Origin of the sequence: Streptomyces pacificus (assembly GCF_011766325.1) — a bacterium.
Lineage (GTDB): Bacteria > Actinomycetota > Actinomycetes > Streptomycetales > Streptomycetaceae > Streptomyces > Streptomyces pacificus.
In genome coordinates this window covers 57,257-104,422 of the sequence record NZ_BLLG01000022.1, presented here as the reverse complement: position 1 = coordinate 104,422, position 47,166 = coordinate 57,257, and the positions used below count along the sequence as shown (strand labels likewise).

45 protein-coding genes and 1 pseudogene (1 of these 46 running past the window's edge) are annotated in these 47,166 nt (G+C 71.2%); 19 read left to right on the top strand and 27 right to left on the bottom strand.

Annotated features, from left to right (window positions below):
- Positions 1-497, top strand: a 497-nt coding sequence (locus SCWH03_RS25545; protein ID WP_216854801.1) for a hypothetical protein, incomplete at its 5' end; no start/stop codon positions are given.
- Positions 498-1,003: 506 nt separating this feature from the next.
- Here SCWH03_RS25545 and SCWH03_RS25540 read toward each other — a convergent pair.
- A complete protein-coding gene (locus tag SCWH03_RS25540; protein WP_173266822.1) occupies positions 1,004-1,879 on the bottom strand; it encodes an ETX/MTX2 family pore-forming toxin in 876 nt (291 codons plus the stop codon).
- A gap of 778 nt (positions 1,880-2,657) precedes the next feature.
- Here SCWH03_RS25540 and SCWH03_RS25535 point away from each other — a divergent pair.
- The 6 genes from SCWH03_RS25535 to SCWH03_RS25510 all read left to right on the top strand — a co-directional run bounded on the left by SCWH03_RS25535 (position 2,658) and on the right by SCWH03_RS25510 (position 9,806).
- Positions 2,658-3,515, top strand: coding sequence for an inositol monophosphatase family protein (locus tag SCWH03_RS25535; protein ID WP_173266820.1), 858 nt, complete (start codon positions 2,658-2,660; stop codon positions 3,513-3,515).
- Between the two features lie 345 nt (positions 3,516-3,860).
- On the top strand, positions 3,861-5,279 hold the full coding sequence (locus SCWH03_RS25530) for a phytoene desaturase family protein (protein WP_173266818.1): 1,419 nt from the start codon (positions 3,861-3,863) through the stop codon (positions 5,277-5,279).
- Positions 5,280-5,357: 78 nt separating this feature from the next.
- Positions 5,358-5,876, top strand: coding sequence for an O-acetyl-ADP-ribose deacetylase (locus SCWH03_RS25525; protein ID WP_173266816.1), 519 nt, complete (start codon positions 5,358-5,360; stop codon positions 5,874-5,876).
- A gap of 711 nt (positions 5,877-6,587) precedes the next feature.
- Positions 6,588-6,971 carry a preprotein translocase subunit TatB gene (locus SCWH03_RS25520; protein WP_173266814.1) on the top strand — a complete coding sequence of 128 codons (384 nt, stop codon included), beginning with the start codon at positions 6,588-6,590 and terminating at the stop codon, positions 6,969-6,971.
- A gap of 790 nt (positions 6,972-7,761) precedes the next feature.
- Positions 7,762-9,243: an AlkA N-terminal domain-containing protein gene (locus SCWH03_RS25515; RefSeq protein WP_173266838.1), complete on the top strand. Its 1,482-nt coding sequence runs from the start codon at positions 7,762-7,764 to the stop codon at positions 9,241-9,243.
- A 68-nt stretch (positions 9,244-9,311) separates the two neighbouring features.
- On the top strand, positions 9,312-9,806 hold the full coding sequence (locus tag SCWH03_RS25510; protein WP_173266811.1) for a methylated-DNA--[protein]-cysteine S-methyltransferase: 495 nt from the start codon (positions 9,312-9,314) through the stop codon (positions 9,804-9,806).
- Positions 9,807-9,890: 84 nt separating this feature from the next.
- Here the strand turns inward: SCWH03_RS25510 and SCWH03_RS25505 are convergent, their stop codons facing one another.
- Positions 9,891-10,607 carry an SIR2 family NAD-dependent protein deacylase gene (locus SCWH03_RS25505; protein WP_173266808.1) on the bottom strand — a complete coding sequence of 239 codons (717 nt, stop codon included), beginning with the start codon at positions 10,605-10,607 and terminating at the stop codon, positions 9,891-9,893.
- A 354-nt stretch (positions 10,608-10,961) separates the two neighbouring features.
- Between SCWH03_RS25505 and SCWH03_RS25500 the strand changes: the two genes are divergently transcribed.
- Complete coding sequence (locus SCWH03_RS25500) at positions 10,962-12,077, top strand: glycerate kinase (protein ID WP_173266807.1); 1,116 nt, start codon at positions 10,962-10,964, stop codon at positions 12,075-12,077.
- A 409-nt stretch (positions 12,078-12,486) separates the two neighbouring features.
- Positions 12,487-13,299: an SAM-dependent methyltransferase gene (locus tag SCWH03_RS25495; protein ID WP_173266836.1), complete on the top strand. Its 813-nt coding sequence runs from the start codon at positions 12,487-12,489 to the stop codon at positions 13,297-13,299.
- 116 nt (positions 13,300-13,415) lie between these two features.
- Here the strand turns inward: SCWH03_RS25495 and SCWH03_RS25490 are convergent, their stop codons facing one another.
- Both SCWH03_RS25490 and SCWH03_RS25485 read right to left on the bottom strand, forming a co-directional pair.
- Positions 13,416-14,318 carry a helix-turn-helix domain-containing protein gene (locus tag SCWH03_RS25490; RefSeq protein ID WP_173266805.1) on the bottom strand — a complete coding sequence of 301 codons (903 nt, stop codon included), beginning with the start codon at positions 14,316-14,318 and terminating at the stop codon, positions 13,416-13,418.
- Between the two features lie 92 nt (positions 14,319-14,410).
- Complete coding sequence (locus tag SCWH03_RS25485; protein WP_173266803.1) at positions 14,411-14,644, bottom strand: DUF397 domain-containing protein; 234 nt, start codon at positions 14,642-14,644, stop codon at positions 14,411-14,413.
- A gap of 179 nt (positions 14,645-14,823) precedes the next feature.
- Between SCWH03_RS25485 and SCWH03_RS25480 the strand changes: the two genes are divergently transcribed.
- The gene (locus SCWH03_RS25480; protein WP_254077017.1) at positions 14,824-15,381 is read left to right on the top strand and encodes an ATP-binding protein; all 558 of its coding nucleotides are present in this window, start codon (positions 14,824-14,826) and stop codon (positions 15,379-15,381) included.
- Between the two features lie 305 nt (positions 15,382-15,686).
- On the opposite strand, the gene pssA is transcribed toward SCWH03_RS25480, so the two are convergent.
- The 9 genes and pseudogenes from pssA to SCWH03_RS25435 all read right to left on the bottom strand — a co-directional run bounded on the left by pssA (position 15,687) and on the right by SCWH03_RS25435 (position 27,250).
- On the bottom strand, positions 15,687-16,565 hold the full coding sequence (pssA, locus tag SCWH03_RS25475) for a CDP-diacylglycerol--serine O-phosphatidyltransferase (RefSeq protein WP_173266800.1): 879 nt from the start codon (positions 16,563-16,565) through the stop codon (positions 15,687-15,689).
- Positions 16,552-17,199, bottom strand: coding sequence for a phosphatidylserine decarboxylase (locus SCWH03_RS25470; protein WP_173266798.1), 648 nt, complete (start codon positions 17,197-17,199; stop codon positions 16,552-16,554). The genes pssA and SCWH03_RS25470 overlap by 14 nt, the downstream gene beginning before the upstream one ends.
- Before the next feature lie 182 nt (positions 17,200-17,381).
- Entirely contained in the window at positions 17,382-18,596 is a 1,215-nt protein-coding gene (locus SCWH03_RS25465; RefSeq protein ID WP_173266797.1) for an acyl-CoA dehydrogenase family protein, read from the bottom strand.
- A gap of 2 nt (positions 18,597-18,598) precedes the next feature.
- On the bottom strand, positions 18,599-19,174 hold the full coding sequence (locus SCWH03_RS25460; protein ID WP_173266795.1) for a MaoC family dehydratase: 576 nt from the start codon (positions 19,172-19,174) through the stop codon (positions 18,599-18,601).
- A 3-nt stretch (positions 19,175-19,177) separates the two neighbouring features.
- The gene (locus SCWH03_RS25455; protein ID WP_254077016.1) at positions 19,178-20,206 is read right to left on the bottom strand and encodes an HpcH/HpaI aldolase/citrate lyase family protein; all 1,029 of its coding nucleotides are present in this window, start codon (positions 20,204-20,206) and stop codon (positions 19,178-19,180) included.
- A pseudogene (locus SCWH03_RS25450) lies at positions 20,203-22,218 on the bottom strand (ethylmalonyl-CoA mutase); the annotation flags it as partial. The pseudogene SCWH03_RS25450 and the gene SCWH03_RS25455, both read right to left, overlap by 4 nt.
- Positions 22,219-22,230: 12 nt before the next feature.
- On the bottom strand, positions 22,231-23,568 hold the full coding sequence (gene ccrA, locus SCWH03_RS25445) for a crotonyl-CoA carboxylase/reductase (protein ID WP_173266792.1): 1,338 nt from the start codon (positions 23,566-23,568) through the stop codon (positions 22,231-22,233).
- A gap of 762 nt (positions 23,569-24,330) precedes the next feature.
- The gene (locus SCWH03_RS25440; protein WP_216854800.1) at positions 24,331-25,161 is read right to left on the bottom strand and encodes a TetR family transcriptional regulator; all 831 of its coding nucleotides are present in this window, start codon (positions 25,159-25,161) and stop codon (positions 24,331-24,333) included.
- A gap of 307 nt (positions 25,162-25,468) precedes the next feature.
- A complete protein-coding gene (locus SCWH03_RS25435; protein WP_173266789.1) occupies positions 25,469-27,250 on the bottom strand; it encodes a 3-hydroxyacyl-CoA dehydrogenase family protein in 1,782 nt (593 codons plus the stop codon).
- 574 nt (positions 27,251-27,824) lie between these two features.
- On the opposite strand from SCWH03_RS25435, the gene SCWH03_RS25430 reads away from it, so the two are divergent.
- Complete coding sequence (locus SCWH03_RS25430; RefSeq protein ID WP_173266787.1) at positions 27,825-28,400, top strand: HEAT repeat domain-containing protein; 576 nt, start codon at positions 27,825-27,827, stop codon at positions 28,398-28,400.
- Positions 28,401-28,583: 183 nt separating this feature from the next.
- Here the strand turns inward: SCWH03_RS25430 and rbsD are convergent, their stop codons facing one another.
- The 8 genes from rbsD to SCWH03_RS25390 form a co-directional block, all read right to left on the bottom strand.
- Complete coding sequence (rbsD, locus tag SCWH03_RS25425; RefSeq protein WP_173266785.1) at positions 28,584-28,979, bottom strand: D-ribose pyranase; 396 nt, start codon at positions 28,977-28,979, stop codon at positions 28,584-28,586.
- Positions 28,937-29,368, bottom strand: a complete 432-nt coding sequence (locus SCWH03_RS29430; RefSeq protein ID WP_254077015.1) for a hypothetical protein — start codon at positions 29,366-29,368, stop codon at positions 28,937-28,939. The genes rbsD and SCWH03_RS29430 overlap by 43 nt, the downstream gene beginning before the upstream one ends.
- 22 nt (positions 29,369-29,390) lie before the next feature.
- Positions 29,391-30,227, bottom strand: a complete 837-nt coding sequence (locus SCWH03_RS25415) for an ATP-binding cassette domain-containing protein (protein ID WP_173266783.1) — start codon at positions 30,225-30,227, stop codon at positions 29,391-29,393.
- 12 nt (positions 30,228-30,239) lie between these two features.
- Complete coding sequence (locus SCWH03_RS25410; protein ID WP_173266782.1) at positions 30,240-31,199, bottom strand: ABC transporter permease; 960 nt, start codon at positions 31,197-31,199, stop codon at positions 30,240-30,242.
- A gap of 7 nt (positions 31,200-31,206) precedes the next feature.
- Entirely contained in the window at positions 31,207-32,283 is a 1,077-nt protein-coding gene (locus SCWH03_RS25405) for a sugar ABC transporter substrate-binding protein (protein WP_254077014.1), read from the bottom strand.
- 359 nt (positions 32,284-32,642) lie between these two features.
- Complete coding sequence (locus SCWH03_RS25400; RefSeq protein ID WP_173266780.1) at positions 32,643-33,686, bottom strand: LacI family DNA-binding transcriptional regulator; 1,044 nt, start codon at positions 33,684-33,686, stop codon at positions 32,643-32,645.
- A 799-nt stretch (positions 33,687-34,485) separates the two neighbouring features.
- Positions 34,486-34,689, bottom strand: a complete 204-nt coding sequence (locus SCWH03_RS25395) for a hypothetical protein (protein WP_173266779.1) — start codon at positions 34,687-34,689, stop codon at positions 34,486-34,488.
- Complete coding sequence (locus SCWH03_RS25390) at positions 34,686-34,976, bottom strand: hypothetical protein (protein WP_254077013.1); 291 nt, start codon at positions 34,974-34,976, stop codon at positions 34,686-34,688. The genes SCWH03_RS25395 and SCWH03_RS25390 overlap by 4 nt, the downstream gene beginning before the upstream one ends.
- 213 nt (positions 34,977-35,189) lie before the next feature.
- Between SCWH03_RS25390 and SCWH03_RS25385 the strand changes: the two genes are divergently transcribed.
- Positions 35,190-35,465, top strand: a complete 276-nt coding sequence (locus SCWH03_RS25385) for a GntR family transcriptional regulator (RefSeq protein ID WP_254077012.1) — start codon at positions 35,190-35,192, stop codon at positions 35,463-35,465.
- A 162-nt stretch (positions 35,466-35,627) separates the two neighbouring features.
- Here the strand turns inward: SCWH03_RS25385 and SCWH03_RS25380 are convergent, their stop codons facing one another.
- The 5 genes from SCWH03_RS25380 to SCWH03_RS25360 all read right to left on the bottom strand — a co-directional run bounded on the left by SCWH03_RS25380 (position 35,628) and on the right by SCWH03_RS25360 (position 38,896).
- Positions 35,628-36,785, bottom strand: a complete 1,158-nt coding sequence (locus SCWH03_RS25380; RefSeq protein ID WP_173266777.1) for a methyltransferase domain-containing protein — start codon at positions 36,783-36,785, stop codon at positions 35,628-35,630.
- Complete coding sequence (gene tgmB, locus SCWH03_RS25375; protein WP_173266776.1) at positions 36,782-37,729, bottom strand: ATP-grasp ribosomal peptide maturase; 948 nt, start codon at positions 37,727-37,729, stop codon at positions 36,782-36,784. The genes SCWH03_RS25380 and tgmB overlap by 4 nt, the downstream gene beginning before the upstream one ends.
- Position 37,730: 1 nt before the next feature.
- A complete protein-coding gene (tgmA, locus tag SCWH03_RS25370) occupies positions 37,731-37,964 on the bottom strand; it encodes a putative ATP-grasp-modified RiPP (RefSeq protein WP_173266774.1) in 234 nt (77 codons plus the stop codon).
- Positions 37,965-38,159: 195 nt separating this feature from the next.
- Positions 38,160-38,630: a hypothetical protein gene (locus SCWH03_RS25365; RefSeq protein WP_254077011.1), complete on the bottom strand. Its 471-nt coding sequence runs from the start codon at positions 38,628-38,630 to the stop codon at positions 38,160-38,162.
- A complete protein-coding gene (locus SCWH03_RS25360) occupies positions 38,627-38,896 on the bottom strand; it encodes a DUF7848 domain-containing protein (protein ID WP_173266771.1) in 270 nt (89 codons plus the stop codon). The genes SCWH03_RS25365 and SCWH03_RS25360 overlap by 4 nt, the downstream gene beginning before the upstream one ends.
- A gap of 356 nt (positions 38,897-39,252) precedes the next feature.
- On the opposite strand from SCWH03_RS25360, the gene SCWH03_RS25355 reads away from it, so the two are divergent.
- The 7 genes from SCWH03_RS25355 (at position 39,253) to SCWH03_RS25325 (ending at position 46,822) form a co-directional block, all read left to right on the top strand.
- On the top strand, positions 39,253-40,083 hold the full coding sequence (locus SCWH03_RS25355; protein WP_173266769.1) for a helix-turn-helix domain-containing protein: 831 nt from the start codon (positions 39,253-39,255) through the stop codon (positions 40,081-40,083).
- Positions 40,080-40,289, top strand: a complete 210-nt coding sequence (locus SCWH03_RS25350; RefSeq protein ID WP_155055553.1) for a DUF397 domain-containing protein — start codon at positions 40,080-40,082, stop codon at positions 40,287-40,289. Before SCWH03_RS25355 ends, SCWH03_RS25350 begins: the two co-directional genes overlap by 4 nt.
- Before the next feature lie 526 nt (positions 40,290-40,815).
- A complete protein-coding gene (locus SCWH03_RS25345; protein ID WP_173266767.1) occupies positions 40,816-41,259 on the top strand; it encodes an SRPBCC family protein in 444 nt (147 codons plus the stop codon).
- 434 nt (positions 41,260-41,693) lie between these two features.
- A complete protein-coding gene (locus SCWH03_RS25340; RefSeq protein WP_173266765.1) occupies positions 41,694-42,413 on the top strand; it encodes a nitrogen regulation protein NR(II) in 720 nt (239 codons plus the stop codon).
- A 154-nt stretch (positions 42,414-42,567) separates the two neighbouring features.
- The gene (locus SCWH03_RS25335) at positions 42,568-43,401 is read left to right on the top strand and encodes a M55 family metallopeptidase (RefSeq protein ID WP_173266764.1); all 834 of its coding nucleotides are present in this window, start codon (positions 42,568-42,570) and stop codon (positions 43,399-43,401) included.
- 75 nt (positions 43,402-43,476) lie between these two features.
- Positions 43,477-44,811 (top strand): M20/M25/M40 family metallo-hydrolase, encoded by a 1,335-nt coding sequence (locus tag SCWH03_RS25330; RefSeq protein ID WP_173266762.1) that lies wholly within the window; start codon positions 43,477-43,479, stop codon positions 44,809-44,811.
- A 10-nt stretch (positions 44,812-44,821) separates the two neighbouring features.
- On the top strand, positions 44,822-46,822 hold the full coding sequence (locus tag SCWH03_RS25325) for an LpqB family beta-propeller domain-containing protein (protein WP_173266760.1): 2,001 nt from the start codon (positions 44,822-44,824) through the stop codon (positions 46,820-46,822).
- A gap of 13 nt (positions 46,823-46,835) precedes the next feature.
- Here the strand turns inward: SCWH03_RS25325 and SCWH03_RS25320 are convergent, their stop codons facing one another.
- Positions 46,836-47,166, bottom strand: partial view of an RNA-guided endonuclease InsQ/TnpB family protein gene (locus tag SCWH03_RS25320; protein ID WP_254077018.1) — the final stretch only. Its footprint extends 824 nt past the window's final position; 331 of the gene's 1,155 nt are visible here — the last part of the coding sequence; its start codon lies off the right edge, out of view; its stop codon occupies positions 46,836-46,838.

The window sequence follows — 47,166 nt, the reverse complement described above, 5'->3', positions numbered from 1 at the left end:
AGGGCAGTGACGGGCGCATGATCGCCTACCCGTACACCGGGTGGATCAGTGGTGAGGGTGCCGACGGCCGCCGGATCGCGTACCCCAGGAACTGGCGGACGGAGCAGGGCAGTGACGGGCGCATGATCGCCTACCCGTACACCGGGTGGATCAGTGGTGAGGGTGCCGACGGCCGCCGGATCGCGTACCCCAGGAACTGGCGGACGGAGCAGGGCAGTGACGGGCGCATGATTACCTACCCGTACACCGGACGGATCACCGACGAGGGTGCCGACGGCCGCCGGATCGCGCACCCCATAGGACCCCGGACGTGGCGGACGGTACAGGGCAGTGACGGGCGCATGATCGCCTACCTGTCTTCATCTGACAGCTTGACCTTGACCTTCAAGATTGCTGACCCGGTGGCGCAGCCCCTCCTGCAGACCCTCTCGGAGAGTTTGGACCCCTCGGACTTCAACAAGCTGTTGGTTACGCTCTACAGCTCTCTTGACGACTGAGCTTCGATCCACCCCGTGAATCGACCGTTCCCCGGCGGTCTTGGCGGATGCTCAGGTAAACTTCAGAGCTCCTGATCGCCTGTTGCCGCTCTGGTGGCGTTGGTGCGAGGGTTCTGCCACGGCCGGTTGAGCCCAACCAGGTTGTTCTGGCGAGGCATTGGGAGGGGCGTCGAGCGCATGGCGGTCCGCGTTCGTCGTGCCTGCGCCTCGCCGGGCAGATCAGGAAGCCCCCGCGAGGCACCTGCAGAGCGGGGAAGAGGACCGGTCCAGTCTTCCGGGATCCGGGAGGGATCGGCCGATCCGGCACTTGGGTGATCCCCTGAGGCCGCACTGCCCAAGGTGGCAGTGCGGCCTCTCGCAGGGAAACGACCTGCACTCCGGTCGCGGTCTCCACCGTAGGAGGGGGAGGCGCAACCGGGCATCCCACCGGTGCGCCGGCAGGCCATGGCTGCGGGGGTCCGGAAACCGCCGCGGCCTGCGTGAAGCCGGCGCGGTCCAGCCGGTGCTCAGACCGCCGGAACGGTCAGCGAGTAGGACTGCGCCGCCGGCGCGCTCGCCGTGTTGGGGCTGGTGGACACCTCGACGTCGAAGTTCGCGCCGTAGCTGGCCCGGTAGGTCCCGGCACCCTTGAAGCTCAGCGCCTTCTTCGAGGAGTTCAAGGTGAAACCGCTGGGCAGCGCCGGCGCAGGCTTGCCGTTCATGGTCATGCCGGTCCCCTGTGTGTAGGCAAGCGTGTCGTACAGCGACTGGTCGGACCCGACACAAGAATCCCCGAGGCACTTCAGCCTGAAGAACGTGCCGCCGAGGTCGGTGGACAGGTCGACGTTGCCGGTGGCTATGGCCTGCTGGAGGCGGACGGTGACCGTGGCGGTGGAGTACGCCGGGACCACGATGTTCTGCGAGGGTGCCGTGTAGCTGACGCTCTGGGTCTGCGAGGTGCTGTGGGAGTCGCTGAAGCTCCAGGTCGTGGTGAGGTCGGTGCCCATGTGCAGCGCCTTGCCCATGTCCACCGAGACCGACACCTTGTTCGCGACGCTCACGCCCTTGGTCACCGTGTGCGTGACGGTGTCCGAGAAGCTCTTGGTGAAGCTCTCGCTCGTGAGGGTCAGCGGGGCGCCGGTGGAGTTCTTCAGGGTCGACGTCCCCACGAACCACAGGTCGCCCAGACTGACCGAGGGCTCTCCCACGACGGTCAATGTGGTGTTGGAATTCGTGACCTTGTCCGTATAGGCAGCGGTGAGGTTGCCCACCTGCTCCTTGAGGACGTTCTCCAGGTCCGTGACCTCCACGGTGTCCGCCTGTGCCGGAGTGGCCAGCAGGACGGACATCACCACCGCCCAGGCGGTGAGTGGGTAGGCGAGAGCCCGCACGCGACGCTTCATTACGTTCTTCCAATCAACTTCGAAGTTTCCCGCCGCCCCTGGACGCCTCGTGACCGGCTCACCGAGAACCGCTCAATGACCCTGTTTTCACCGGGACTTCCGAAAACCCAAAGAACCATGCGGGCTCTCAATGGGGTAATAGGTGGATCCCTCCCCTTGAGAATAGGTCGAACAGTAGGCGGGGAAAGGTAAAGAGTCGGTATCCGGCCGGTCATGTTCGGGTCGCCCCTCGCGAAGTGGTGCAGGCGATCAAGCCCTCCGCGTTCCGGTTCGAGGCATGGACCGCACGCGGTGAGGTCCGGTGCTCCGGCGTCCGGAACCTCGGCGCGTCGTGTCGCTGATCGGCAGCGCGTAGACGTCGGTGAAGGGATCCGCGCCCTCGTACGCAACACCCGTCACGCGAACTGCCACGCCGCACTCCCTCTTCCCGGCCGCACCCCGACTGGGCGCCGTCGCCTCGACGCCATCCTCACCACGTCCGGCCCGCGGCCCCTGCCGACAGCGCCGTCGGCCTGGTCGCGGTCGACACCGCAGGGTGATCATTCGGCTCGTTGAGGGGGTGGAGAGGGGCCGGTGCGAAGGTCCGTGCCGCGGTGCCGCGACTCCGGTTCCCGGCGGAGGCCGCGGCAGGCTGCCGCCCGGGAGCGGGGGACCGCGCGATGCGCCGCCGAGCGGGCACCCGGCGTTCGCCTTGGCGTCGCCGGGAGTCGGCCGGGTGTGCGCCCACCGGTCACCGGGCGGCAGCGGGACTGTCGGTACGACGTGCTTAGCTGGACGCATGACCGAAGAGTTTCTGTCCGGGACGACGGGAAACCCCTGGGAGTCCACACGCCTTGCCCTGGTCGAGGACGCGGTGCGCAAGGCGGCCGCTGTCGAGATCATGCCGCGCTTCCGCCAGCTCGCCGCCCACGAGATCGTCGAGAAGAACGGCCCGCACGACCTGGTGACCGTCGCCGACCGCAGCGCAGAGGAGCATCTGACGGCATCCCTGACGGCCCTGCTGCCCGGCTCGGTGGTCGTGGGCGAGGAGGCCGTCCACGCCGACCCGGCGGTGTACGAGGCGCTCCGGGGCGACGCGCCGGTCTGGATCGTCGACCCCGTCGACGGCACCCGCCAGTTCGTCCACGGCGACCCGGGCTTCTGCACGCTCGTCGCGCTGGCCCGGTACGGCGAGGTCCTCGCGTCGTGGACGTACGCGCCGGCGCTGGACGAGATGGCGGTCGCGGTCCGCGGCCATGGCGCCCGCCTCGACGGCAGAGCGATACGCTCGGGCGCGCCGGAGCCCGGCCAGATCCTCCAGGTGGCCACGTCCCACCCGGACTTCACGACGCCCCGGGAGAAGGCGGCCCTGCTCGCGCTCACTGCCGAGGGGGTCCACTCCAGGCCGTGCGGCTCCGCCGGCCTGGAGTACCTCGCGGTGGCCCGCGGCGAGCTCGAGGCCGTCGCCTTCTCCTGGGAGAGTTCCTGGGACCACGCGGCCGGGCTGCTGCTGGTGGAGGAGGCAGGCGGCACGGATCTGACGCTGTCCGGCGAGCGCTTCCGCGTCACCGGCGGCAACGCGCTGCCGTTCACGGCGGCGCGGGACGCGGCGACGGCCCGGTTCGTCCGCGAACTCCTCGCCTCCGGCGCGGAGTAGCTCCTCGGGCGCGCAGCAGGCAGAAGCGGCGGAGGCTCCCCGGCGCGGGAGGGCGGGCCAAGGGGGCTGGTGACGGGGGGAGTCCTGCCGCCCCTGCCCGCCCGTCACGGCAGGGCCAAGGCCCCGAGGGCCCCCGCCGTCAGAGCCGCGGCCGATGGGACCGGTGCGTCCCGGGGGCCCGGCTCCCCCTCTCCGAGGACGACCGCGCGCACTCCCGGTACCTTCACCGGCCGGGCCACCGCCGCCGTCACCTCCTCCGTCCGGGAAACGCCTCCTCCGGCGCGGGTGCCGGTGCGGCCGAATATCCTGGACCCCTTGGCCATCGGCTGACGAAGGAGGCCCGAGGTGCCGTCGATGCTCGATGCCGTCGTCGTGGGAGCGGGGCCCAACGGACTGACCGCAGCCGCCGAGCTGGCGCGTCGCGGGTTCTCGGTCGCCGTCTTCGAGGCCCTGGACACCGTCGGGGGCGGTGCCAGGACCGAGGAGCTCACACTCCCGGGCTTCCGCCACGACCCCTGCTCGGCGGTGCATCCGCTGGGCGCGGGTTCTCCCGCGTTCAACGCCATGCCGCTCGCCCGGTACGGGCTTCAGTGGCTCCAGCCGCCGCTGCCCATGGCCCACCCGTTCGACGACGGCACCGCCGCCGTCCTCTCCCGCTCGGTGGCGGAGACCGCCGCCTCGTTCGGGCCCCGGGACGCCGGCGCGTACCGCCGACTGGTCACCCCGTACCTCAGCAGGTGGGACACCCTCGTGCGGGACTTCATGTCCCTGCCGCTCAGCGCCCTGCCGCGCGATCCGCTCACCCTGGCCCGCTTCGGCCTCGACGGACTCCCGCCCTCCACATGGCTGATGCGCCGGTTCCGCGACGACCGGGCCCGTGCCCTGTTCGCCGGACTCGTCGCCCATGTGATCGGCCCGTTGACCGGCATCGGCACCGGCGCCGTCGGCCTGGTCTTCGCCCTCGCCGCGCACGCCGTCGGCTGGCCGCTGCCCCGCGGCGGCTCGCAGACGATCTCCGACGCCCTCGCCGCGTACGTACGCGACTGCGGCGGCACGATCCACACCGGGACCGAGATCAAACGCCTCGACGATCTGCCGCCCGCCCGTGCCTATGTCTTCGACACCTCGCCCACGGCACTCGCGCGGATCGCGGGTCTGGGCAGGGCCTACGAGGGCTACCGGTACGGGGCGAGCGTCTTCAAGATCGACTACGCCCTGGACGGGCCGGTGCCCTGGACGGCCGAGGAGCCCCGCCGCGCCGGAACGGTCCAGATCGGTCCCAGCAGCCGAGAGATCGGCACCGCGCTCCGCCGGGCATCCGGCGGCCGCGTTCCCGGTACCCCGTTCCTGATCACCGCGCAGCCCACCCTGGTCGACCCCTCCCGGGCCCCCGAGGGCAGGCACGTCTTCTGGGCCTACGGCCATGTCCCGCACGGGTGGCAGGGCGATCTCACGGACACGATGGAGCGGCAGATCGAGCGCTTCGCCCCCGGCTTCCGCGATCTGGTGCTCGCCCGTGCCGTGGCCGGGCCGCCGCAACTGGCCGCGCGCAACGCCAACTACGTCGGCGGCGACATCGCGTGCGGCGCGGCGACCGGCCTCCAGCTGCTGCTGCGCCCCAAGGCGACGCTGTTCCCGTACCGGACCCCGCACCCCGCGGTGTTCCTGTGCTCGTCAGCGACCCCGCCCGGCCCGGGGGTGCACGGGATGTCCGGGCACAACGCGGCCAAGGCGGTGTGGCGGCGGCTGTGCGGCCGACGCTGAGTCGTCGCCCGTTCTGGTGCCGCCGCACTGCTGGTGGGCGGTGGGCAGCGGGCGGTGGGCAGCGGGCATGATGGGGTCATGACCGGACAGTTCGCGATCACTCTCGTCCGCGGCGACATCACCGAGCAGGACGCCGACGCCGTCGTCAACGCCGCGAACTCCTCGCTTCTCGGCGGCGGAGGGGTGGACGGGGCGATCCACCGGCGCGGCGGGCCGGAGGTCCTGGAGGCGTGCCGGAAGCTGCGGGCAGCCCACTACGGCGGCGGTCTGCCGACCGGCCGGGCGGTCGCGACCACTGCCGGGAGACTGCCGGCCCGGTGGGTCATCCACACCGTCGGCCCAGTCCACAGCACCACGGAGGACCGCGGCACCCTGCTCGCCTCCTGCTACCGGGAATGCCTCCGCGTCGCCGACGAACTGGGCGCCCGTACGGTCGCGTTCCCGGCGATCTCCACCGGTGTGTACCGGTGGCCGATGGACGACGCGGCCCGGATCGCGGTGGAAGCGGTGCGCGACTGCCCGGCCGCCGTCGAAGAGGTGCGGTTCGTGCTGTTCGACGATCGGGCGTACCAGGCGTTCGCCCGGCAGCTCGGCTGAGCGGAGACCGCGGCCGTACCGGTCCGTCGCGTCCGGGCGACGGCCAGGGGCTCCGGCGGATACGAGGCCGCCGCTCGTCCCTCGCGGGTTCCGCGCAGGACGGGCGGGTCCCGTTCGCCGTGAGCCGTGCGGGGCCGCCCGTCGCGGCGCTGTGAACCGCGGCCCGGGTGGTGAGTTCCTCACAGGCGAGGCCGCGGTGTTGATAGTGCTTCCTCGGTCCAGCCGATCCGCGACACCGTCACCCGGCGCCATTCCCGGGTGCTGGAATCCGGTTTCCTTCGCCGGATTTCCTTCGGCTTTTCCGGCGCCGGATCCGTGATGCTTCCGAGGCGGTTCCGAGGCGGTTCCGAGGCGTCCCCGTTGGGGGGCGAAGGTGTTCTCGAAGCCCCGCCCGTATGTGCGACCCTCGCCGTTGCGGAGGGCATGTGCACGACATCCCCTGGCTCGAGGGCTGGTGTCGCCCGGGACAGGAGGGGGGCGGCGTGCTCGCATCCGCAATCGTGTTTGGAGTGGATCGTCAGCCACGGCGTGTTGTTCGAAAAATTAGCCACATGAGAATCAAAGCTTATTACCAGTGGGAAGGTCGCTGACGTGTGCTGAATTCCGGTCGCGGCTCTGCCAGAGTTTTCCGCGGGCCCGCCGGATTCCACGGGCGGAGCCCGTTCCCATTGGTCCCTTCGCCGGAAAACGGCGAAGACGAAAGGAGTGCTTGTGCCGAAGATCGCTCGCGTCGCCGCAGCCGCCGCAGCCGCCGTCCTGGCCGGCGGACTGTTCGCCCCGGCCGCGTCCGCATCCTCATCGCACCCGTACACCTGCGCGAACCAGAGTGTCGGGGTGAACTGCTCCGGCGTGATCACCGTCGACGACGTGCTCAACGACATCACCATCGACATCGGTGGCGTCAGCGCCCTCAACGGCACCCAGATCAACGACCTCGAGATCGCGCTGGTCAACGTCGCGGACAACAACGTCAACGCGCCCGTCACCGTCCAGATCGGCGCCCTGGAGACGACGGTCATCACGACCCTCGCGAACTACGGCAAGACCGTGCTGCCGACGAACGTCAACGTCTGCGCCGGCAGCATCTGCGTCTGACGCCGGCCGGAGTCAGTGGACGGGCTGCTCCGGCACACCGGCCGGAGCAGCCCGCCCCACGCCCGCCGCACACCCGCCGCACAAGGGGAGCCGGGACCCACGCGACGATCCGTACCCGGCGTGTGCACTCTCCGCTTCCCGCGGCAGCGCCGGCGGCTCCGGTCGCGTCCGGAAGCCGCCGGCCGATCCGCTCCGCGGGGCCCGTGTGATGTCGGCTGTGCCGTCGGCCTGCGGGACCCGGTCGTGCCACTTCGACCACCGTGTGCCGGGCGCGGGATCCACGCTGCCCTGGCACGAGTCGCGCTCCCGTGCCCTGTGGGACGCCCTGCGCGCCGATCGCCCGATCACCGGCGACACCCGCATCCTCCCCGTACCGGAGACCCGGCGCCGGGGAAGGGCTGACGTCCCCCGGCCCTTCCGGCTTCCCCGGCACTGCCGCGCAGGGGACCGAGGCGCCCGTACTCCCCGTGTCTCCCGGCTCTCCCGTGTCTCCCGGCTCTCCCGGCAGGAGACCGGCACCGCGCCCCTGTGGTGACTGACACCCCCGGCGCCGGGGACCGGCCGACGTACCCGGTGCGAGGACCACCCATCACCAACGGTCCCGGCACGGGGGACGACCGGCGGGCCCCTGGACCGCCCCCGGTCTCCGGCTCCCGGGCCCCGGCCCAGGCCTTGACCCGAGGCGGGCCGCCCCGCGCACTCCCCTGGCCGTCGTCATGTCGTTTTCTCGCCAGCGTCCGGTCTCACCATGGACGATGCTGGAGCCATGCCTTCCGACGTGCGTCCGTCCATGCACACCGACACCGAGCGCTGCGTGCGGGCCGTGCGGTCCAGGGACGCGCGGTTCGACGGGTGGTTCTTCACCGCCGTGCTGACGACCCGCATCTACTGCCGGCCCAGCTGCCCCGCCGTTCCACCGCGGGCCGGGAACATGACCTTCTACCCCAGCGCGGCTGCCTGCCAGCAGGCCGGGTTCCGGGCCTGCAAGCGGTGCCGCCCGGACACCAGCCCCGGTTCGCCGGAGTGGAACGCCCGCGCCGACGCCGTCGCCCGTGCGATGCGGCTTATCCAGGACGGGGTCGTCGACCGGGAGGGCGTGACCGGCCTCGCGGCCCGGCTGGGGTACTCGACCCGGCAGATCGAGCGGCAGCTCCTCGCCGAGGTCGGCGCAGGACCGCTGGCACTGGCCCGGGCGCAGCGGGCGCAGACCGCACGGATCCTCGCGGAGACGACCTCGCTGCCCCTGGCTGACGTGGCATTCGCCGCGGGCTTCTCGTCCATCCGGACCTTCAACGACACCGTCCGCGAGGTGTTCGCGTTGGCCCCGGGCGAGCTGCGGAACCGCGCGGCGACCCGGCGCGGCGGAGCGCCGCTCCCGGCGGCACCGGGCGTCATCACGCTGCGCCTTCCGTTCCGCGCGCCGCTCAACCCCGACAACCTCTTCGGGCATCTGGCCGCGACCGCCGTGCCCGGGGTGGAGGAGTGGCGGGAAGGCGCCTACCGTCGCACGCTCACCCTGCCGAACGGGCACGGCATCGTGTCCCTGGCCCCGCGGCCGGACCATATCGCGTGCCGGCTGTCCCTCACCGACCACCGCGACCTCACCCTGGCCATCAGCGTCTGCCGCCGGATGCTCGACCTGGACGCCGATCCGGTCGCCGTGGACGGCCAGCTCCGCAGCGACCCGCTGCTCGCCCCGCTCGTGGACAAGGCGCCGGGCCGGCGCGTGCCGCGAACCCCCGATGCGGCGGAATTCGCCGTACGGGCCGTCCTCGGCCAGCAGGTCTCCACCGCGGCTGCCCGTACCCACGCCGCCCGGCTGGTCACCGCCCACGGCACGCCCGTACAGGACCCCGAGGGCGGCCTCACCCATCTCTTCCCCGGTCCCGGCGCCCTGGCCGCCGTCGACCCGGAGCGCCTCGCCTTCCCCCGCAGCCGGCGGACCGCCCTCACCACGCTCTTCGGGGCGCTCGCCGGCGGAAGGATCCGCCTCGGTCCGGGCAGCGACTGGGACGAGGCCCGCGCCCGGCTCTCCGAGCTGCCCGGCCTCGGGCCCTGGACCGTGGAAGTCATCGCCATGCGGGCACTCGGCGACCCGGATGCCTTCCTGCCCACCGATCTCGGGGTCCGGCACGCCGCCGCCGGGCTGGGACTTCCGTCGACGCCGGCCGCGCTCACCGCTCGCGCCGCCGCCTGGCGGCCGTGGCGCGCCTACGCCGTCCAGTACCTCTGGGCCACCGGCGACCACCCGATCAACCGTCTCCCCGTCTGAGCCGGCCGAACAAGCCGAGCCGGCCGAACAAGCCGAACACCTTGAGGAACGGAACGCGAGGAATACCCATGAACCGCACCCATACCGTCGTCGACAGCCCGTACGGCCCGCTCACCCTCGTCGCCACGGACTCCGTCCTCAGCGGCCTGTACATGACCCGGCAGCGCCACCGCCCCGGCGAGGAGACCTTCGGCGACCCCGACCCCCGGCCCTTCCGCGAGGTGATCCGCCAGCTCGACGGCTACTTCGCCGGCGAGCGAAGGAGTTTCGACCTGCCGCTGCATCTCGCGGGCACGCCCTTCCAGCGCACCGTCTGGGAGCAGCTGCTGCTGATCCCCTACGGCGAGACCCGCAGCTACGGCGAGCTCGCCGGGGCGCTCGGCAACCCCGGTGCCGCACGCGCCGTCGGCCTCGCCAACGGCAGAAACCCGATCGGGATCATCGTCCCCTGCCACCGGGTGGTCGGGGCCTCCGGCGGTCTGACGGGTTACGGCGGCGGGCTCGACCGCAAGCAGCGGCTGCTGGCCTTCGAGCGGGGCGCCTCCGGCGACGGGCTCTTCTGAGCCGACGCGGCGGCGGTACCGTCCCGGCACGGCCGCCGCATCCGCTGGCCGGTCGGGATATCCCGCCGCACCGGCGGCGGGTCGTCAGCGCAGGCGCCGCAGCAGTGCGGGCAGCGCCGAGCCGATCGGTTCGGTGACCACCTCGTCGGCCAGTTCGTCGTAGGGAGTCGGCTCCGCGTTCATGATGATCAGCCGCGCCCCGTGCTCGGCCGCGATCCGGGCCAGCGAGGCGGCGGGCTGCACCTGGAGGCTGGAGCCCACCACGATGAACACCTCGGACGCCTTGGCGATGCCCATCGCCTCCCCGAGCACCACCGGGTCGAGGCTCTGGCCGAACATGACGGTCGCCGACTTCAGGATCCCGCCGCAGGACGTGCAGGCGGGATCGGCCGCACCGGCCCTCACCCGCTCCAGGGCGTCGGCCATGGACGAGCGGGCCCGGCAGCCGACGCACACCACCGTCCGTGCGGTGCCGTGCAGTTCCAGGACCTTGCGGTCCGGTACGCCCGCCTTCTGGTGCAGTCCGTCCACGTTCTGAGTGATCACCCGGAGCGTGTGCCCGCTGCGCGCGAACTCGGCGACGGCGAGGTGCGCGGCGTTCGGCTCGGCGTGCAGGACGGGGCCGTCGAGGCGCATGCGCCACGAGCGCCTGCGGATCTCCGGGTCGGACAGGTAGTGCGCGTAGCTGACCAGTTTCTCGGCCTGCGGATCACGCCGCCAGAGGCCGTTGGGCCCGCGGTAGTCGGGGATGCCCGAGTCCGTGGAGATACCGGCTCCGCTGAGAATCGCGACCATGGCCATGCGGCGAGCGTACGCAGGGGACTGCGGGGCGGGCGACCCGGTTTCTCCCCGCGCCCGCGCCCGGAGGCAGGGGCTGCCCCCGCTGCGTGCGGTTCAGCCCGCCGGGCGGCCGCCGACCGGCTCGGCGGGAGCCGTTCCCGCCGTCAGAACGTCGGACGCGGCGAGCGCGCGCCGGAACCGGACCGAGTGCGCTCAGGGGAGTCCCCTTTCGGGCAGGTCCGCCCCGCCCCGCCACGCCCCGGGAGTGGAATGGTTCCAAACCTGTCTGCTTTCCAAAGGTGTCCGCTGCGGATAGGGTCGGGTCGGCGCGACTGCCTGTTCGAAAGCAAGGGATCGATGGTGGCGGACGGAGCAGTGAAGGCCCCACGCGTGCTGGTGGCGGCGGACAAGTTCAAGGGCTCGCTCACGGCCGAGCAGGTCGCGGAGCGGGTGGCCGCGGGGCTGCGGCGGGTCGTACCGGGGCTCGAGGTGGAGGCCCTGCCGGTCGCCGACGGCGGTGACGGCACCGTCGCCGCGGCCGTGGCGGCCGGGTTCGAACGCCGTCAGGCCGAGGTCACCGGCCCGCTCGGCGAACCCGTGACGGCGGCGTACGCGCTGCGCGGGACCACGGCCGTGGTGGAGATGGCCGAGGCGTCCGGGCTGAGGCAGCTTCCCGAGGGCGTCTTCGCACCGCTCACGGCAACCACCTACGGCGCGGGTGAACTGCTGCGCGCCGCCCTCGACGCGGGCGCGCGGACGATCGTCTTCGGGGTCGGCGGCAGCGCCGCCACCGACGGTGGTGCGGGGATGCTGGCCGCCCTGGGGGCGCGTTTCCTCGATGTGGACGGCAAGCCACTCGGTCCCGGCGGCGGCGCGCTGACCGGCATGGCGACGGCGGACCTCTCCGGGCTGGACGCCCGTTTCGAGGGTGTGGAGCTGATTCTCGCGAGCGATGTCGACAACCCGCTCACCGGCCCGAAGGGCGCGCCCGCCGTCTTCGGGCCGCAGAAGGGCGCCTGTCCCGAGGACGTGGCCGCACTGGACGACGCACTCGCCCGCTATGCCGCGGTGCTCGGCCCCGAGCGGGCAGGACTGCCGGGCGCCGGTGCGGCCGGCGGCATCGGCTACGCCGCGCTGGTCGCCCTCGGCGCTCGTTTTCGGCCGGGTATCGAGGTGATGCTCGATATCCTCGGCTTCGCCGGCGCGTTGTCCCGGGCGACCCTGGTCGTCACCGGTGAGGGCTCACTCGACGAGCAGACCCTCCACGGCAAGGCCCCGGCCGGTGTTGCCGCGGCCGCCCGCGCGGAGGGCGTCGACGTGGTCGCGGTCTGCGGGCGGCTGGCGCTCACCGACGAGGCGCTCACGGGCGCCGGAATCCGCCGTGCCTATGCGCTGCTGGAGCTCGAGCCCGACCCTGCCGCCTGCATGGCCCAGGCGGGCCCGCTGCTGGAACGGGTCGCGGAGGCGGTCGCGGAGGACTTCCTTCGCTGACGGGTCTGGGGGACGTCCTCTCCTGACCGGGGCACGGGGGCCGGTCCGTGCCGTGACGGCCGGTCCGTCGGCCGGGGCCGTCACGGTGTTCCCGCCTCCTCCTCGGGAAGCGGCCGGTCTGGAAGCGGCCGGCCCCCGGGGCGCCGGGCCCCGCGGGAGCCAGGGGTGGACGGCCACCGGGGGAGCGCACGGCGCATGGCCGAAAGGCGGCCTCCGCTGCCCTGGTCGGCCCGCACGCCCTGTACCCGCCCCCCGTCGCTCCCTAACATATGCGTCCCCGACCGGATTTCCCGATCGCATGAAGAGCGGCCTGGGCGACGGTCTGGGCAACGGCATGAGTGCCGACCTGAGCAGCGACCTGAGCAGCGACCTGAACAGCGGGTTGAGTGACAACGTGGATGAGGACTGGATGCACGGCAAGTCGTGGAGCCCCGACGCCATCGACACCAAGGTGCCCAGTGTGGCGCGCATGTACGACTACCTCCTGGGGGGCGACGACAACTACCAGTCCGACCGCGAGGCTTGCGGGCAGCTGCTGAAGCAGGCGCCGAGCAGCAGGGTGCTCGCGGTCAACAACCGTCGCTTCCTGCAGCGGGTGGTGCGCACGCTCGCCGACGACTACGGCATCCGCCAGTTCGTCGACCACGGTTCGGGCCTGCCGACCCAGAACAACGTGCACCAGATCGCACAGGCCGTCGACCCGGATTCGCGGGTGGTGTACGTCGACAACGACCCCATCGTGCTGGCGCACGGCCGGGCCTTGCTGGAGGAGAACGACCGCACCGCGGTGATCCAGGCCGACATGCGGGACACCGAGGGCATCCTCGGCCATGAGGAGACCGTCCGGCTGATCGACTTCGATCGACCGGTCGCAGCCCTGTTCGTGTCGGTACTGCACTGCATCCCCGACGAGGACGATCCCGCCGGCCTCGTCCGCCGTGTCGCCGAGCGCCTGGCGCCGGGCAGTTTTCTGGTGGTCTGTCAGCTGGTGAGCGACCGGCCCGAGATCCGGAGCTTTGTCACGGACTTCATGGCGGAGGCCACCGGCGGGCACTGGGGCCGGGTGCGGGAGGAGCACGAGGTGACGGAGTTCTTCCGCGGCCTCCATATCCTGGAACCGGGTCTGGTGGAGGTTTCCACCTGGCGGCCGGACACCGAACTGGCCCCGGTGCAGCAGACCGACGAGTGGATCGAGTGGGGCGGCGTCGGCCGGCTGGTCTGAGGCGTGCCGTCCCGGCCGGCCGGGCGCGGCCCTCCCGCCTGCGGCTACCACCCGGAGGGGCGGACGGGGTGCAGGGGGGTGCCGGGCCACTCGGACGCCCCAGGGGCCGGGCGCCCTCAGAGCACGGCCCATCGCTCCTCGATGAGGGCCAGCGACTTCCTCGGGGTCAGCGCGCAGGCGCCGAGACGGTCGAGCATGTCCCGGTACTGCTCCACGACCTGCGGTTTCTGGCTGAAAGTGCTGTCGGTCAGGTGCTCGATGTAGACGGCGTCCTTCAGCTCGCCCAGCGCGAAGCGCAGATAGGTCACCCCCGTGCCGACGCCTACCGAGGCCGTCACGTCCAGGGGCGCGATCTGCAGCGTGATCCGGGGTTCCCGCATCATCGCGATCAGATGCTCGAACTGCTCGCGCATCACCTCCGGGCCGCCGACCGTGCGCAGCAGCACGGACTCGTCGATCACCGCCCACAGCCGGGGCGCGTCGGGCTGGTCGAGCTGGCGCTGCCGTGCCTGGCGCAGCTCGACCCGGCGGTGCACGTCGTGGTCGTAGAGCCGCGCGGGCCCCGACTCGACGACCGCGCGGGCATAGGCGGGGGTCTGCAGCAGCCCGGGCACATAGAACGGCTCGTATGTACGGATGGTCGCCGCCGCGCCCTCCAGGGCGACCAGCGGGGCGAAGAAGTCCGAGAGGACGTCGCTGAAGCTGCGCCACCAGTCGCTGCGTCGCGACTGCTCCACGAGCCGCAGGAACTCGGCGACGCGCTCTTCGCCGCCCACCCCGTAGAGCTCCAGCAGCGCGACGGCGTCGGCCGGCTTGCAGCCGTGCCGGCCCAGTTCGATGCGGCTGGTCTTGGAACGGGAGAAGCCCAGGCGGTCGTCGACGGCGGACGGGTCGAGCCCGGCGGCCGTGCGCAGTTCGCGCAGCTTGCCACCCAGGATCACCTTGAGGGCGGTCGGGTTGCTCTCGACCGCTCCCAGCGGCCCGGCGAACAACGACGGGCTCGATTCTGCTGCAGCCATCGTGCGCTCCTGCGGACTCTTGAGAAGACGTTGAGACTATCCCGTACATCCGTGTGTGAGCCACGGCCAACGGGGCGGTGAGAGTCTTGTTTTCAGCCAATCACATCATCGAACTCGCCGGCACGGGCCCCGGCGACGAAGGACTCCAGCTCGTCCCGCGTATAGACGAGGGCGGGTCCGTGCGGATCCCGGGAGTTGCGCACGGCCACCCGCCCGCCGGGGAGTGCGGCCAGTTCCACGCAGTTGCCGGTGGCGTTGCTGTGGCTGCTCTTGATCCAGGTCACCGAACCGAGCTTCCCCGCCGGCGTGCCATTGGTGAACTCCATTCCCGACAACCTCTCCTTTTTCGTGTGAATGTTCGATTTGGATCCGGTCAATGCAATCCCAGATGCAATTGCATTTTCGGGGCCGACTCGACAATACTCGGTCAGCACCCGTTGCCGCAGCGTTGAACACCCAGTCCTGCAGGGGGACATGACCAGTGACGACTCATGTGCCAACCATCTTGACCTCGACGGCCGGGCACGGAAGTCGGCGCGCGGCGCCGCGATGCGGTCCGAAACCGCTGCCCGAGGGCCCTCGTGCCGCCCCGCCCCAGGACCCCGTCCTGGAGGGACTCCCGCCGCTCGGTGGCTTCGCCGCCTGCGGGCTGGACGGCAGCCTCCGCAATCCGCGCCAGGCACGGCGGTTCGTCGCCCACACCCTGCACTCCTGGCAACTTCCGCTCCTGGTGGCGGACATGACGGTGGTCGTGGACGAGCTGGTGACCAGCGCGGTCCGGTGCGCGCTGCTCGCCGAACCGCAGCAGTCCTCCGCCGACTACCCCCTGTGGCTGGGGCTCGTCCGCCACCCCGGCCATGTCGTGTGCTCGGTCGCGGACCCGAGCCCGGAACCGCCCGGGCAACGCGACACCCACTCCGCCGGCCTCGACTTCGACGGCTGCGACCTCGACGGCTTCGGCCTCGAACTGATCAGTGCGCTCAGCGAGAGCTGGTCCTGGTCGCTCACCGAGCCCAGGGGCAAGACCGTGTGGGCAAGCCTGGCCCTGCCCGGTGGGGGGTGAGCCCACGCGCGCCGGGGGGACCCCGGCGCCGGAGGGGGCGCGGCCGGGCCGGAGGCCGTCGCACCCACCCGGGGATGTCCGGCCTCCCGCCCCGGAGCGTGGTGGCGCGGCCCCGGGCCGCCGAGGGGCTGCGCACAGCGAGGGGCTGCGCACAGCGAGGGGCTGCGCACAGCGAGGGGCTGCGCACAGCGAGGGGCTGCGCACAGCGAGGGGCTGCGCACAGCGAGGGGCTGCGCACAGCGAGGGGCCCGGGGCGCATGCGATGCATGCGCCCCGGGCCCCTCGCTGTGCCCTGGGAAGGACCGCTACGGAAGCTGTGCCGAAGCCCGTGCCTCGCGCCGGTTGTCCCGGAAGGTGTTCACCCGCCGGGCCGTCGCGAACAGCGGGATCGTCGCCGCCAGCACGATCTGCAGTGCGCAGCCGGTCTGCAGCAGCAGCTGCCCACCCGGTGCGTCGAAGGCCCATGCCGCCAGCAGGCCCATCGCCCCTACGATCCAGCTGAGCATCGCGACCGCCAGCTTGCCCCGCGGCTTCGGGTACTCGACCCGGCTCACCATCAGCCAGGCCGTGCCGATGATCGCGAGCAGCGTCGGGATGAACGGCAGCTCCAGCAGTACGATCGACACCACCGTCAGGGCGCCGAAGGGACTCGGCATGCCCTGGAACATGCCGTCCTTCATCGTCACGCACGAGAATCTGGCCAGGCGCAGCACGACGGCAAGCAGCACCACGATCGCGGCGACCGCCGAGACCTTCTGGTGGGCGTCGTCGGCCACCATGCCGTAGACCAGCACGAAGTACGCCGGGGCCAGACCGAAGCTGATCAGGTCCGAGAGGTTGTCCAGCTCCGCACCCATCGGGCTGCTGCGCAGCTTGCGCGCTACCAGCCCGTCGAACAGGTCGAAGACGGCGGCGCACAGCATCAGGATCACCGCGGTCGCGGCGGAGTGCCGCGCCATGCCGCTCTCGCCGCTGCCGACCAGGTGCGGGATCAGGATTCCGGTGGTGGTGAAGTACACCGCCATGAATCCGCAGGTGGCGTTACCGAGAGTGAGTGTGTCCGCTATCGACAGCCGCAGCGAGAGGGGCATCTCCTCCGCTTCGTCCACCGTGCCGGACCGGGGCTCGGCTCCGTCGGCCCCGTCGGCCCAGCCGGCCCCTGTGTCGGGATCAATCACGGTCAATGCGAGTCACCCCCGCCGTGGTGACCTGGCCGACTTCGACGCCGACCTCGACACCTGCCGGGAGGTAGATGTCGACGCGCGAGCCGAAGCGGATGAGGCCGATGCGTTCACCCTGCTCGACCTTGGTGCCCTGGGGCACATAAGGGACGATCCGGCGCGCGACGGCGCCGGCGATCTGGATCATCTCGACATCACCGAGGTCGGTGTCGAAGTGCCAGACGACGCGCTCGTTGTTCTCGCTCTCCTTGTTGAACGCCGGAACGAACCCGCCGGGCACATGCTCGACGGAGGTCACCGTGCCGGCGAGCGGGGCACGGTTGACGTGGACGTTCAGCGGGCTCATGAAGACGGCGACCCGGGTGCGCCCGTCCTTCCACGGCATGATGCTCTGCACCACACCGTCGGCCGGGGAGATGACCCTGCCCTGGGCGATCTCGCGCTCGGGGTCGCGGAAGAACCACAGCATGCCCGCCGCGAGAGCGGTGGCGGGCACGGCGACGGCCGCGGCGCGCCTCGACCGGCGCGCACGCGCCAGGCTGAGCGCCGCGGTCGCGACGGTCGGCAGGAGCCACGGCGATGCTCCGCGCGCGAGGCGGACACGGCCGCGAGGTGCAGAGGTTTGGCTGTGGGGCATGGATGACCTTCGTAGCGGATGATGCCGCGCTGGCGACAAGGAGGACGGCGGCTTTCTGGCGATGCTATCGGTTGCGGGGCGCAACTGGGAAAGCCAGAAGCCGAGTCGGTCGGCCGGAAGCCTTCGGCGAAGGCCGCCGGAATGTGATCTTCTTCGCGGCCGAACCGACTCAAAAGCCCCATTCAGCCCTGTTGCCGGTATTCCTCGAGGAGCCGGCGCCCAATGATCATTTTCTGGATCTCGGCGGTACCCTCGCCGATCAGCAGCATCGGAGCCTCCCGGTAGAGGCGCTCGATCTCGTACTCCTTGGAGAAGCCGTAACCGCCGTGGATACGGAAGGCGTCCTCGACGACTTCCTTGCAGTACTCGGAGGCGAGGTACTTCGCCATCCCCGCCTCCAGGTCGTTTCGCTCCCCGGAGTCCTTTTTGCGGGCCGCGCTGACCATCATCGCATGGGCCGCCTCGACCTTGGTGGCCATCTCCGCGAGCTTGAACTGGATGGCCTGGTGCTGGGCGATCGGCTTTCCGAAAGTATGGCGCTGCTGTGCGTATGCGATACCGAGCTCGAAGGCGCGCTGGGCGACGCCGCAGCCGCGGGCCGCCACATTGACGCGGCCGACCTCGACTCCGTCCATCATCTGGTAGAAACCGCGGCCGGTCGTGCCGCCGAGGACCCGATCGGCCGGAATGCGCAGTCCGTCCATGATGAGCTCGGTGGTGTCCACGCCCTTGTACCCCATTTTGTCGATCTTTCCGGGGATGGTGAGACCGGGGCGCACCTCCCCGAAACCGGGCTCCTTCTCGATGAGGAAGGTCGTCATCGACCGGTGCGGAGCCGCGGCCGCCTCCTCGGGGCCGTGTCCCCGGTCACTGCGGACCAGCACCGCCACCAGCGTCGACGTGCCCCCGTTGGTCAGCCACATCTTCTGGCCGCTGAGCACGTACTCGTCGCCGTCCCTGACCGCCTTGGAGGTGATGGCCGACACGTCCGAGCCGAGCCCCGGCTCGGACATCGAGAACGCGCCGCGCACCTCGCCGGCCGCCATCCGGGGGAGGAAGTGGTCCTTCTGCTCCTGCGTGCCGTGCTGCTTCAGCATGTACGCCACGATGAAGTGCGTGTTGATGATGCCCGAGACGGACATCCAGCCCCGGGCGATCTCCTCCACGCAGAGCGCGTACGTGAGCAGCGACTCGCCCAGGCCCCCGTACTCCTCGGGGATCATCAGGCCGAAGAGGCCGAGCTCCTTGAGGCCGTCGACGATCTGCTGCGGGTACTCGTCGCGGTGCTCCAGCTCGGTGGCGACCGGGATGATCTCCTTGTCGACGAACGCGCGGACCGTCGACAGGATCTCCTGCTGGACATCGGTCAGACCGGGGGTCTGGGCGAGTCGGGCCATGGCTACTTCTCCGCCTTCGTGGTGGACTCGGTCGGGCCGGGGCCGGCTTCCCGCGGCGGCGCCTGCCGCGGGTCCTGCGGGGAGACGGCCGGGCGGCCGGGCTGCTCCCCGCCGCGCTCCTTGACATACGTCTCGGTGGGGACCATCACCTTGCGGCGGAACACGCACACCAGGGTGCCGTCCTGCTTGTAGCCCCGGGTCTCCACGTGGACGATCCCGCGGTCCGACTTCGACCGGGAGGGGGTCTTGCCGAGGACGGTCGTCTCCCCGTAGATCGTGTCGCCGTGGAACGTCGGGGCGACATGCCGCAGGGACTCGATCTCCAGGTTGGCGATCGCCTTGCCCGACACGTCGGGCACCGACATGCCGAGCAGCAGCGAGTACACGTAGTTGCCGACGACGACGTTCCTCCCGAAGTCCGTCGTCCGCTCCGCGTAGTGTGCGTCCAGGTGGAGGGGGTGGTGGTTCATGGTCAGGAGGCAGAAGAGGTGGTCGTCGTACTCGGTGACCGTCTTCCCCGGCCAGTGCTTGTAGACCGCCCCGACCTCGAACTCCTCGTAGGTGCGTCCGAACTGCATCGCTCAGGCCTCCGGCGCTTCGAACTTCGAGGTGCGGGTCATCCCGGCGGCCCGGCCCTTGCCGGAGATCACCAGGGCCATCTTGCGGCTGGCCTCGTCGATCATCTCGTCGCCGAGCATCGCGGAGCCCTTCTTCCCGCCGGCTTCGGACGTGCAGTAGTCGTAGGCGTCCAGGATCAGCTCGGCGTGGTCGTAGTCCTCCTGGGAGGGCGAGAAGATCTCGTTGGACGCCTCGACCTGGCCCGGGTGCAGCACCCACTTCCCGTCGAAGCCCAGCGCCGCGGCGCGCTGCGCGACCTCGCGGTAGCCCTCCACATTGCGGATCTGGAGGTAGGGGCCGTCGATCGCCTGGAGGTCGTTGGCCCGGGCGGCCATGAGGATCTTCATCAGGATGTAGTGGTAGGCGTCCGCCGGGTAGCCGGGCGGCTGCTCGCCGACGACCAGGGACTTCATGTTGATGGACGCCATGAAGTCGGCCGGGCCGAAGATGATCGTCTCGATGCGCGGCGACGCCTGGGCGATCGCGTTGACGTTGTTGAGGCCCTGCGCGTTCTCGATCTGGGCCTCGATGCCGATCCTGCCCACCTCGAAGCCCATCGTCTTCTCGATCTGCGTCAGCAGCAGGTCGAGGGCGACGATCTGCTGCGCGTCCTGGACCTTCGGCAGCATGATGCAGTCGAGGTTGCGGCCGGCGCCCTCGACGACCGTGACCACGTCCCGGTACGTCCACTGGGTGGTCCAGTCGTTGACCCGCACGACGCGCGTCTTGCCGGTCCAGTCGCCCTCGTTCAGGAACTTCACCACGGTGTGCCGGGCCTCCGGCTTGGCGAGCGGGGCGCAGGCGTCCTCCAGGTCCAGGAAGACCTGGTCGGCGGGGAGGCCCTGGGCCTTCTCCAGGAAGCGCGGGTTCGAACCGGGCACCGCCAGGCAGGAGCGCCGCGGGCGCAGGCGGTCGACGGGGGCCGCGGGCTGCGTGGCGGAGCCGCCTCCCGAGGGGGAGGCGGTGGGTGACGGGTGGCCGGGCGTGCTCATGCGGGGACCTCCAGGGGGTCGAGCTTGTTCGCTTGGCGGATCTCGTCGACGATACGTCCGATGATCTCCGTGATACCGAAGTCCTTCGGGGTGAAGACGGCGGCCACACCCGCACGCCGCAGTTCGGCGGCGTCGCCGTTCGGGATGATCCCGCCGACGATCACCGGGATGTCGGCGGCGCCCGCCTCGCGCAGCCGCTCCAGCACGTCCGGCACCAGCTCGGCGTGGGAGCCGGACAGGATCGACAGGCCCACGCAGTGCACGTCCTCCGCCAGGGCGGCGCTGACGATCTGCTCGGGCGTGAGCCGGATGCCCTGGTAGACCACCTCGAACCCGGCGTCGCGCGCCCGCACGGCGATCTGCTCGGCGCCGTTGGAGTGGCCGTCCAGTCCCGGCTTGCCGACCAGCAGCCGCAGCCGGCCCGAGCCGAGTTCGCCGGCGGTGCGGGACGCCTTCTCGCGGACCAGGGCGAGCGGGCTGCCCTGCTCGGGGGCGACGGCCACCGGGGCCGACGACACGCCGGTCGGGGCGCGGAACTCGCCGAAGACGTCGCGCAGCGCCCACGCCCACTCCCCGGTGGTGACTCCGGCGCGGGCGCACTCGACGGTGGCCGCCATCAGGTTCGCGTCGCCCGCGGCCGCGGCCTTCAGCGCCGCGAGGGCGTCCTGGGCCCGGCTCTCGTCCCGGTTGTCGCGCCAGTCGTGGAGCGCGGCCACGACCCGGGCCTCGTTCGCCGGATCGACCGTCATGATGGCGGTGTCGAGGTCGCCGGTGAGCGGGCTGGGCTCGGTGGTCTCGAAGATGTTGACGCCGACGATCTTCTCGTCGCCGGCCTCGATCCTGGCCCGCCGCTCCGCGTGCGAGGCCACCAGCTGCGACTTCAGATAGCCGGACTCGACGGCCGCCATGGCACCGCCCATCTCCTCGATGCGCGCGATCTCCGCGAGGGACTCCGCGACCAGGGCGTCCACCTTGGCCTCGATGACGTGCGAACCGGCGAAGATGTCGTCGTACTCCAGCAGATCGCTCTCATGGGCGAGGACCTGCTGGATGCGCAGCGACCACTGCTGGTCCCAGGGGCGGGGCAGGCCGAGCGCCTCGTTCCACGCCGGGAGCTGGACGGCGCGGGCGCGGGCGTCTCTGGAGAGCGTCACGGCCAGCATCTCGAGGACGATGCGCTGGACGTTGTTCTCCGGCTGGGCCTCGGTCAGCCCGAGCGAGTTGACCTGGACCCCGTAGCGGAAGCGCCGCAGCCGGGGCTCCCGGATGCCGTAGCGCTCGCTCGTGATCTTCTCCCAGATGCGGCCGAAGGCGCGCATCTTGCACATCTCCTCGATGAAGCGGACACCCGCGTTCACGAAGAAGGAGATCCGGGCGACGACGTCGCCGAACTTCTCCGGCGGCACCTGGCCGGAGTCGCGTACCGCGTCCAGGACCGCCACCGCCGTGGACATCGCGTAGGCGATCTCCTGGACGGGGGTGGCCCCGGCCTCCTGCAGGTGGTAGCTGCAGATGTTGATCGGGTTCCACTTGGGGATGTTCGCCACCGTGTAGGTGATCATGTCGGTGGTCAGCCGCAGCGACGGACCGGGCGGGAAGACGTGCGTCCCGCGCGACAGGTACTCCTTGACGATGTCGTTCTGGGTCGTCCCCTGGAGCCTGGTGACGTCGGCGCCCTGCTCCTCCGCGACCACCTGGTAGAGCGCCAGCAGCCACATGGCGGTGGCGTTGATGGTCATGGAGGTGTTCATCTGCTCCAGGGGGATGCCCTGGAACAGCCTCCGCATGTCACCGAGGTGCGAGACCGGCACCCCGACCCGGCCGACCTCGCCGCGGGCGAGGACGTGGTCGGGGTCGTAGCCGGTCTGTGTCGGCAGGTCGAAGGCGACCGACAGCCCGGTCTGGCCCTTGGCCAGGTTCCGCCGGTACAGCTCGTTGGACGCCTCGGCCGTGGAGTGGCCGGCGTAGGTGCGCATGAGCCACGGCCGGTCCTTCTGGCGCTCTGTCATCTGCGGACCTCTGACTCAGATGTTCCGGAAGCGGTTGATGGCGTCGAGGTGCTTGGCGCGCATCTCCCCGTCGTGCACGCCCAGGCCCTCCTCGGGCGCCAGGCAGAGCACGCCGACCTTGCCCTGGTGGGCGTTGCGGTGGACGTCGTGGGCGGCCTGACCGGTGTCCTCCAGCGGGTACACCTTCGACAGGGTGGGGTGGATCCTGCCCTTGGCGATGAGGCGGTTGGCCTCCCAGGCCTCGCGGTAGTTGGCGAAGTGGGAGCCGATGATGCGCTTCAGCGACATCCACAGGTAGCGGTTGTCGTACTCGTGCAGATAGCCCGAGGTCGAGGCGCAGGTGGTGATGGTGCCGCCCTTGCGGGTGACGAAGACGGACGCGCCGAAGGTCTCGCGGCCCGGGTGCTCGAAGACGATGTCGATGTCCTCGCCGCCGGTGAACTCGCGGATGCGCTTGCCGAAGCGCTTCCACTCCTTCGGGTCCTGGGTCCGCTCGTCCTTCCAGAACCGGTAGCCCTCGGCGCTGCGGTCGATGATCGCCTCCGCGCCCATCGACCGGCAGATCTCGGCCTTCTGCGGCGAGGAGACCACGCAGACCGGGTTGGCGCCGCCGGCCAGCGCGAACTGGGTGGCGTAGCTGCCGAGGCCGCCGCTCGCGCCCCAGATCAGGACGTTGTCGCCCTGCTTCATCGCCGCGCCGTTCCGCGAGACGAGCTGGCGGTAGGCGGTCGAGTTGACCAGGCCGGGGGCGGCGGCCTCCTCCCAGCTGAGGTGCCTGGGCTTCGGCATCAGCTGGTTGGACTTCACCAGGGCGATCTCGGCGAGGCCGCCGAAGTTGGTCTCGAAGCCCCAGATGCGCTGCTCGGGGTCGAGCATCGTGTCGTTGTGGCCGTCCGAGGACTCCAGCTCGACCGAGAGGCAGTGGGCGACGACCTCGTCGCCGGGGGTCCACGCGTTGACGCCGGGGCCGGTGCGCAGCACGACACCCGCGAGGTCGGAGCCGATGATGTGGTAGGGCAGGTCGTGACGCCTGGTCAGCTCGGAGAGGCGGCCGTAGCGTTCGAGGAAGCCGAAGGTCGACAGCGGTTCGAAGATCGAGGTCCACACCGAGTTGTAGTTCACCGAGCTGGCCATCACGGCGACCAGGGCCTCGCCAGGACCGAGTGCGGGAAGCGGGACCTCGTCGAGGTGCAGGGACTTGCGCGGGTCCTTCTCGCGCGTGGTGAGTCCCGCGAACATCTCGGTCTCGTCCTTGTGCACGGTCATCGCACGGTACGACTCGGGGAGCGGCAGTGCGGCGAAGTCGGCGGACGTGGTGTCCGGCGACTGGATCGCGTCCAGGATTTCCTTCACGGTGTGCCTCCGGCGAATGGTTTCCGCGGCCCGTGGGCCGAGGGGTGCGTCTCGCGGACGAGAGCGCTGGGGGGCGGTAGAGGGAGGTGCTGTTGTGGAGGTGTGCCGTCGGTTCGGCGGGTGGTGCCGGCTGCGCGGGTGTGCGCGGGAGGGTGCCTGTGACGCAGGCGTCCGGGCGCGCGAGCGGGAGGCTTGCGGGGACAGCCGGCGTACGGTGCTTCTCTGCACGCCGGCCGCCCGGACAACATCAACGTATGGCACGCCGTGCCATCCCGCAAGACACTGCGTGCCAACAATTTCGCTCATGGGTCATTTCGGTGGCACAGATGAGCGATGATCGATCGAATCGCCTGCTGAGCTGCGGAAACGGTGGCTCGCCGGGAGGCGCTGCTCGCACGGTGGCGGCTGTGCGGGCGCACGGGCGCACGGCAGCCGGGAGACGGCCATGCGGAATGCGTCGTGGAGGTGCGGTGGGGGTGCGCGGCGGGGTGCCGGGTGGTGCGGTGGGTGGTGCGGTGGAAAACGGCCCTTCACCGGTCCCGCGCGGCGCCGCGCCGGCCGCCGGGTAGGCGTACGGGCCCGGCAAGCGAACGGGCCCGTACCGGCCGTACCGGCCGTCCGCCGGCGGACGGCCGGTACGGCCGTGCCCCGCCGCGCGGGTCCCCCAGGCCCGTCAGGTCCGGCGTGCACGGGCAGGCCCGCGCGACCCCACCGGACGCGCCCCACCGGACCCGCTCCCGCCAGGCGGCCGGAACCACGGCCTCAGCGGCGGCGCAGCGCTTCCTCGATCGTGCGCATCACCTCGGGCAGCGGGGCGTCCGTGCGGGCCACCGCCACCAGGACCCCGTCGCCCGTCCGCGGCTGCCCGGCGGCGGACGCCTGCTCCGCCCCGGCGCGCCCCGCGCCGATGTTGGAGCCGAACGTCTCGCGGACGATGGCGAAGGCGTGGTCGAGCTGGGTCTCCACGTCGCCCCGGCCCCCCGCCCGCAGCCAGCGCCTGAGGACATGGTTGTGCGCCGTGACCACCGCGGACGCGGCCACCTCGGCCAGCAGCGGGTCGTCGTTGCCGTCGTGTTGGTCGCGCTCGTCGAAGTGGCCCAGCAGATAGCGGGTGAACAGGCGCTCGTAGCGGGCCACCGACGCGATCTCCCGTTCCCGGAGTGTCGGCACCTCGCGGGTCAGGCGGTACCGCTCGACGGACACGGCCGGCGACGCCGCGTACATCCTCATGACTTCCTTGATGCCCCGGCAGACCGTGTCCAGCGGGTGCTCGTGGGCCGGAGCGGCGTTGAGCACGGCCTCGGCCCGTACCAGCGTGTCGTCGTGGTCGGGGAAGATCGCCTCTTCCTTGGAGCGGAAGTGCCGGAAGAAGGTGCGCCGGGCGACCCCGGCCGCCGCGGCGATCTCGTCGACCGTCGTCGCCTCGTATCCCTTGGTCGCGAACAGTTCCATGGCCGCGGCGGCCAGTTCCCGGCGCATCTTGAGCCGCTGGGCGGCCGCACGGCTGCCCGCGGCGCTCTCGGGGGCGTCGGACGTGGCGGGCGCGGAGGCGGTCCGTGCGGTGCGTCGGCGGGCGTCAGCGGGCTGGGGCATGCCCTGAACGTACTGCATCCGCGCGGGGGCCCGCGCCTTCGGGGGCGGGCCGCCCACTCCGTCCAGCAGCCCGCCCCACGCCGGGCGGCCGGGGCCGGGGGCGTTGGGGGCGGGGGCCGTTGACGGCCGCCCTGGCGCGTTCTCGCCGTCGTGTCCGGCACGTCCCCCGTGGCCCTTCAGGCAGGGCAGGGGCCGGCGCTGCCCACCTCCGCCGCCGTGCCCGGACCCGCCCTCGCCCCGCTCGGTGGCCCGCTCGGCGGCCCGCCCGCCGGGCCGTCGGCCGCCCGCTCCGTGCGCGTCGCCGGAGTCAGCGCCGGGCATATTCGCGGAAGCCGCGGCCCGTCTTGCGGCCGAGGCAGCCCGCGGCCACAAGGTGCTCTAGCAGCGGTGCCGGGGCCAGACCCGGGTCGCGGAACTCCCGGTGCAGCACGTTCTCGATGGCGAGGGAGACATCGAGGCCGACCACGTCGAGCAGTTCGAAGGGCCCCATCGGATATCCGCCGCCGAGTTTCATCGCCGTGTCGATGTCGTCGAGCGACGCGTAGTGCTCCTGCACCATCTTGATCGCGTTGTTGAGGTACGGGAACAGCAGCGCGTTCACGATGAAGCCCGCGCGATCGCCGCAGTCCACCGGGTGCTTCCCGATCCGCGCCGTCACCCCGCGGACCGTGGCGTGGACGTCGTCCGAGGTCAGGACCGTACGGACCACCTCGACCAGCTTCATGGCCGGGGCCGGGTTGAAGAAGTGCATCCCGATGACGTCCTGAGGCCGCGAGGTGGCGCGGGCGCAGGCGACGACGGGCAGCGAGGACGTCGTGGTGGCCAGGACCGCTCCCGGCCTGCAGACCTTGTCGAGCGTCGCGAACAGCTGCCGCTTGACCTCCAGGTCCTCCGCGACGGCCTCCAGCGCCAGATCGACCTCGGCGAACGCGTCCAGCGAGTCGGCCGGAGTGATCCGCGCCAGCGTCTCCTCCCGGGCGCCCGCGGTCATCCGGCCCTTGCCGACGGAACGCGAAAGCGAGGCGGCGATACGGGACTTGGCGGCGTCGGCCTTCTCCCGGCCGCGTCCGGCGAGGACCACGTCGTACCCGGCCTTCGCGAACACCTCCGCGATACCGCTTGCCATCGTGCCCGACCCGGCCACACCGACCGACCTCACCGGGCGGCCGCCGGCGGCGGAGGCGGACTCCGGCGGCGTCAGCGCGTCGGGGACGACCGCGCCGCTGCCCCGGGCCTCGTAGGTGTAGAAGCCGCGCCCCGACTTGCGGCCGGTCAGCCCCGCCTCGCTGAGCTGCTTCAGGATCGGCGCGGGGGCGTGCAGCCGGTCGCGGGACTCGGCGTACATGGCGTCGAGGACGGTGCGGGCCGTGTCGACGCCGATCAGGTCGAGCAGCGCCAGCGGCCCCATCGGCAGCCCGCAGCCCAGCCTCATCGCGGCGTCGATGTCCTCGCGGGAGGCGTACTTCGACTCGTACATGGCGGCGGCCTGGTTGAGATAGCCGAACAGCAGCCCGTCGGCGACGAAGCCCGGCCGGTCGCCCACGGCCACGGGCTCCTTGCCGAGGTCCCGGGCGAGCGCCGTGACCGCTGCCGCGGCCTGCGGGGCGGTCAGCACCGAGGAGACCACCTCGACCAGGCGCATGGCGGGGGCCGGGTTGAAGAAGTGCATCCCCAGGACCCGCTCGGGGCGGGCCGACTCGGCGGCGAGCCGGGTCACCGACAGCGCGTTGGTGCCGGTGGCCAGGATCGTCTCCGGACGGACGACGGCGTCGAGTTCCCTGAGGACCTGCTGCTTCAGCTCGTACGACTCGGGCACGACCTCGATCACCAGGTCGGCCTCGGCGGCCGCCCGGAGCTCGGAGAAGGCGCGGAAGCGGGCCAGTACGTCCCGCCGCTCCTCCTCGGTGAGGCGCTCGCGCCGCACGGCGCGTGCGGTGGACGCTTCGAGGGCGGAGACGGCGTGGTGTGCCGCGGCCTCGCTGACGTCGATGCCGATGACCTCGCGCCCGGCGCGGGCGAGCACCTCCGCGATACCGGTGCCCATGGTGCCGAGACCGACGACGGCGATGGTGGAGAGAGAGGTGTCCATCACGGGACTCCAGGAGTGAGTGACGACTGAGGGAGGGCGTGCTCCGCGGGGCGCGGCGCGGCGGTCCACGCGATGCGAACCGCAGCGAGCGCGGCGCTCGCGGCATGCGTGTCGCGATGAAGGAGGCGACGGACCCTGTCCCGGAGCCACGCCGTACTGAACTGCCGAACCGAACGGCTCTCCCGGGCCGCACGGCCTGGGAGCCACCCCCTCGGCGGCTGCGTCACCAGGCCGCCGAGAGCAGAGCGGGTGTTGCCCGCTCACCTGAGGTTAACTCGCGGGTAACGAGCGCGCCAGCCCTCCGCGGTTGTGACATCCGCCGCCCCTGTGAACCGCGCCGGGTGGAGGCGATGCGGCGGCGCGCACGGCGGCGACACGGCGGGCAGGCGCACACGAAGCACCCCGCCGGGGACCGGCCGGGCCCCGGTGCGCTCCCGGCCCCTTGGCGCGCCGGGGAACGGGCTCCGGCCGGGCAGGGGGCCCGCACCCCCGCGCCGCCGGGCCGCGCCCCGGCCGGGGGCGGCGTTCCGCGAAGGGCTCCACCGGTCCGGGCCGCGCCCCCTACGCTGACCGTATGGAAGCGGATCTCGAGGATCTGACCCGCCGTACACGCCGCGAGCTGACCGGGCCGGCGGACGAGGAACTGCACCGGCGGCTGACCGCCATCGCGGATCCCGACGCCCTGGCCACCGTGCTCACCCAGTCGCATCTGCCCCTGTGGGCACGGGAGATAGCCGCCTTCCGGCTCGGCTGCGCCGGGGACCGCCGCTCCTTCGAACCCCTGGTCCTGCTGCTCAACCACCGGGACCCGGATCGCTGCCTCTCCGCCTCGCACGCGCTGGGCAGGCTCGGCGACCCCCGGACCGCGGCGGCCGCCGCCGCTCTCGCCACCAACGAACTGCGCGTGGCCTACGCACTCACCCCCGTGCGGCTCCTCACCACCCTGCGGGCACCCGAGTCCGCCCCGGCGCTCATCACCGTCCTCGGCAGGAGACTCGCCCCCGGCGACCCGCACTGGCGCGTCGCCCTCGCCTGCGTGGAAGGGCTGGGCGCACTCGCCGACCCGCGCGCACGCCAGGTCCTGGAGGCGGCCCGGGCTCACCCCCGTCTGTGCGCCGCAGCTTCCGCGGCACTCAGCCGGCTGCGGTGACGCACTTCGGGCACCGTGACGCCACCCGCCTCGAACGGCTCCTCCGCTCCGCCGGGCGTGAACCCCGCCTTCTCGCAGAACCCGCGCGCACGCCGCTTGACCTGCACCAGCGCTCGCAGGCCCAGGCCGTTGTGAGGAGAGCGACCATCAGATGCAGGGGGCTCATCGTCACGCACGCGGCGGTCACGGGGTGAAGGGGACACCGGCGCGGCAGAGTACGTTGGCGTAGAAGGTGTCCTCACCCGTCCGTACGGCGAACCTGGCGTCCCGGACCCTGGCCTTGAACGCGTCGTGGTCGACGGGTTCGGGGTCGAGCCCGAAAGAGCGCAGGCCGGTGTGGACCGCGGGGTTGACCTCGCGGACCTTGTCGGTCACCCAGCTGTGCTCGACAACGATCTCGCGGAGCATGGTCTGGACGACGTCCAGGAACGGGGCGTGGCCGTACCGGTAGCCGAGGTCCACGACGGGGGTGTCGGGTGCCAAGGGGAGCCCTGCGTCGCTGATCACGAAGGTGTCGCTGTGGCGGAGACCGGCGATCAGCCCGGCCAGCTCGCGGTGGATGATGCCGCTGCGTTGCACGGGTTCAGTCCTCTTCGGTAGGGGGCGGTGGGGGTGAGGGCGCAGAGTGCCGCCGGGTCGGCGTGCTTGCTGGGGCACGCCGGAGATCCGTACGGCCGGAGATCCGTACGGCCGGAGACCCGTACGGCCGGAGACCCGTACGGCCGGAGACCCGTACGGCCGGAGACCCGTACGGCCGGGGAGCCCGCGGCGATGCCGGGGCGGGCGGCGTCCAGGAGCGGGTCACCGGCGGCGAGCCGGTCGGCGGGCCCCCTGCCGCCGAGGGCGACGTGCGCGGTGCGGCCGAGGAGGGTCTCGCCGGGGGAGGGGAAGGCGTCGGCGATGTGGTCGGTGTTCACCGGGCCGATCACCACGACGAGGGGGGACACAGCCGTCAGGGGCTCGGGCACGGGGGCGGATGAGGGACCGGCCTCAGGCATGCGCGTCCCCCAGCACGGCCCCGGTGATCAGCCCGACCAGCTCGTCACCCGTGGTGGCGCAGACGGCCCGCCGCGCGGCAGTCTGGCCTCGGCGCAGTACATACGCGGTGTCGGCGACCCGGAGCACCTGCGCCATGTCGTGGCTGATCAGCAGCACGGTCACCGACGCCTCGCGGAGCCGGTCGATGAGCTCCTCCACGGCCGCCGTCTCCCGGACGCCCAGAGCCGCGGTCGGCTCGTCCATGATGACCAGGGTGCGGCCCCAGTTCGCCGCGCGGGCGATGGCGATGCACTGCCGCTGACCGCCCGACATCCGCCGCACGGTGGCCCGTACGTTCGGGACGTTCACGTCCAGCCGGGACAGGATGGCGCGGCTCTGGGCGATCATGGACTTCTTGTCCAGCAGCTGGAACGGGCCGAAGCCTCTGGTCAGCTCGTGGTTGAGGTAGAGGTTCTGCCAGACCGGGAGGTCCTCGATGAGGCCGAGGGTCTGGAACACCGTCTCGATGCCCAACTGCCTCGCGTCGTCGGGGGAGTGGAACCGGATCTGCTCGCCCCGGAAGCGGATCTCGCCCGCGTCCGGCGGGTGCACACCGGTCAGACAGCGCACCAGCGTGGACTTGCCCGCGCCGTTGTCGCCGAGCAGCGCGGTGACCTCGCCGGGGGCCAGCTTCAGGTCCACGCCCTGGAGCGCATGCACCGCGCCGAAGGACTTGCGCAGCCCGGTGATCTCCACGAGCGGGGAGACGACGTGATCGGCCGGGGCGGCGTCCTGGCTGGCCGGGGCGGCGGCGGATACGCCCGTCGCACGGGCCGGAGTGTCCGTCATGGCTGGCTTCTCCTACTTCTGGAACCGGGAGATGAAGGCCGCGCCGAGGACGACGGTGCCGACCGCGATGGGCTGGTAGTACTGCGAGATGCCGACCAGGGTGAAACCGTTGATGAGGCTCTGGAGCAGCAACGCGCCGGTCACCGTGCCGAGCACGGAGGCCTTCCCGCCGAACAGGCTGGACCCGCCGAGGACCACCGCCGCGATGGAGCTGAGCAGCAGGTCGGTCTGGAGGCTGGGGTCGGCGCCGCCCGTGCGGGCCACGAACAGCACGGCCGCGACCCCGCAGGCCAGCCCGGAACTCGCGTACGCGATCAGCCGGATGCGGTCGACGTGGATGCCCACCCCCCGCGCGGCCTCGATGTTGCCGCCGGTCGACAGCAGATAGGTGCCGGTACGGGTGCGGTAGAGAAGGAATCCCACCAGCGCGGCCACCACGAAGGCCAGTACCCAGAACCAGCGCAGCGGGCCGATGCCGTCGATCGCCAGACCGCGCAGGAAGTCCGAGTTCACGGGGACGGTGTTGCCGCTGGTCAGCAGCAGGGTGAGACCGCTGACCACGGAGAGCGTGCCGAGGGTGACGATGAAGTCGGTCATGTTCAGCCGGGCCACCAGCAGACCGTTCACCACGCCCGCCGCCAGCCCGGCCAGCAGGGCCAGGCCGATGGAGACGGTCAGTCCCCAGCCACTGGTGTAGGCGTACCCGAGGACCGCCGCCGACCAGGGCAGGTTGGAGCCCACCGAGAGGTCGATACCGGCGACGGTGACCACCAGCTGCTGGCCCATGGCGAGGACCAGCAGGATCGAGGCGGATACCAGCAGGTCGCTGATGTTGGACATGGTGAGGAAGTCGGGCGTGGCGATGAAGAAGACGAGGAACACCACGCCCAGCCCGATCGGGGCGGCGAACCGTGCCGCCGCCCCGAACGAGAGGCCCGGGTCGAGCCGTCCCGGTGCCTGGGTGTCAGCCATGATCAGCTCACTTCCCGGCCGGGGCGAGCGGGTTGTCGAACGGGACGAACGGCTGGGGGAAGGAGCTGATCGCCTTGTCCACGTTGCTGGAGTCGATCAGGGCGATCGGGGCGACGATCCGACTGGGCACCTTCTTCTCGGCCACCAGGTCGATGCAGGCCTGCACGGCCAACTGGCCCTCGGCGTACGGGTACTGGGAGATCGTGCCGCTGAGGGTGCCCTCCTTGACCGCCTCCAGCGCGGCGGTGATGCCGTCCACCGAGATGATGGAGACCTTGCCGGTCAGACCGGCGTTGCGGACCGCCTGCGCGGCGCCCAGCCCCATGGTGTCGTTGGCGGCGAATATACCGGTGATCTTCGGGTGGGCCTTGAGGATGGCCTCGGTGACCGTCTGGGCCTTGGCCTGGTCGTAGTCGGCGGGTTGGGTGGCGACGATGTCCAGCTTGCCCGCGACCTTCTCCGAGAAGCCCTTCTGACGGTTGATGCCGTTCTGCTCACCGGCGATGCCCTGGAGGAGGGCCACCTCGCCCTTGCCGCCCATGAGCTTCAGCAGGGCCTCGCCCGCCTGCTCACCCGCCGCCAGGTTGTCGGAGCCGATGAACGAGGCGTACGACACCCCGGCCTGCTCGGAGGCCTTCGCGTCGATCTGGGTGTCCAGGTTGAGGATCGGGATCTTCTTCTGGGCGACCGGGACGAGGGGGGTGATCACGTTGGTGGCGTTGACCGGTACGACGCCGAAGCAGTTGTAGTCCTGGCCCGCGAGGGTGGAGATCTTGGCGTTCTCCCCCGTGCTGTCGGTCTCCGACGCGCCCGCCTGGACCTCCACCTCGACGCCCTGCTTCTTGCCCTCGGCTATCGCGCCGTCGCGCAGTGCCGCCCAGTAGGGGTTGGTGAAGTTCCGGGTGACGATGGCGATCTTCGCCTCGTCCGACGTGCTCTCGCTGCTGGAGCTGTCCCCGCCCCGGCCGCAACCTGCCACCACCAGCAGCATCGTCGTGGCGGCGGCAACGGCGGTGGCGGAACGGACCCTGCGTGCGGTGCGGTTGACGGTGGCGCCGGAGTCGGCGGTGGCGTGGGTGTTCATGGGTGTGCCTTTCGTCGCGTCATTGCGTAGAAGCGGGGTGGGGCGGTGCGGGGGTGGTCCGGACTCCGGGGCCGGGAGACTGGGCCGGAGTCCGGGAGTCCGGGAGTCCGGGAGTCCGGGAGTCCGCCAGTCCGCCAGTACGTCAGTCCGGAAGTCTTGGAATCCGCAGGTCCGGGACCGGCGGCCGGGTGTGAGATCGGGACCGGACGAGCCGGGGCCCACGGTGAGGCCGTAGTCCGTCGTACGGGTCAGGGGGGTCGTATGAGTCGTACCGGGTGTGCGCGGCGCACCTGCCGGGTATTGCGGTGTGAGCCGGGCGCCGCAACGGGTCGCCCGCTCTCAGCGCTCGCCCGCCGTCGCTATAAGCGCTTACCGATCATCGAGACGTCCCCGGCGGGATCCGGGCAGCCGCAGGAGCCGCGGGCGATCAGGGTGGTGGGGTGGGTGATGCGCCGTACCGGGAGGGCCGGGTCGGCGATCTTGGCCAGGAGCCACTCGACGGCCGAGCGGCCCAGGTCCTCGAAGGGCTGCCGCATGGTGGTGAGCGCGGGCACCGTGTACTCGCTGCCGTCGATACCGTCGAAGGCGCAGACCGCCACGTCGTCGGGGACGCGCACCCCCAGCTCGGCGGCGGCGCGCAGGACGCCGATGGCCTGCTCGTCGCTCGCCACGAAGAGCGCGTCCGGATGCCCCGCGTCCGCGAGCATCCGCCGGCCGGCCCGGTACCCGTCGGCCCGTCCGAACGGCACATGCGTCAGCGGCGCGTTCCCTGGATCCCGCCCGGCCTCGACGAGGGCCCGGCGCCAGCCCGCGACCCGGTCGACCGTCGGGTGCACGCCCTCCAGCCCGGCGATGCATCCGATCCGCTCCCGGCCGTGGCCGAGCAGATGGGAGACGGCCTGGTACGCGCCGCCCTCGTTGTCGGTGAGCACCTGGGTCGCCCCCGGCAGCTCCAGCTCGCGGTCGAGCACCAGCCGGGGCACGGCCGTCTGGTCGGACAGCTCCGCGACCCAGCTGTGCGGGCCGCGGATCGGGACCACGATGAGCCCGTCCACCCGCCGGTCGAGCAGGGTCCGGATGTACGTCGCCTCACGGGCGTCGTCACCCATCGCGTTGCCCAGCAGCATCGTGTAGCCGGAGGCGAAGCCGACATCCTCGATGACGCGGGCCAGCTCGGCGAAGAACGGGTTGGAGTTGTCGGGTACGACCAGTCCGAAGGTCATGGTCCGCGAGGTCTTCAGGGACCGGGCCACCGCGTTGGGGCGGTAGCCGAGCTCGTCTATCGCCGCGAGGATCCGTTCACGGGTGGCGGGGGCGACCCTGCGGGGGCCGTTGTTGAGGACGTAGCTGACCAGGGCCTCGGAGGTGCCCGCCAGGCGCGCCACGTCGCGGCGAGTTGCCATCAGACCCTCCTTGGGCTCGGGCTGCGTCCGGTCGGCGTCAACTCGTGTTGTCAACACGAGTTGATGCGGTTGCGTCGGATGAATATCGACCCCCGGTCCGACGATGCGCAAGAGGTCGTCCGGAATCCCTTGGTAACGAGTTCGAAACCTTCCTCTGCGGGTGCAACGCGGACGGGACCCTGACCATCGCCGCGGTGATCGCCTGGTCACCGCGACGGGACGACATCCGCCGCCCCCGCGTTGGCGGCCTACCGAGGACCGCAACCAGGAGGTCACCGGCGTCGCATTGCAACATCGGGAGCGCCCGTGGTGGGCGGGCTGGACGGGGGCGGGCCGGCGCCGACGCGGTGGCCCGGACGTCGCAGCTCGCCATCCCCTCCCCGGGTCCGCCGAGCCCTCCCGCGGTGAGACGTCCTCGGCATGAGGCGTCAGCCTTGCCAAGCGCCCCGCACTCACGCCCCAAGCCGCTGCGGAGCGATCCGCCTTGAGCGCGGTGCCGGTGAGCAGGTGGCAACGCGCCGTCTTGCGAGGTGCGGCCGCGGTGGAAGGGACAGCGGCCGGCCTGGGCGCGTACCTCTGCTCCGAGGACGGGGCAGACCAGCCGCCTTGCTCGGGGCGGCATACCGGCCTGGCGCCTCGGCCGCGGCCTCCTGGGAGAAGTCTGGTGACGAAGGTGGGGTCGCACTCGCCGACCCCAACACGTCTAACTACCAGTTCTGAGCATACGCGCACGTCATCCCCAACGACAGCGCCCCGCCCGGCACTTGGCCGAACGGGGCGTTTTGCTGTCTGCGAGGGGCTACGCGCCCCGCTCCAGCTCTCCGGGCAGGGGGCCGGGGGCAAGTTCCGCCGCGTGGTCCGGGCACGCGTAAAGGGTCGTACCGGGACCGCTGTTGCTTTGAATCCAGCGGACTGCCACGGGGGCGTTCGTGAGGGTGTGGCACTGGACGCACAGCGCCACCCGTCCGGCGAGGACGGTCGGGAACAGTTCCTCGGCGGTCATGCAGCCACCCGCTCTCGCTTCACGAGACTGCCGAGCGGCAACGTCGGATAGTCGTAGTCCACGCCGAGCGCGGCGAACTCGGCAGCCCACACCCGTTCACGCTGTAGGTCGGGCAGCTCTCGCGTGTGCTCGCCGTGGAAGATGGCTCGCACCTCCTGTGATGACGGTCCGCGCCACGGGCGGGACCAGGGCGACACAGGGGCGGGCTCGGGCTCGGGGGTCTGTGCGGCGAGGAATGCCGCGCTGTGGCGTCCGGGCCGGCGAGGGGCGAGGACGAAGAGTGCCAAGGAGAGGGCGCGGGCGATAGCATCGCGAATGGTCGTTTCAGCTCCTTGGAAGCTGTCTCGGCAGGCCCCGGTAGATCGGGCCTAATCGGCCTGTCGGGGCGTTCTGTTGTGTTCGGGGGATCACGCTAAGCCAACATGTCTAACTCACCCACCTGTCTAACAGGTCTGCCTGTCTAAGTCGCCCATGATTGGCCCGTTGTCTACGCTCTCCCCATGCCTGAGCGCTGCCCGGACCCGCACACTCCCCGCGCCCCGTATATGCGGGTGCTGGACGCACTGACCGCGGATATCCGGGCGGGCAAGTTCGCTCAGGGTGAGCGCATCCCGTCCGAAGCCGAGCTGTGCGAGCGGCACAAGGTTGCCCGCGAGACAGCCCGCCGAGCGGTGCGTGTGCTTCGGGAACGCGGGCTCGTCGTTACCGAGTGGGGTAAGGGGACGTTCGTGGCCGGGCCCGCCGAGCGGGGCGAGGACGAGCACCAGGACGAGTAGGAGGCAGGGAAGCCCCGCCCATGCGCCACGGGGGCAGCACACGGACGGGGCCGGAGTGGCACCCTCACCGCTTCGGGGGCAGCGGTGTCGGATCGGGTGCCAGGGACCGGCACGCGGATTGTCAGGGAGAGTCCGCGGTACCGGGGTCCGGGTCTGGCGTGGTCAGATCGGGAATCGCCATGTGTCGTCCGGGGAGAGCAGGTGACTGCCCTCGGGCGAGAGTTCCGCGCGCATCGTGTGGAGAGAGAACCGGTTGTTCTCTTCCCACTTGCGGCGGACACGTTCCAGGTCATCCCAGAGCCGGCGGGGTCCGCCCTGGTGGATCAGTGGCGTTGCCCCGTCCTCTGCACGCGCCCATGCCCCGTCCGCAGCGAGCAACCACACCACCCGCCGCCCGCCGTCCGGGTACGTAGCCGCGCGGGTCTCGACTCCGGGCGTGTCCAGCTCGTACAGCCACCGGAGCGGCCATTCCTGCCACAGGTCGGGAACCGGACCGTCCGGGGGCCGCACGTCCTCGCCCTCCCGCACACGGGCGGACACGAACACGCTGTTCAGCTTGGCCGGGTAGTCCGCTTCCTGCCGCGTCTCCATGAACGTTGCCGGATCGGGCTGGACGGTGCCGCGTGCGATGCCGTCCGTTCCCATGTCCGCCGTGATCAGTAGGGCGGTGTGGGCAATCGTCGTGACCAGCCGTCCGCCGGGACGGAGCGCGCGCAGCCACGACGGAGGGACGGGCCGTACGGAGACGGTCGCCATGATGCGGTCGTACTCCGCATCGGGAAGTTCCCCGGTGGCGTCGATGGCTGACAGGCGCGGCGCGCGTCCGAACTCGGCGAGGCGGGTCCGGGCTGCCTCGACTAGGTACGGGTCCACGTCCACGCTCGTCACGTTCTCGTCCCCGAAGCGGCGGGCGAACAGAGCGGCGGAGTACCCGGAGCCCGTACCCACGTCCAACACCTTGTGGCCGGGCTTCACGTCGAGTCGGTGCGCCATGGACACGATGAGCCCCGGCAGGGTGCTGGACGACGTGGGGTCGCCCTTCCCGTGTTCACCGGGGGTGGCGTGGTCGGCGTGCGTAGGGCCGACGCGGGTGACTAGCGTCTCGTCCGTGTACGCGGCGTGCAGCCGCTCGGCGGAGTCCTCGGGGAGGTCCACCAACGCCCATTCCTGCGTCGGGCTGTCCGGGATGCGCTGCCACCAGCGGGGGACGAGCCGGTGACGGGGGGTGTTGCTTACGGCGTCGTGCCATGCGGGGGCGTCGGCGGTCACTTTGTCGGCAAGCGCTTTGGCGGCTCCGGTCCATGGGGGCGCTTCGGTCATGCGGTCTCTCCTTGCAGAGCGTCGGCCATGGCTTCAACGAGCGGGACACCGGCTCTGACAGCGAGCCAGTGCCATTGACCGTTGGGGTTCACCTCGAAGAACACCCAACGTCCGTCCGGTGTGACGGCAAAGTCCAGCGCCCCGAAGAACAAGCCGAGTTCGTCCATGAGCCGGCGGACCCCCTTTTCAATCTCCGGGGGCATGTCCACCACTTCGTATCGGTGGGACTGGTAGTCCGTTCGCCAGTCGAGTTGCGCGGCTTCGCTGTCGGTGTGGATGGCGACGGGGAACATACGGTCACCGATCACGGTCAAGCGCACTTCGTACGCCTTGTCCACGCGCTCTTGGAACAGGTGGGCGGTGCCGCTCACTCCGTCGTCCACCTGGTCCGCGGAGACGAGTGCCACGGGGAGGAACTGCCGCTTCCCTTCGGGGCCGAGCACGCCACCGCCGAGCCCCTTGTAGACAACCGCGTCGTCCCCCATGAACGCGCGGGCGTGCTCGGGGTCCGACGTGATCACGGAGCGGGGTACGTCCAGCCCGCAGCGAGCGGCAACCGCCAGTTGAACGGGCTTGTAGTTCGCGGCGGCATCCTTGCTCGGATGGTTGACCCACCGGACAGGCAGGGAGCCGAGCACGCCGAGCAGCCCGGAGCGTGCTTCCGAGACCGCGAGCGCGCGGGCGTGTCCGGGCCAGTCTTCGGGGGTTCGGAATTCGTTGGGGCGACGCCACCACACCGACTTGACGGATTCCAGGCGGACCGTGCGAGAGCCGGCGAGAGGCCCCGTCCAGCCGTCCCCGGTGAGGGAGACGGCCAGACGGGATGCGGTCGGAAAGTCGGCAGTGTCGAACCTGACGACGTGTTCCCCGCGGCTCACCAGCTCCTCAACCACTGCATCGGCCGTGAGGTCATCCCGGCCGGTCAGGATGAGGATGGGTCGCATGTCAGTACAGGTCGGTTCCGGAGTCGGAGCCGGGGGCCGAGCCGTCGCCGTTGCTGGTCTCGGTCTGCGTCTCGGGCATCTCGGCCGTGATCGCGTGCCACGGGTTGCCCTCGGCGGAGACGTTGAGCTGAAGCCCCTCGCTGTACGTGATGACGGGCGCTTCGCTGTTCGTCGGAGCCGGCGAGACCAGGTGCCGGACCCCGAACGGGACGGGCGTAGCCGCTGCGGTGCTCATGCTGCGTTCCTCCTGTGTAGTCAGTTCTTGCGGTAGGGGTGGTGCTCGTCGTGCTCCTACAGAACCGGTCGGCTGCAAGACCGTCACGCACGACAGCCGACCGGGGTTGAGCCCCGCCCCCTGCCGCAGAGCGAGTCGCAGACCCGTGCTGTCCTGGTCCGGGTCCTATGCGGCGAGGGCGGGAGTATCAGGGCGCTACGTCCACGGGTCCGCAGCGAGGACGTACAGCGGGTGTGACAGTCCGCCGATGCGGTGGGGTATCGGCTCGGGGGTCACCTGGTCGGGCTCGTCGGCGGGGAGCCGGACCGGCCAGACGGACAGGGTGTACGTGCAGTCCGCATCCGGGACCGTGACGAACAGCGGATGCCCGCCCTTGATATGGTCGCGTGCCTCCCGTTGCTCGTCCGGGTCCGTGGCCCATACGCGGAGTTCCGCAGGGCAGTCCCGTACAGGCACGGTTGTCACTCGCATGGTCGGCTGCACCCATGCCGAACGCTGCGGGTCGGGGTCGAGTCGATCAGCGATGCGCAGTGCCTCGCCCCGGAGCCACCGGAGCACCAGCACAGGGGAAATGCTCTGTGCGGTCCCCAAGACGTGCTGCACGGTCTCGCCCGTACCGTACACGGGCCCTTCCGCGCGTACCTCCGCCCAGTAGCTACCAGTCACGACGGGCACCCCCGCCACATAACCCACGGGCGTTCGATCACTTCGGCATAGCTGGTGTGCTCAGGATGCTCGCGCATGTGGTCGAACACCCACGTCTGCGGCTCGGCCGGGTCCTCGCTCGCGGGAGACTTCGCGGCACACTCGGCGTCGTCCTCGGTGAGCGTCAGGCACCGGAACGCGTACGTCAGCGGCGGGGCGTCGTCGTCCTGATCCGGCCGTAACGTCCAGTCAACGAAAGCGAGCGTGCGACGGGTCGCAGTGGTCACAGCAGCTCACCCCGGCTACGTGCGTTCGCGCGGGCGGTCTCGGCACTCAATCGCTCTGTCCGGTTCGCCGGTCGAACGTGCTTGGGGCTCGCGTCCCACTCGGTCCCGCCACAAACCGGACGCAGTGCCCAGTACGCGCCGGCGCCCCTGTGGAACTCTCCAACCCGGTCATCCCGGCTGAAGTCCACCATGAGCGTGCCGGGTTCGGGAACGCGGACGGGCTCGTTTGTGGGAACGTTCTGCGCAGACACCGCCGCTCCTCTCCGTAGTCCTTCCGCTACTCGGGCGGCCTAGCGTGGCCTACTGTCGCGCTGTCTTCAACTTGCGGCATTTGCGCGGAGAGTTAGGAACTCTGCATGGTGAACCGGAAGGAGCTGGACCCCGAAACGTCGCCAGGGGCAGCGTTCGGCCAGCGTCTGAGGCAACTTCGGGACGAGCGTGGGTGGACGCAAGACGAGTTAGGCGCACGCATGGGGTGCACCGGAACGCATATTTCCGCCGTCGAGACTGGTCGTCGCCCTCCAACTAGCCGCTTCGCAGCTAGTGCTGACAGGGCGTTTGGTACCGGCGACAAGTTCCAACGCATGGTGAGCGCACTACAGAACACGGCACTACTGGAGGGGTTCCCGGAGTACGTGAGGCAGGAGGTGCGAGCCGCAGAGATCAGACTCTTTGAACTCGGGATCGTTCCGGGCTTGCTCCAGACTCCGGAGTACGCGGCAGCAATCGCCACGGGTGCCGTGCGACGGGGCGCAATCACAGAGCAACAGGCAGAGGAACGGCTAACTCTTCTCGCCGAGCGGCAAGCTTCGCTAGAACGGACACCCCCGCCGTTCGTCTACGCGGTGCTGGACGAAAGCTGTATCCGGCGACCGGTCGGCGGGCCAGGGGTCATGACTGCCCAGTTGGACAAGCTCGTAGCGTTCGCCGAGCTGTCGAACACCGTGCTCCAAGTCGCCCCGTACGAACTCGGCGAGCGACGCCCCTTTGACCTACCCGTCAGGCTGGTCACGCTTGCCGACCGTTCGATGATCGCGTACGCAGAGTCCGCGATGCAGGGTCACCTAGACCGGAATGCCGGGCTCGTACTGCCCATGCTGACGGCCTACCATCAGCTACAGGCCGAAGCGCTGTCGCAAGCGGCGTCCGTGGCCATGATCGAACAGCTTCGAAAGGGCACCCCGTGACGACCGAAGACCCGCAGTGGTTCACGTCCTCCTACAGCAGCAACGGCGGCGACTGCATCGAGGTCGCCGCAAACCTCATCGCTACGCGCGGTGTGGTCCCCGTCCGTGATTCCAAGAACCCGACTGGTCCCGTGCTGGCGCTCCGTGCCGACTCGTTCGCTTCCTTCGTGGCAAGCGTCAAGGGTGAAGAGTTCAACAACGTCTGACGAGTCGAGCCGACCTGTACACGTTCACGACAGCCCCACCGTGCCCGGCATGGTGGGGCTTTGCTGTGCCCACTAGACGACGAAAGCCCCGCCGTACCCCTCCGAACGGGAAGCATGGCGGGGCTGGTGGTCACGCTGCCCTAAGTCGGGGCGTGAGGGGTGCAGGGGTCACGAACTGGAGACCCTGCGGCGGGGGGCTTGACCAGGACCGATGCCACCATGCCGACACTCCAGAACCGCTAGAACGGAGTGTCGGGAGATCCGGAGGGGAACGAGTTCTGCGTCCTCGCGGACCGCCGCCCCTGAATGGAGGCCGCACACCGCGCCGGTCCCGCTGCGGGTTGTCTGCTGCGTTCGCTCCCCAACGACGGGAAACGAACCGTTCCGAAGGTGGACGATGGTGATCCGGTCGAATTCGAACTCCACGGCTGCACGTCGGGTGACACGGCGCCCCCGGTTTTGGGCGGCCGCCGCGGAGGTGGTTGGCTTGGCCGCACCGCAGGAACCGAGTGCTGAAGGAGAAGCGATGGCGCAGGTCGAGGCCACGACGGAGCGGATCGTCGCAGGGGACGCGGAGAACGTGTTCGACGCGCTGGCCGACTACAAGGACATCCGCGCGAAGCTCCTGCCCGGGCAGTTCAGCGAGTACCAGGTGCGCGACGGCGGCGACGGCGAGGGCACCCTGGTCCACTGGAGGCTCCAGGCCACCAGCAAGCGGGTCCGCGACTGCCTCCTCGAGGTGACCGAACCGACCGACGGTCAGCTGGTCGAGAAGGACCGCAACTCCTCCATGGTCACCACCTGGACCGTGACGCCTGCCGGCGAGGGCCGCTCCCGCGTCGTGGTCACCACTGTCTGGAACGGGGCGGGCGGCATCGGCGGATTCTTCGAGCGCACCTTTGCCCCCAAGGGACTCGCCCGTATCTACGACGAGGTGCTCGCCAAGCTCGCCGCCGAAGTGGAGAAGTGAGCCCGGCCGGCACCGCCCGGAGTGATCGGCGCCGAGAGCGCTGACCACTCCGGGCAGACCGCTCCGCCCGCCGCAACCGGCTGCTCAGGACCCCGGTGCCTGCGGGGCCGGCTCGCTCGACGGCGGCCGCACCCACGGGTCGTGTCTCATCGGGGCCGGCGGGCCGCGCCGATCCGGAGTCGGTGGACGCCCGGAATCCGGGGACGCCCGGCTTCGCCGTCGGTCCGGGACCGGTGGCGGTCCGGGACCCGTGCGGGTGCGGGAGGGGAGGCGGAGCACGGCGGGGCGGTGCGGCAGGGGCGCAATGCGCCGTTCTGTCTCGCTGACGGGGGTGACCGGCCGATTCGTGTGATGACCGGCGGGCCGCGCTCGCAGGGGCCTACTGTTGAGTCACTTGTTGCGATCCTCGCGGCAGAGGAAGGAGCCCGTCAGCAATGGACGTTGGCGTTCCGCCGGTCCTGCGGCGGCGGTCGGCGCCGCTGGGCCCGACGGGCCTGGCCGTGGTCGTCGCCGATGGCGACGGCCGCGTCTCGCACTGGTCCGCGGGTGCGCGGGCACTGTTCGGCCATGAGGAGGAGACGGCCGTCGGCCAGCCCGCCGACGAACTGCTGCCCGTCGCGGGCGCTCTGGCGGGCGGGGCCTCGCGGTCCTCGCGGCGCGGCCGGGGCCCCGCATCGGCGTGCTTCTCCGAGGCCCCGGGGTTCCGGCCGGCGGCGGGCCGCGCCCGGCTCGCCGCGGGCGGTGGACGGCCGCACGGCGAGCGGATCGACATCCTGTGGTGGGCGTATCCGCTCGTGGGCCCGGGGCCGGAACGGCTGCTCGTGCTCGCCGCGGATGCCGGACGGTTCCGCTCCGGCTATCCGCCAGGTGCGGGTGCGGGTGCGGGTGCGGGTGTCGGTTGCGGTGCCGGTTGCGGTGGAGAGCGCATCGCTCCCGGATTCGCCCTGCACGCGGGGCCCGACTCCGGCGACCTGGTCCGCAGGCTCGGCGGGATCCTGCCCGGCCTCGGGGTCCGCGACCCCGTCGGCATCGTCGACCGGGTACGGGCGCTGGGCTGCCCCGTCGTGGAGTGCGGGCACCACGAGCCGGTGCGGGTTCCATCCGGCCGGGGTGTGCCGAGGAGCCGGTCGCTGGCGCCCGGAGGCGTGGGGTGAGGACGCGTGGAGGGGCCTGACACGCGACGCGGGACCGCGGGTTGACGGTGAAGCAGCCGGTCAGGGGTCGGAACGGGTGACGGTACCGGTCCGAACCGCCCATGGTTATCCACAGGGCTGGTCGGTACCCACGACGGCGCGTACGGTTCCTGGCATGAAGATCCTGATCAGCGCCGACATGGAAGGCGCCACCGGTGTCACCTGGCCTGCCGATGTGCTGCCCGGCACCCCCCAGTGGGGGCGCTGCCGGTCCCTCTTCACCTCGGATGTGAACGCGGCGGTGCAGGGCTTCTTCGACGGCGGCGCCGACGGCGTGCTCATCAACGAGGCGCACTGGAGCATGCGCAATCTCCTGCTGGAAGGTCTGGACGACCGCGCCGAGATGCTGACGGGGCGGCACAAGTCGCTGTCCATGGTGGAGGGCGTGCAGCACGGGGACGTGGACGGCATCGCCTTCGTCGGCTACCACACGGGGGCCGGTGCCGAAGGCGTCCTTGCGCACACCTACCTGGCGAACTCGATCACAGGCGTCTGGCTGAACGGCACCAGGGCGAGCGAGGGCCTGCTCAACGCCCGAGTCGCCGCCGAGTGCGGGGTCCCGGTGATCCTCGTCACCGGAGACGACCTGACCTGCGAGGACGCCCTTCGGTACGCGCCGGAGGCCCGCAGGGTCGCGGTCAAGGACCATGTCTCCCGGTACGCGGCGGTGTGCCGCACGCCCGTGCGCACGGCAGCCGACATCCGTGCCGCCGCCAAGGCGGCCACGGCCCTGGCGGTCCGCCACGAGCCGGTCACCGGCGGGCCGTTCACCGTGGAGCTGGAGTTCGACGCGGAGCACCTGGCCGCGGCGGCCACCGTCGTACCGGGCACCGCCCGCGCCGGGGAGCGCCGCACCGCCTACACCAGCGAGACGATGTATGAGGCCATCCGCACCTTCAAGGCCGTCACGACGATCGTCTCCGCCGCGGTGGAGGAGGAGTATGGCTGACGTGCCCCGCCGCTCTACCCGGAGCGCCACGCCCGCCGCAGCAATCGGCCCCCGCACACGGACAGGTCCCACGACATGACAACGGCTGCCGCATCCGTCGACGACACCGCCCTCGACGAGGTGGTGACCTTCACCTCCGAGCTCGTCCGCATCGACACCACCAACCGCGGGGGCGGCGAGTGCCGCGAACGCCCCGCCGCCGAGTACGTGGCCGAGCGTCTCGCCGCCGCCGGTCTCGAGCCCGTCATGCTGGAGCGCACCCCGGGCCGCACCAACGTCGTCGCCAGAATCGAGGGCACGGACCCCTCCGCCGACGCCCTGCTGGTCCACGGCCATCTCGACGTGGTCCCCGCCGAGCCCGGGGACTGGACCGTCCACCCGTTCTCCGGCGAGGTCCGTGACGGTGTCGTCTGGGGACGCGGCGCCGTCGACATGAAGAACATGGACGCGATGATCCTGGCCGTCGCCCGGGCCTGGCACCGCACGGGCATCCGCCCGCGCCGGGACATCGTCATCGCCTACACGGCGGATGAGGAGGCCAGCGCGGAGGACGGCGCGGGCTTCCTCGCCGACCGGCACCCCGGCCTCTTCGAGGGCTGCACCGAAGCCATCGGCGAAAGCGGGGCCTTCACCTTCCACGCCGGCCCCGGAATGGCGCTGTACCCGGTCGGCGCCGGTGAACGCGGCACTGCGTGGCTGAAGCTCACCGCCCACGGCAGAGCCGGACACGGCTCCAAGGCCAACAGCTCCAACGCCGTCACCAGGCTGGCCGCCGCGGTCACCAGGATCGGTGAGTACCAGTGGCCGGTCAGGCTCACCCCGACGGTGCGCGCCGCCCTGTCGGAGCTGGCGGCCCTCCAGGGCGTCGCCGCGGACCTCGACGCGCCCGACTTCGACGCGGACGCCCTGATGGCCAAACTCGGGCCCGCCGCCGAACTCGTCGAACCGGGCGTCCGCAACAGCAGCAACCCGACGATGCTGGACGCCGGATACAAGGTCAATGTGATCCCCGGTCATGCCGCTGCCTTCGTCGACGGGCGGACGGTTCCCGGTGGCGAGGACGACTTCAGGGAGACCCTCGACCGCCTCACCGGACCCGACGTCGACTGGGAGTTCCACCACCGGGAGGTCGCCCTGGAGGCGCCCGTCGACTCCCGGACCTTCGCCGAACTGCGCGCGGCGATCGAGCGATTCGACCCTGAGGGGCACGTCGTCCCGTTCTGCATGTCGGGCGGTACCGACGCCAAGCAGTTCTCGCGCCTCGGCATCACCGGGTACGGCTTCTCACCGCTGAAGCTGCCGGAGGGATACGACTACGCGGCGATGTTCCACGGCGTGGACGAGCGGGTCCCCGTCGAGGCACTGCACTTCGGCGTCCGCGTCCTCGACCACTATCTGAAGTCCGCATAGGGGAGTTGGCATGGTACCTACGGGGGCCTACGGCACCTGGCCGTCGCCGATCGACGCCGCGCTGGCGGCCTCGCACGACGGCCGACCCGAGTTCGTCGGCATCGTCGGGGACGAGGTGTGGTGGACCGCGCCCCGCCCCACGGAGGGCGGGCGCAGAGAGCTGATGCGCCGGAGAGCCGGCGGAGCCGAGGAATCCGTCCTGCCCGCTCCGTGGAACGTGCGCAGCCGGGTCATCGAGTACGGAGGCCGGCCGTGGGCTGCCGCGGACCGCCCCCGGGGCGGTCCGATCGCCGTCTTCGTCCACCACGCCGACCAGCGGCTGTACGTGTTCGAGCCGGACGGCGCAGGCGAGCCGCGACCGCTCACACCGGTTTCCGGGGCCGGCGGCGGACTGCGCTGGGCCGACCCGGTGGTCCATGTCGGCCGGGGGGAGGTCTGGTGCGTGCTGGAGGAGTTCACCGGCGAGGCCCCCACCGATGTGCGGCGGGTCGCCGCGGCGGTGCCGCTGGACGGTTCGGCGGCGGATGACCGCTCCGCCGTCCGGGAACTCACCGACGACCGGCACCGGTTCGTCACCGGCCCCCGGCTGTCGCCCGACGGGCGCCGTGCCGCCTGGATCGCCTGGGACCATCCGCGGATGCCGTGGGACGGCACCGAGGCCATGGTGGGCGAGGTCTCCGGCACCGGGGCGTTCACCGCGGTGCGCCCCGTCGCCGGAGGCCCCGAGGAGTCGGTCGCCCAGGTCGAATGGGCCCCGGACGGTTCGCTGCTCCTCGTCTCCGATCCCGGCAACTGGTGGGAGCTGCGCCGTATCCGGCCCGACGCCCTCAGCAGCGGCCGACCGTCCGCGACCGGGCTGTGCGAGGGCCGCGGCGAGGAATTCGGCGGCCCGTTGTGGAAGATCGGACTGCAGTGGTTCCAGCAGCTCGAGAGCGGACTGGTCGCGGTCATCCACGGCAGGGGGTCCACGGCCCTCGGCATACTCGACCCGGAGACGGGCGAGCTGGTCGACGCGGCTGGTCCCTGGACGGAGTGGGCCCCGACGCTCGCCGCCCACGGCACCAGGGTCGTCGGCGTCGCGGCCAGCCCCCGCACCGGCTACGAGGTCGTGGAACTCGACACCCGCACGGGCCGTACCCGCGTCATCGGCGCCGCGCACGTCGACGCCGTGGACCCCGCCTACTACCCCGAGCCCCAGATCCGCACCTTCACCGGGCCCGACAACCGGGAGATCCACGCGCATATCTACCAGCCGCACAACCCGGACCGGCTCGCCTCCGACGACGAGCTGCCGCCGTTCGTGATCTGGGCGCACGGCGGTCCGACCGGCCGCGCCCCGCTCGTCCTCGACCTGGAGATCGCCTACTTCACCTCACGCGGCATCGGCGTCGCCGAGGTGAACTACGGCGGCTCCACCGGCTACGGCCGCGAGTACCGCGAACGGTTGCGCGAGCAGTGGGGCGTCGTCGATGTCGAGGACTGCGCGGCGGTCGCCGAGGCCCTCGCGGCGGAGGGCACCGCCGATCCCGACCGGCTGGCCATCCGCGGCGGCAGCGCCGGCGGCTGGACCGCCGCGGCCTCGCTCGCCGGTACGGACGTGTACGCCTGCGGCACGATTCTCTATCCCGTCCTCGACCTGAGGGGCTGGGCCACCGACGGGACCCACGACTTCGAGTCCCGGTACCTGGAGTCGCTGGTCGGTCCGCTCGCCGAGGTCCCCGGCCGCTACCGGGACCGGTCGCCCATCGAGCACGTCGACCGGATCTCCGTGCCGTTCCTGCTGCTCCAGGGACTGGACGACCCGATCTGCCCGCCCGCCCAGAGCGAGCGGTTCCTCGCCCGGACGGAGGGGCGGGGCATAGCGCACGCGTACATCGCCTTCGAAGGAGAGAGCCACGGCTTCCGCCGTGCCGACACCATGATCCGCGCTCTCGAAGCCGAACTCTCGCTGTACTCGCAGACCTTCGGCATCCCGCGCACCGACATCCCCCGGCTCGAACTGAAGAATTGACATCCTCCCCGCCCTAAAGGATGGGGATTCCTGGCTCACGTTGGCTGGGGACCAGCGGTCCGCCAGCTCTTACACGATCGGCACCAGCCGGGTTGAGACCAGCCCGGACGAGCATCACGCGGGCGGAGTTCTTGTCCCGAGGGGATACGGCTCCGCACGCGGTGCAGGTGTAGGTACGTTCCGAAAGAGGAAGTGCGTGCTTGGTTCTCGCTCCGCACGCCGCGCAGTCCATCGTGGTGTGCGCGGGATGTACAAGACGGATGTCCCGTCCATGCTTGCGGCCCATCTCGGTCAGGGCCGTCTTGGTGGCGCCGATCGCCGCGTCGGCGGCTTTGCGGGCCATG

Bases quoted from the DNA above. Each gene is read 5' to 3' on its own strand.
- tgmB (WP_173266776.1), bottom strand. From the start codon at position 37,729: ATGCGACCCATCCTCATCCTGACCGGCCGGGATGACCTCACGGCCGAT.
- SCWH03_RS25440 (WP_216854800.1), bottom strand. From the start codon at position 25,161: ATGCCCCAGCCCGCTGACGCCCGCCGACGCACCGCACGGACCGCCTCC.
- SCWH03_RS25410 (WP_173266782.1), bottom strand. From the start codon at position 31,199: ATGGCTGACACCCAGGCACCGGGACGGCTCGACCCGGGCCTCTCGTTC.
- SCWH03_RS25535 (WP_173266820.1), top strand. From the start codon at position 2,658: ATGACCGAAGAGTTTCTGTCCGGGACGACGGGAAACCCCTGGGAGTCC.
- SCWH03_RS25330 (WP_173266762.1), top strand. From the start codon at position 43,477: ATGACAACGGCTGCCGCATCCGTCGACGACACCGCCCTCGACGAGGTG.
- SCWH03_RS25465 (WP_173266797.1), bottom strand. From the start codon at position 18,596: ATGGCCCGACTCGCCCAGACCCCCGGTCTGACCGATGTCCAGCAGGAG.
- SCWH03_RS25495 (WP_173266836.1), top strand. From the start codon at position 12,487: ATGCACGGCAAGTCGTGGAGCCCCGACGCCATCGACACCAAGGTGCCC.
- SCWH03_RS25385 (WP_254077012.1), top strand. From the start codon at position 35,190: ATGCCTGAGCGCTGCCCGGACCCGCACACTCCCCGCGCCCCGTATATG.
- SCWH03_RS25515 (WP_173266838.1), top strand. From the start codon at position 7,762: ATGCACACCGACACCGAGCGCTGCGTGCGGGCCGTGCGGTCCAGGGAC.
- SCWH03_RS25345 (WP_173266767.1), top strand. From the start codon at position 40,816: ATGGCGCAGGTCGAGGCCACGACGGAGCGGATCGTCGCAGGGGACGCG.
- SCWH03_RS25430 (WP_173266787.1), top strand. From the start codon at position 27,825: ATGGAAGCGGATCTCGAGGATCTGACCCGCCGTACACGCCGCGAGCTG.
- SCWH03_RS25460 (WP_173266795.1), bottom strand. From the start codon at position 19,174: ATGCAGTTCGGACGCACCTACGAGGAGTTCGAGGTCGGGGCGGTCTAC.
- tgmA (WP_173266774.1), bottom strand. From the start codon at position 37,964: ATGAGCACCGCAGCGGCTACGCCCGTCCCGTTCGGGGTCCGGCACCTG.
- SCWH03_RS25340 (WP_173266765.1), top strand. From the start codon at position 41,694: ATGGACGTTGGCGTTCCGCCGGTCCTGCGGCGGCGGTCGGCGCCGCTG.
- SCWH03_RS25435 (WP_173266789.1), bottom strand. From the start codon at position 27,250: ATGGACACCTCTCTCTCCACCATCGCCGTCGTCGGTCTCGGCACCATG.
- SCWH03_RS25455 (WP_254077016.1), bottom strand. From the start codon at position 20,206: ATGAGCACGCCCGGCCACCCGTCACCCACCGCCTCCCCCTCGGGAGGC.
- SCWH03_RS25485 (WP_173266803.1), bottom strand. From the start codon at position 14,644: ATGGAGTTCACCAATGGCACGCCGGCGGGGAAGCTCGGTTCGGTGACC.
- SCWH03_RS25470 (WP_173266798.1), bottom strand. From the start codon at position 17,199: ATGCCCCACAGCCAAACCTCTGCACCTCGCGGCCGTGTCCGCCTCGCG.
- SCWH03_RS25490 (WP_173266805.1), bottom strand. From the start codon at position 14,318: ATGGCTGCAGCAGAATCGAGCCCGTCGTTGTTCGCCGGGCCGCTGGGA.
- SCWH03_RS25355 (WP_173266769.1), top strand. From the start codon at position 39,253: ATGGTGAACCGGAAGGAGCTGGACCCCGAAACGTCGCCAGGGGCAGCG.
- SCWH03_RS25510 (WP_173266811.1), top strand. From the start codon at position 9,312: ATGAACCGCACCCATACCGTCGTCGACAGCCCGTACGGCCCGCTCACC.
- SCWH03_RS25335 (WP_173266764.1), top strand. From the start codon at position 42,568: ATGAAGATCCTGATCAGCGCCGACATGGAAGGCGCCACCGGTGTCACC.
- SCWH03_RS25415 (WP_173266783.1), bottom strand. From the start codon at position 30,227: ATGACGGACACTCCGGCCCGTGCGACGGGCGTATCCGCCGCCGCCCCG.
- SCWH03_RS25380 (WP_173266777.1), bottom strand. From the start codon at position 36,785: ATGACCGAAGCGCCCCCATGGACCGGAGCCGCCAAAGCGCTTGCCGAC.
- SCWH03_RS25395 (WP_173266779.1), bottom strand. From the start codon at position 34,689: ATGACCGCCGAGGAACTGTTCCCGACCGTCCTCGCCGGACGGGTGGCG.
- SCWH03_RS25540 (WP_173266822.1), bottom strand. From the start codon at position 1,879: ATGAAGCGTCGCGTGCGGGCTCTCGCCTACCCACTCACCGCCTGGGCG.
- SCWH03_RS25405 (WP_254077014.1), bottom strand. From the start codon at position 32,283: ATGAACACCCACGCCACCGCCGACTCCGGCGCCACCGTCAACCGCACC.
- SCWH03_RS25325 (WP_173266760.1), top strand. From the start codon at position 44,822: ATGGTACCTACGGGGGCCTACGGCACCTGGCCGTCGCCGATCGACGCC.
- SCWH03_RS25525 (WP_173266816.1), top strand. From the start codon at position 5,358: ATGACCGGACAGTTCGCGATCACTCTCGTCCGCGGCGACATCACCGAG.
- SCWH03_RS25400 (WP_173266780.1), bottom strand. From the start codon at position 33,686: ATGGCAACTCGCCGCGACGTGGCGCGCCTGGCGGGCACCTCCGAGGCC.
- SCWH03_RS25505 (WP_173266808.1), bottom strand. From the start codon at position 10,607: ATGGCCATGGTCGCGATTCTCAGCGGAGCCGGTATCTCCACGGACTCG.